Genomic DNA, 43,094 nt, shown 5'->3' on the forward strand with positions numbered 1-43,094 from the left:
GCCAATCAACACCTGATATCGATAGTCTATTACCGTGGAATTTTAAAGGCTAGGCGGTGATCACCGGACGGATACAGATTAAGCACTCAGCAAGTCCATATCTTTATAAGATTGTATTAGATAGTGAATATAAATTATCAGACGCGGACATAAATAAATTTAAGAAGACGGTGAATCAAGGTGTCGCTGTTTATGGTTTTACTCCCAATATTATAATTATTTCTAATTCGCATTATGCTTACTGGTGCTCCATTTCGTTGTTTGCAAAAGCTATGGACACAGGTAAGTTAGCTATTTGTAGTAATGATAATTTAGATGATGTTATTAAAAATATCTCTACTGAATTTGCACCCATTAATGTAAAGCAGTTTAGTAAGAGCAATATTATAGACTGTAATAAGTGGGTTATCTCCAAAGTTTAGTTTATAGCAAATAGCTATAGTGCCAGCTTCTGCAATTGACACTCTCCACTCAGCCATTAATACCTTGCGGCTCGGTTAGGTTTGATTACTTAAGCTAATTTGTTGCACTCAACCCAACTAACACTCAACGAACTTAAACCTTTCACCTAGCACCTTTTGCCTTTAACCTTGCTGTGTGAACCCCCGTTACATTTTGATTAAAAAAGCCACACTTTAACTTATATTTAGGTGTGGCTTTTTTAAAGTAGGTGCAACTAAAAATTAAGCGACATTCGCTGCTAATAGTTCGTTACGTACTAACTCTGCGCCTTTGCTTAGGGCGTTGAGCTTACCGTTTGCAATATTGCGGGGCAGGGGGGCCATGCCGCAGTTGGTGCATGGGTAGAGTTTGTCGGCATCTACATATTTAAGTGCTTCGCGTAGAGTTTTGGCCACCTCTTCAGGGGTTTCTATAGTATTGGTGGCTACATCGATTGCGCCCACCATTATTTTTTTACCGCGTACCAGTTCTAGTAGCTCTATGGGTACATGTGAGTTTTGGCATTCGAGCGAAATAATATCTATATTCGATTTTTGCAGCTTAGGGAATACTTCTTCGTATTGTCGCCACTCGGTGCCAAGGGTTTTCTTCCAATCGGTGTTGGCTTTAATGCCGTAGCCGTAGCAAATATGCACGGCGGTTTCGCATTTTAATCCTTCTATAGCTCGCTCAAGGCAGGCTATGCCCCAGTCGTTTACCTCGTCAAAAAACACGTTAAAAGCGGGTTCATCAAATTGGATTATATCAACCCCTGCGGCTTCTAGCTCTTTGGCTTCTTGGTTGAGTATTTTAGCAAATTCCCATGCTAGTTTTTCACGGCTTTTATAGTGATCGTCATACAAGGTGTCGATCATGGTCATGGGCCCCGGTAATGCCCATTTAATTGGTTGGCTGGTTTGCTGGCGTAAAAACTTGGCGTCTTCAACAAATACCGATTTAGTACGAGACACAGGGCCAACCACTGTGGGTACGCTGGCGTCGTAACGGTCGCGAATTTTAACTGTTTTACGGTTTTCAAAATCAACGCCATTTAAGTGTTCAATAAAGGTGGTTACAAAGTGCTGGCGAGTTTGTTCGCCATCGCTGACTATATCTACGCCTGCAGTTTGTTGCTCGTGCAGGGAAATACGCAGGGCGTCGTGTTTGCCATCAACCAGCTCACTGCCTTGTAATTTCCACGGTGACCATAAGGTTTCGGGTTCGGCAAGCCATGACGGTTTTGGCAAGCTGCCTGCTGATGATGTAGGTAATAGTTTTTTCATAATAAATGCTGCCTTTAATTTTGTTGTGTGATTAAGCGATACTTGCCGAGAACTGCTGCAATACTGACTGATAAGGCTTAATAAAATGCTGCTCAGTAAATTTACCTTGCTCTACCGCTAATTGACCTCGCTCTGCGCGGTCATACACAATTTGCGTTAACGAATAGTCGTCATTTTTTAAATTCGGTTTATAACGGCTACCAGCGGCGGCGTTGGCGTTATAAATTTCTGGACGATAAATTTTTTGAAACGTTTCCATGGTGCTAATGGTGCTAATTAGTTCAAGGTTGCTGTAGTCGTTGAGTAGGTCACCAAAAAAATAAAACGCTAACGGTGCAACGCTATTTGGTGGCATAAAGTAGCGCACTTGTAAGCCCATTTTTTTAAAATATTGCTCTGTTAACGACGACTCATTAGGCTGATACTCTACGCCTAAGATAGGGTGTAAGTTTTCGGTTTGCTGATAGGTTTTGTTATCAGACACGCTTAAACAAATAACCGGTGGCTTTTTAAAGTGCTGTTTATAGGTATTTGAGTTTACAAAGCATTTAAACAACTTGCCGTGTAAGTCACCAAAGTTATCGGGAATGCTAAATTGCGGTTTGCTTTTGTTATGCTCAAGCAATAACACGCTAAAGTCGTAGTCGCGCACATACGATGAAAAGTTATTACCCACCATGCCTTCTATTCGCTCGTTAGTTTGGCGGTCAATAATATTGGTTTTTAATACCTCAATTGACGGAAATGCCTGACCACTGCCTGCAATGTCTAAATCGACCGAAATGATCTCGAGCTCAACCTCGTAACGATCCCCTTGTGGGTTATCCCAACTGGCCAGTGCATTAAAACGGTTGTTGATCATTTTTAGGGTATTACGCAGGTTTTGTTGGCGGCTTTCACCCCTTGCTAAATTAGCGAAATTGGTCGTAATACGTGTGTTATTTGATGGATGGTAGTTTTCATCCAAGTTAGTGCTTTTAATAGTAAATGTAAGATCAGTGCTCATAGCCGTATCCTTTCAATTTGAGTTGTTACTGCCTTTATCAATGACACATTACTCGCTGTTAAAACCAAACTAACGGGATAACTGTAATGGTGCTTTGCAGAGTTAATAAATTTATACACGCTATGTAGCATGAAGAAAAACGGTATTATTTCAGGTAAAACATGAGCCAGATTCACTCTCTTACTAAGTTGAATGAATAAATTAGGCTAGTAGACGCTCCCTATGCGATAAAACCCACTTTAGAAGTCTAGATTTCTAGATGTTTTTACGTGTGTTGTGATTTACTCATACAAAACGTGAGTATTATTCAATGCTTATAGGCACTTAAAGTGCCATTTGCATAAACGGTTGTTGATATACTCGAATAAACTTAGGTGAGCTTAAGCACTTTATTAAGCAGTTCGCCGTCGCAGAACTTTCCACAACATAAGAAGAGACAAAAGGAATGAGTGATTTAATAGTGTTAATTATATACTGCGCCATATTAGGTAGCGGTGTTGGTTTTTTAGCAGGCTTATTAGGAATAGGGGGCGGGCTAGTGATTGTGCCCATACTCAGCATGATATTACTGCACTTTAATGCTTTGCCACCTGAACAAGTAGTGGTGGTTGCCATTGCGACTTCGCTGGCCTCTATTTTATTTACTTCGACCTCGTCGGCTATTGCGCATCATAAAAATGGCAATGTACCCTGGGATATTGCACCTTGGGTTATGGCAGGCGTTGCCTTTGGTGCGCTTATTAGTGGCTTTATAGCTGCTCTATTACCTGAGCATGTTGTGCGTTTAGTGTTTGCTGTGAGTGTGGTGCTAATTGCACTAAAAATGATTTTTTCTGGTAAGAATGATTCAGCAATAGCGCGCCCGTTGCCAAGCAAAGGGCTACTCAGTGTTTATACGACCATAACCGGTGGCTTGTCTGCCATGATAGGTATTGGCGGCGGGGCAGTATTAGTGCCGTTACTGACGTTTTTTTCTGTTGATATGAAAAAAGCCATAGGCTGCGCCTCGGCCTCTGGCATTGTGATAGCACTGTTTGGATCAATGGGTTATATCAGCTCAGGCAGCCAGTTATTTAGCCTAAAAGAGGGATTTGCAGGCTTTGTATATTTGCCAGCTTTATTGGGTATTGTATGCACCTCATGGTTTACCGCGCCACTCGGTGCTAAAGCCACCCATTATTTGCCAGTTTCAACCATAAAGAAAATATTTGCCGGCTTATTAATTATAATGGCAATCAATATGTTTACTCGATAAGGTTAAAGTTCGCAGGCTTGCTTGCGAATATATTTTGAAATAATAAACTTTAAGGCAAGGATGCTATGAAAATAGTTAAATTAAGGGATAAAGTTGATAAAACAATCTTAAGTGTTGCTTTGTTCTTTTTGATATCACCTATTATAGGGTTAATTACAGGAACTGCTCATCAGCTTGGAACGACAGGCAGCGACTATCAACAAGCATCGTTAATTGATGACCCAGAGCAATACTGGCAAATTATTATCATGCAACTTACTATTACTTTAGCTATCGGTATCCAAGGGTTTATTACATTCCCAGCCTTAATTGCCGCACGCCAAAAAGTATTAAAGTTTAGAGATAATAATAAAATTGTAGCTAATATCATATTTTATTTGCTCACGCCGATATTCTTTATCGCCTTGTTGATATTTTTAATATATTTATTTGAGGTATGAGAGGTGTAAGGTTTTAGATCCGTAACCCGCACCCCGACGCCCGTCAATCTTAAAGCGATTAACTAAAATCTACGTCATTTGCGCGTGCTTTATAAATTCATCATAAATACTGTCTTTAATGAGCCTGTCGGGCGTAAACGCATAATAATGCTGATAAACATTATCAATTGTACCAATGTAATTTACGCCGTAATGGCGCTCCACTTCAGCTCTTACCAAAATAGGCGCAGGGAATATCCCAAACCCTTGCTCACCTAACGACTTCATTAATGCGCTGTCGTCAACATGGCCTGCTATTGTCATTTCAATCTCTTGCTCTTGTAGCCAATAATAAATAGCACGCGCGACGGGGCTTTCTTTTGCGGGGAGCACTAAAGGCTTGTTGTTTAAAGACTGCGGAAACTGCTTATGTAACTGCGAATGCCATGTTTCGTTACCAAAAAGAGCGATTTGGCTTTTGCCTATTTCATGACAAAACGCCTTAAATGACAAGGTAGTATCGAGTGGTTTATCAGCTAACACTAAATCGATCTTATGAATCGCCATTTGTGCCAGCAGTTCATCTTGTTGGCCGTCAATACAGTGTAAGTTGGTAATACGGTCGTTATTAATTAAAGGCGCTAGCCACTTCGACACCAGTGATTTAGGCAACACGTCTGAAATACCGACCTTTAACGTTCGTGAATAGTGCGTGGTATCACCTTGCGTGGTTTCTAGCCATTCGTGAGCAATAGCAAACATATCATTGGTGTACTGCTGAGTTACATGGCCAAACTCCGTTAACTGTAGGCCTCGCCCTTGGCGAATAAACAGTGGTTTTCCTAGTCGTTGCTCTAAGTTAGTAATTTGCGAGCTGACCGTTTGCGGCGTTAAATTAAGTATTTTACTCGCCGCTGCAATACTGCCGTGCTTACTTACTTGCCAAAAATAATATAAGTGATTGTAGTTAATGTTGGTAATCATTCGAAAATACCTGTTTTAAAGTAAGAAATAATCAGCTTTTTCCTTTGCCACTAAGTTAGTAGATTACAGTCATGCCTGCAACATAGTTACTATTAAAAGGTGTAATTGCATGAAGCTAAAACTTACAGTTAAAAACAAGATAATTAACGCAAGTGAAAAGATGTCGCTTTTGAAGTTGATAAAAAGCCAATTGGCAAAACATGCTTTGAATATTCGTAAAGTTGAGATTCAAATAAATGATTTTTCGAGTGAGCGCCACGGCACTTTGCAGCAATGCAAAATTAATATTCTTTTGCCTGGGCTACCCAGTATTAATGTAAATACAAAGGGAAGAAGTATGCTGCAAGCGATAAAGCGGGCACTAAAAAGTTTGCAGCACATTCTCGTTAATAAGTATCAACCTTCGCAACCAAGCTCTTAGTTTTTTATTAATATCGCACTTGCAGTAGCATGGATGCTACTCTTTTTATTTCTATTCTCGTACCAAGCTGTGTTTAACATTAAACGATTCAATTATTACCATTGAGCAGTATCTCCTTGTTGGGTTTTGTTGCACTCTACCCAACTTACCATGACTAAAATTCTTTGACCTTGTTCCTTTAACCTTTGACCTCAGTTGTAAACCCCCGCACCATTTAGATTAAAAAGAGAGTGAAATTTTCAATTACCTAAATTCATAGTTTATTGTGAATTTATTAGGTTCATGCCTATTAATTTAATAATTCACAAAATATTGTGAATTATTAGCTTTTTTGTACTTTTTTAACTATTATTCACAAAACACTGTGAATTTTGGATTGGTAATGGAAGTCACGATAAAGTCAGCAAAACAATTAGGTAAATTGGCAAGCATTGTGAGAAAAAGCCAAAAGCTTGACCAAAAAACTGCGGGAGATTTCTCCGGTATTAGTATTAATACAGTAAGTGATTTTGAAAATGGCACAGGTTCGTTATCAATTGGCCGCGCGTTTGATTTAATGGAAGCTTTAGGCTTAGAAGTAAAAATAGACGTGGTGATACCTCAACATGATGAAAAGGCTAAAAATAAATTACTAATGCAAATCCAGAACATGGTGGCTGAGCATGAATAATAGATCACTTGATGTTTATGCCGGCAAACAGCTCATGGGTCAATTACAAGATAGTAACGGTTTTTGGTCATTTAAATACGATCAGGATTGGCTTAACTCAGCTAATAAATTTGCAATAACTCCCAGCATTCCATTACAAGAGCAAATCATTCTTGATTCTGGTACTACACGACCTGTGCAGCAGTTTTTTGATAATTTACTGCCAGAAGAAAATGCACGTGAGTTATTGGCAAAAGAAGTGAAAGTGGATCATGAGGATTCATTTGCTCTACTTACTGCATCCGGCATTGAGTCTGCTGGTGCTTTAACGCTATTACCAGAGCATGTCGATTTTCCAAGCCCTAGTGCAATACCGTTACCTTTTGCCGAGCTATCTAGGCGAATTAAAAACTTACCCAGAGCACCGTTAAATATCCGCCAAAGTAGCCGTATGTCACTTGCTGGCGCGCAGCATAAAATGCTAGTTATTAAGCTCGGCGATGAATTATTTGAAGGAAATGAAGGCACACCTTCAACTCATATACTTAAACCCGATCATTCTGAGCCAGACCAATATTGGCAAACGACATGCAATGAATGGTTTATGATGAAACTAGCCAAGCGGCTAGGAATAGATGTACCCAATGTGCAGCTCATTTATACACCCGAGCCAGCCTATTTGGTTGAGCGCTTTGACCGTGTAGGGAGTTATCCTGATCAAGAGCGCACGCATATTATAGATAGTTGCCAGTTATTAAGTTATAGCAGGCACTCCAAATATTCTGCATCAACGGTTGAAACATACCAAAAAATACTCAATAACGTACGGCCTAAAGCGGCAACCGCCATCAAGTTATATCAATGGGTGATTTATAATTTATTAGTCGGGAATGGGGATGCGCATTTAAAAAATATTAGCTTTTATTACGAAAACGGATCTGCGCAAATAACACCGTTTTATGATTTATTAAGCACCATTATTTATGTTCCAGAAGGTGGTAACCCTCTAGAAGAAGCCTTATCCGTTCCTATCAATGATAAAAAACGTTTTTGTGATGTTACTAAAGCAGATGTAATCGCTTTTGCAAAAGAGCTCGGTATTCCAAACTCTGCCGCAGTAAAGCAACTAAGTTATTTTGTAGATAATATAGAGAGTGAATTTAGCAACTTATACCAAGAAGTTGTGAAAATGCCATCTGCGGATGTACGCGCAGCGGAATTAAGAATGTTAAGACAAGTGCAGTTTTTAGTAGTTAAAGAAATGGTTGGGCAGCTGAGTTAAAGCAAGGGAATGAGGATTGATGAAAGTTCATCATAAACAGAACGTTTTAGCCCGTTTCGATAAATAACTTTTCATTCAGTATGGACTTTCTATAGTTAGTGTTGGGGGCTGTTGTACTTCAAACAAAACCTTTACACCCAGCTGTAAACCCCCGTTACATTTTGATTAAAAAAGCCACACACTAATAATTAGTGTGCGGCTTTAGTATTTTACTTTTTAAAGCGATTACTTGGTTAGTAAGTGCTTTTCAAAAAAGTCAGCCATCATAGTATGGTAATGCAAGGTAGTGCCTTTGCCTTCGCGTAAGCTGTGTGAACGGTTAGGGTATGAGAAAAACTCAAACTGTTTGTTGTGCTTAACGAGTTCGTCAATTAAACGCTCTGAGCCTTGATAATGCACGTTATCATCGCCTGTGCCGTGAATAAGCAATAGCTTACCGGTTAGGTTTTTAGCAAAGGTAATCGGCGAGGTGTTATCGTAACTCTCAGGATCGGTGTTTGGGTTGCCTGCATAACGCTCTTGATAAATGGTGTCGTACAAACGAATGTCTGGCACCGGTGCTGAGGCAATGCCTACTTTAAATTTATCGCCATGGCGGAACAATAAATTAAGGGTTGAGCTACCGCCGCCTGAGTGTCCCCATACGCCAACGCGCTGGGTGTCTATTACATCCCAACGTTTAGCCATAGCATCTAGGGCGTCTACTTGGTCTTGCACGGTAATTGAGCCAATTTTTTTATAAATCGATTTACGCCAATCGCGGCCTTTTGGTGCACGTGTACCGCGGTTATCAACCGATGCCACAATAAAGCCTTTTTGCGTTAACAGTGATTTATACAAGTAACTGTTACCTTCCCAGCGGTCTTGCACGGTTGAACCCCATGGTTCGCCGTATACGTAAAACACAATTGGGTATTTTTTACTTTTATCCATGTTCTCAGGGAACATAATGTAGCCGTCAAGCTCGGTGCCATCTTGCGCTTTTACTTTAAAGAACTCATGCTTTGGTAAGCTTTGCTCAGCCAGTTTTTGTTTAAGCTTTGTATTTTCAACTAAGGTTTTTACATTACTATGATCGCTCACTTTAATGATCTCTTTAGTCGGTGGCGTACCAAATTTTGAGTAAGTGTGCATTGCCCATGAGGCATCTTTTGACATGTAGTAGCTGTTTGATCCCTCAAACTCAGCAGGTGTTACCCGTACCGGTTTGCTGCTGCCATCAAGCGGTGTGCTGTATAAATAACGCTGACCAGAATCGTTTGGCGAGGCAATAAAATACATTACGTTTTTGTCTTCATTGATGCTCAGCATATCAATAATGTCGTAATCACCAGGGGTTAGGTCGATAATAGTTTTGCCATCGCGCGATACACGGTAAAGATGACGCCAGCCGTCGCGTTCGCTATGCCAAATAAAAAACTCACCGTCTTTTGACCAGTTTGCTTTATAAAACCATTCTATAAACGCATCGTCTTTGTCTTCTAAAATCTTGGTCAGTTGCTGCTTTTGCCAATCAAACAACCACACTTTGTTATGGTTTTGTGGGCGGTTTAAATCTTGAATCATTAATTCATTACCGGTGCCTGCCCAGCTAATACGCGGAATATAACGGTCGCGGTTATCGCCTTCAAGCTCAGCCCAACGGGTTTGTTTGTCGCTAAGGCTTACCACACCAACACGCACGGCAGAGTTGGTTTCACCGGCTTTAGGATAAGGGAATTCTTTAAGGGTAGGGTAGAGCTCGTCGGTGTTGTTGATCATAGTGAAAAATTTAACGTCACTGGTATCAAGCTGCCAATAGGCGATTGATTTGTTGTCGGGGCTCCAACGAAAACCATCGGCAATAGTAAATTCTTCTTCGTATACCCAATCAAAATTACCGTTAACAATGGTGGCGTTACCATCGGTTGTGAGCGCGGTTACATCGTTACTGCCAACCGATTGCATGTAAATGTTGTTATCGCGTACGTAGGCTACTTTTGAACTATCTGGCGAGAACTTAGCAAACATTAACTTAGTAGGCTCAACATCCAAGCCACCAAGTTGCTGTAATTGGTTAGTCTCAAGGTTAAGTAACCAAAAATCCCCTCGACTGCGTGAGCGCCAAACTTGCTCACTGTTGGTAAATACCATCAACCATTTACCGTCTTTTGACCACTGATAGCTTTCGATTGCAAATGGCTCGTCTGCGCCCTCTGGCAACAGTTTTTCAAACTCAACCAGTACTTTACGGCCTGTGCCGTCAGCATTGTAAAATACAATGTCGTTGCCTTTTACGCCGTGCTCTTTTTCATCATCGACGTTGTTATCGTCTGCTTTTTCTTTTTCACTTTCGCGCTCTTCAAGCACAGTGTAGCCGGTACCATCGTCTAGCCACTTAAAGTAAGTGCTACGCTGGGTTTTAAATTCTTTATCTTTATAAATTTGCGCTAGGCTTAATGGATTATTCACGGTACTCATCGCTGCATTGTTGTTGGTTGTTATGTTGGTACTTGAACATGCTTGCAAGCCTAAGCCCGCAACAATGGCCAGTGCCAAGCCAGATGTTTTGATCAGATTCATTGTTATTGTTCCTTGGGTCTGCTGACCTTTATAGATTAAGGCGCTTATTACATTTACTGTAACAAAATAACCTACACAATATCAGCATGCTTAACGCACAAAGCTATGGTTTAAACCCAAACTTTTATAATTAATTACCATGCTGGATTTTTAAATTCTTCACTGAGCGTGTCGATTAGTGCTCTTACTGTTGCCGATAAATGCTGACGAGAAGGGTAAAGCACATATATTTTCATTGGGTTTAATGTCCATGGCGCTAATACACGCTGCAAGCGACCATCAAGTATATATTGGTTTGCCAAATACGTAGGCTGCACTGAAATACCACCACCGGCTATGGCTGCATGAAGTAATGTGGTGGCCTCGTTTGCACTTAAATTGCATTTAACATCAACTGATTGAAACTCATCCCCGTTGTGTAAATGCCAAATATATCGGTCGAAGTTTTTATAGCCTAAACACTGATGAGCACTTAACTGTTGTGGTGTCGTTATTGGCGGATAATCAGCAAGGTAGCTGGCTGAGGCCACTAATATAGATTCACACTCGGCAATAGGTTTACCTATTAACGAAGGATCAGGATTGGCTGCAATACGTATTGCCAAATCAACACGTTGCTCTATTAGATCTGTGGTTGAGTCTTCAAGATCTATGTCTATTTGCACGTTAGGGTGACGTTTCATAAAACGTGTAAATATAGGGGCTAATTGTGCAAAACCTAACGACATACTGGTCGCTACTCGTATTTTACCTGACAACTGTTGCTGGCTTTTAGTTTGTTCAACTAAACGGTTAGCCTGTGCTAACCATTGCTCTATTTCGGGTAAACAGGCCTCGCCAGCGGTGGTAAGCGTTACTTTACGGGTAGTGCGATGCAATAAGCGCGTATTGAGCCATGCTTCTGCCGACTCAATATGACGAGTAACCATAGGGCGTGACATTTCAAGCCGATCGGCAGTGGCAGTAAAACTGCCTGAGTAGGCAACATCCACAAAAACCTGCGCTGCGGTGAGTTTATCCATAGTATTTGCACGATTTATGAAACAATGATGCTAATTATTGGTTGTTTTTCTGAACATATCAAACCTTTATTATGCTCGCATTAGCAACCAATGATGAGAATACCATGAACCTACGCACGCTTTTACTAAGCACACTATTAGCCAGCAATATCGCTATTGCAGACGAAACCCCATTAACCCTTGATGTGTATAACGCTGACAGCAATAGCTTTCATGTTAATGCCACGCTGGTTTATGGCCGTACCGATGCAATTTTAATTGATACCGGATTTACCAAAGCAGATGCACTGCGCATTGCCGCCAAAGTAATTGACTCTGGTAAACAACTAAAAACTATTTTTATTAGCCAAGCCGATCCTGATTACTACTTTGGCGCTGAAGTGTTACAACAGTTTTTTCCTGAGGCAGAGGTTATTACTACGCCCGCAGTGCACCAAAAAATAGCAGCAAAGCTTAAAGGTAAACTTGCTTTCTGGACCCCAAAAATGGGGGAAAACGCACCAAAAAACCCCGTCGTACCTAAGGTATTTAATGGTAATAGCTTAAAAATAGAAGGCCATACCATTGAAATTCGTGGCACAGAGGGTGAGCATAATCATCGCCCATATTTATGGATACCTGATAATAAAGCTATTTTAGGGAATGTGGCTGTATACGCTAATGTTCATTTATGGATGGCCGACGCACAAACTCAGGCAGAGCAAAATGCATGGGCAAAGCAACTTAATGAAATGAAAGCACTCAACCCTGACGTGGTGATCCCAGGGCATATGAAAGCAGGCACCCAATTAGATGCTGCAAATATTGATTTTTCAATCCAGTATTTAAAGGATTTTGCACACGCTAAGCAAAGTAGTGATAGCAGTAAGCTGCTGATAGATAAAATGACCAACTCATACCCAGAGGCTGTATTACCTATGGCTCTTAGCATTGGCGCTAAAGTTCATAAAGGCGAAATGAAATGGTAATTGCTTACGCTTAACCACTGTAATAAATACAGTAGAGCCAAAAAATACGCCTAGCAAAGTCTGGCGTGTTTTTTATTATTGCCACAAATACATACTGGCTCGTTTATTGGCAATATTTAATTCAAATACCTCAGTGCTTGCACACATAGCAACGCCATAGCATACATGTAGCGGTAACAAGTGCTCTTCTCTAGGGTGATTAAAGCGTGCAGCTGGAGCTTGCTGCCATGCTAATAATTGCTGTTCACGCTGTTGCTCGGTTAATGTTTGATCTGCGATTGTGCTTACCAACCAATTTTCAAATGCCTGATTTTGCTGGTTAACATCGTTTGACTGAGTAACACCAAAAGCGCGCATATTATGGAAGGTAAAGCCTGAGCCTATAATTAATAAGTTATCGTAATCAATACTTTGCAACGCTTTACCAATTTCAACATGCAACAGCGGATCAAGGCTTGGGTGCAAGGATATTTGCACACAGGGAATATCGGCCTCTGGATACATAATTTTTAACGGTACAAACATACCGTGATCAAAACCACGCTGTGGATCGAGTTTTGAGTCAATACTATGTGTTGCGAGCGCTTGTTGTACTAAATTAGCAAGTTGCGGCTGGCCAGTACAAGGGTAAGTTAATTGGTACGCCTGCTCAGGAAAACCATAGTAATCATAAATAAGCGGCGGTGAAGAGTGCGCCGTTATACTAATTGGTTGAGCTTCCCAATGCGCGCTGACCATTAAAATAGCAGAAGGCTTTGGGATTTTAGCGGCAACCTGTTCTAAGCAGGCTCGCATTTCTGCATGGTTGGCATCACCTAGTAATGGCATTGGGCCGCCACCATGTGAAATGAAAAAAACGGTTGGGCGTTGCATGTGGTTAATCCTAAAGGACAGATATTATTATAGTGCCTGCGCAGTTAGTAAATAACTAGCCACATAAACGCACAACCTTAGTGCGCAAATATTATATGTGGTGTTTATTCATCAAGCTCTAAGTGAGCGCGTTCAACGCTTTCTTGAGGTAACTCTTTTTGCACCGATACACCCAGCTCTTTAAATTCTGAGGCTTGTTTAATTAAGTTACCTTTACCACGGTATAACTGAGAAAATGCTTTATCGTAGGTTTCTTTGGCTTTATCGAGCTGTTTACCCACCCCTTCCATACTGGTTAAAAAGCCGTTGAGCTTACTGTAAAAACGCTCAGCACGATTAGCCAGCTCTTTTGAATATTTAGTTTGCTCTTCAAAGCGCCATAACTGCTTAACAATATTTAAACTGGTTAGCAGGGTAGTAGGAGTAGCAACCAAAATGTTTTTTTCGATTGCTTGCTGGTAAATGTCGCTTTGGTATTTAAGTGCTTCTACAAACGCAGATTCAATCGGTACAAACATAATAACAACCTCAGGCGAGTTTATCCCTGGTAAACGGTCATACGATTTACTGGCCAACTCATTTATACGGGAAGTTACGGCATTTACATGCTCTTTAATCGCTTGTTGAGATTCCAGCTCTGTTTCGGCATTTACGTAGCGGGTATAGGCATTTAACGATGTTTTTGCATCAATCACTAAGTGGCGTCCTTGAGGTAAATACACCACCACATCAGGGCGCAAACGGCCGTCTTCGGTATTAAACGACACTTCGCGTTTATAGTCTGTGCCAGCTCGAAGTCCTGCGCTATCAAGCACGTTTTCAAGCATTAACTCGCCCCAATTACCTTGGGTTTTCTTTTGCCCTTGTAAGGCATTGCTTAGCTTGTCAGCCTGCTCGGTAATGGCTTGGCTTTTAGCTTGTAAATGTAATAGCTCGGTTTTAAGTGCTGCACGTTGTTTTAAATCTTCAACGTGAATAGATTCCATTTTATCTCTAAAGCCTTTTAGCTCACCTTGAACCGGCTTGAGTAACTGCTCTATGCTTTCTTGATTGAGGGTTTTAAATTTTTGCGATTTTTCTTCTAAGATTTGATTGGCTAAATTTTCGAATTCTTTTTTAAGCGTTTCTTTACTTTGCTCTATATGGGCGAGTTGCTCGCTAAAATGTTGCTGCTTTTGCTCAAGGGTAGTGCGTATATTATTAAGCTCGACATCGCGCAGATTGTATTGCTCGCGCAGGGCGGTTAGCTCGGCTTCGGCTTTACGCCAATATTGATTATAAAGTTGGCTTTGCTTTTCTTGTTCAGTTAATCGCGTTTTAAAATGTTGCGCCTGATCACGTTGCTCTTGATGAGTAAGCCCTAATAAGTCGTGCTCTTCCACTAAAGAGGCATATTGATTTTGCGTATGCTCATACTGGCTTTGTAATAACAATAACTGTTGTTGCTGCTCACTCACTTGGCGCTTTATTTTTTTGCTTAACTGGACTGATACAACGCTGAAAATAGCCATACCGGCTATAGCGCCAGTACCAACACTTAACCAATCTAAATGGGATAAAAACGAAGTAAACATAGAATAAACTTTTAAAATTTAGTGACATGCCATCATAACGAATTACGCTCTTTAGCAGTAGGGTAAAACACTAAATTAAGCGCATAAAAAAAGCCAGCTAGTAAAGCTGGCTCAATATTACTAAATTAGTAATCAAACAGGGAAATCAACATGAAACTTGTAAAACAACATATCAACTACAAGCATAATAGTAGACGCGCGGTGTTTAAATTAGTTCAAAATAATTTTAAAAAAGTTGAATTTGAGGCATAAAAAAGCCAGCTAATAAAGCTGGCTCAATATTACTAAATTAGTAATCAAACAGGGAAATCAACATGAAACTTGTATAACAACACATCAACTACAAGCATAATAATAGACCCAGCCATTTGTGATTAGTTCAAAATAAATTAAATAAAAAAATAAATATTTTTAAAAGCAAAAAAAAGCCAGCGCATTACTGGCTGGCTTAATCATTACTATGTCTAGTAACTACTATATGGGATATCAACATGAAAGCTTGGAGAAACTGCAATTTAACCAAGCATATTAATAGACGCCTACAATTTAAATAAGTTCAAAAACTCGTCATGATTTTTTAAAATTATTTTAGCTTTTAATTAAAGACAGCATTTGTTGTTCGTCAAACTGGGTAAAACTCATTGATTTTTCGGTAAATAATGCATCTACAAGCGCTTGCTTATCTTGCTGCATTTGAAATACTTTTTGTTCAATAGAGTTAGCCATAATTAGTTTATAAACAAACACTGGGTTTGTTTGCCCAATTCGATAAGCACGATCGGTGGCTTGTTTTTCAACGGCTGGGTTCCACCATGGATCAAAATGAATAACGGTGTCGGCTTGGGTTAAATTAAGCCCTGTACCACCGGCTTTTAAGCTAATTAAAAACACGGAAGTGTTACCACTGGTGAATTCGTCTATTACTTTATCGCGATGACGCGTTTGCCCAGTTAGCATACTAAAATTAATATTTAGCTCATTTAAACGCTCGGCAATTAAATCAAGGGCAGAGGTAAACTGGCTAAATATAATCACTTTTCGGCCAAGGCTAAGCATTAAAGGTAAGTGGCTCGATAACCATTCTAATTTAGCACTAGCAGCGTCGGTTTCTGGCTCAATAAGTTTAGGATGACAACAAATTTGGCGAAGTTTTAATAGTGCCTCTAGAAAGGCGAGTTTACTTTTTTGCACGCCTTGCTCAGCAAATAAATCAATGAGCTTTTCTTCAAGCGCACGAGTTATACCTTGGTACATGTCTTTTTGTTTAGGTTCAAACTCAAACTCTTTTATAAGTTCGGTTTTTTGCGGTAGCTCTTGAGCCACTTGGGCTTTAGTACGGCGCAAAATAAACGGCATAATTAACGCTTTTAGTTGCTCTGCACGTTCAATGTTGCTTTCGCGTTCAATAGGGCCTTGAAAATGCTGCTTAAAGTGCGCCTGTGAACCTAATAGCGAGGGCATTGCAAAGTCGAGCAATGACTTTAATTCAAATAAATTGTTTTCAATTGGGGTGCCACTTAAACAAAGCTTAAAATCGGCATTCAAACGTTTAACTAACCGCGATACCTGTGCCGTATCATTTTTAATATACTGCGCTTCATCAAGAATAATGTTTTCAAAATACAGTGGCGAATAATAAGCAATGTCACGTTTTAATAACGGATAGGTGGTTAATATACACTGTGCTTGTGCCAAGTGTTTCAACGCATCATTACGGTGTGCACCAAAAATAGTGGTCACTTTTAAGTTTTTAGCAAACTTGTTAATTTCGTTTTGCCAATTACTCACTAAGCTTGTTGGGCAAACAATAAGCGTAGGGCCAGCCTGCGGAGTATTATAAGAACTGGCTAAATAAGCAATCACCTGCAAAGTTTTACCCAAGCCCATATCGTCCGCTAAAATACCACCTAGCTGATTACGCTTTAAAAAGTTAAGCCAAGCTACGCCTTCTTGTTGGTATTCTCTAAGAACCACAGAATCGTGTAAGCCATGAATGGCGATATTGGGCGATAACAGCGCGTCATTACTTAGCTCATCAAGGTAGCGCTCTAATGACGGATCATGTAGCTCAACATTAATGGCTGTGTGCTTAACTAACTCAGGTAAGTATGAAAGTGGAATATTAAATTCGTCGCGCGTTTTAATAAACTCAAATCGCAATTTAAACTCAATTAATAAATTAAACGCAGCCTTATCTATAACTCCAAATTGACGGCCAACGGGATAGTAATAAAACAATTCGCTTTGACGATTTAACGATTCAAACAGTTTATTATTTACATTAAATAAAGTGGCCACTTTGGTATCGTTAAGCACAACTTTGCAATGCATTTGATGCCCTGCAGCTCTGTTTACATGCAAGGAAATTTGGTTTTTAGTATCGGCAATATTTATTTTGCTCATTGATACTTGCCAGCCACGTTGCTTAAAGCTTGGTAACACCTCATGCGCTAACCAGTGTAAGTGAATAGCTGATTCCTGACTAAAAATAAACTCGCTGTGTAAACCCCCTTTACAAAAATCAAAGCCTAAGTTGACCAGCTCGTTGGTAACGGTGTTTTCAAATGCACTGTTTATTAGTTTTGCAGGCGCTGTACCTGCTAAGTAGTTTTTATTTTTATACTTAAACGATAACGAAATAGCCATTACTGAGCCCGACATGCTGACCTTAAGTACGGCATTACTCAACGACTTAACAGGCATGCTTGGTGCATTAGTAGGATGGGGAATAACACCGGCACCAAAATTATCAGCAAGCTGCTTATAAATTCGATCAAAGTTTGTATCGTGAAGTGCAGGTATTGTTTGTAAATGAGCAATTTCGTCAGCACTTAGTGGCGTGCGAATGCGGCCTAGCTTATATTTATCTAAATCTAAGTAGATGGGCGGCGTAGTTTTAATTAATGCCCAATTAGGAATTTGATCAAGATGAATTTTTAACTGGGTGACTTCTTTTTGTTTTTCCCAAACAAAATTTAGGGGTAAGCCAGGTTGCGCTTTAATAGGTACTCGCGAACGCTGTAAAAATAATCGTTCTGTAGCTAGTAATTGCTGCAGCGCGTTAAAGCCCCATTGACCTTTGAGTTCAATATTACCGACCGCATTTTGCGAGCGGATCCAGCTATATAATCTAAAATCACTTTCTAACAGGTCGCTAGGGGTTACAAAACTATTAAGCTGTTGCTCAGTTAAATTTCGCCCAAGTGCATAATTATTATTTTTATCGTAGTTGGCAATTTTAGGCGTTAAAAATACTTTATCGTTTTCAATATCTAATACAAACAGTAACACTTGTGATGGATGAGCTTGATCGGTGTTTTTAAGCGAGCTAAGTTCGCTAAACCAGTCATTAATAAAATAGTCTTCGCCGTATTCACCTGAGTGTTCAATTTTAAGTTTTAACAAAATTGCAGCCAAATGGCGGCATTTAGTTTTAACATTACAAGTACAGTGTGTGTCGACTGAATAGCCAGTTGGTAATTTACTGATCTCAATTCGTTGGTTAAACGCAATGCCCTTATCGCCTTGCACAGTAGAATCAACCACAGAAAAATCAGCATTATGTTCTAACCAACTTATTTGGCCGTTTTTATAATACGACTTACCTTTTGCTAACACCGCGGGTTTAAACAATTTTTTTATGAATCGCTCAGAAAGAGGAAACTGGGTAGCCTGCTCATTTTTAATTTCTTCAAAAATAGCCATTAAATCATTTTTTGATAAGTTAGCAGACATGTCACTCAAAGTATTAAAATTTAAAAACAATTTTTCCAGTATATGCCTTATCAGCGCTGAGCTAAAGCAATATTATTTTTAAAATAAACTGGTTGGATCTGATTGGTTAGTAAAAAATTGGTTTATAGCGAATTGGCGATCATTGTTTAATTTTTCTCACTAAAAAAGTACGTTTAAATTACAAAAGAAAAACAATTAATTAATTTTAAAAGGAGATTTAGTTCGGCTTAGATCAGGTTTTTACTAACAAGATGAAAAATGGCATTAAAAGGAGGTGTTTAGTTAGTAAAAATATGATCCTTGATGGTTTAAGCCATGTTTTTAGCCTTTTTATGCCACTAAAGATCAGATTTTTACCAACTAAGAAAGAGGTTTAGATCATGTTTTAACTAACCCAACCCCTTTTACAGATCACGATATTACTAACTAATTAAAGGCACTTAATAACTTAGTAAGTTGCTCTAAGCGCTTGTCTGTCATCACTTTATTATTTATTTTAATTGAAACGTCACCACTTTTAAGGTTGCGTTGCACACTAATAAAGTCATTTTCTAAAACCGCTTCACGTTTTGATGCTGTTTTAGGCTCTGCAGTTAGGTATTTAGTAATTAGCATAGCGCGCTTGTCGTCGGCTTCTAAGGCGTTAATTTCATCATTGCTGGCAAGTGCAACAACTAACTCATTAAATGCTTCCTCATCGCGCTCCTTTGCGTTAATCAGCTTTTTAGCAACTTCTCTACCAACATGATTAGCTGTTGGGTAAAGGGCTATAACATCTGCAGATATTTGCTCATACGCTTTTATCGCATCAGCAATCGCTGTATGCGATACCCCTTCAATAACAGCAATTTCACGGTACGAGCCTTTTTTGCCTTGTTGAATAAGATCGTTTCTAGTTTGCTGATACGCTTGACCCAACTCCCAAAGACTAGGGGCAATGTATTGATCTGATGAAACCGCAAGTACTTTGGCATCTTGCTCGCTAAAGTCACTAGAACTCAATACGAGGTAGTCTGCGCCACCTAAAATACAGGCTTTACGACGTCTAGAGCCAGCTAATACAAGGCTCATATCACCTTGCTCCCACAATAGAGCAGGGTGCTGATTACGGCCATCTTCTTTAATAGCAGGAAGAATATCTGCGACTGACTTTTCGTTTAAAAGCGCTTGTACGCGACGATTTTTACCATAAACCTGAGTTGAGTTTTCAATCTCGTTATGTGCTATCACTTTACAAACAAGCGTAATTTCCCGATTAGGATCACTAGGAGCAGGCATACGAATAACATCGCCTGCATTGGCTTGCTCTAAAAGGGCATCTAAGCTGCTACTGCCAACAGCGGTTGCAAAGGGATCTAAGCGGGTGTCATTTTTACGTTTTTTAGCCATTTTTAGTCAACATCCTTACTTAGGCGTATTTAATTTAGATTGAGTGGATTGCCAATTAGAACGAATTAGCATTTCGAGTTCATCAACTACATCTTTGATATTTTCTTGTGCGCGCATTAATGACTCTCTACTTGCTAAGCTGTCAGATGCTTTTTGGTCAAAAATAGTATTAAACGACGATGAACTGGCGGTAATTGCTGAACTATGATTAATAGGATAGCTCATTACTTGGCGGCCAAAAGCACTACGAACATCTTTAACTATGTCACGTTGTGAGTGATTGCCTTTCACATAATTAGTAACTAAAAATTGCATGAAATCCCAACCATCATGGCCAAGAGCGGCAACGGTATGATAAATCTCACCTAAGCGTTTTAAATATTTATTATTTGCATCAAAGTCTACCGCTTCAGGGTGAACCGGAATTAGCATCGCCGTTGAAGCCATTAATGCATTGTAAAACATAAAGTTAAGCGTTGGCGCTGTATCAATTAAAAGAATGTCAAACTCATCTTTTACCGGATTTATTACTCGTTCTAATAGTTTGTGGTAATGGCGTGTTTGCTCATAATTGGAGGTGTCTTTGAGTAATGTTGCTGTTTCGTGCTCAAAATAAAAGTCATCCATACCTGATGGTAAAACACGAATATTAGGAATATGTGTTGGTAAAAAAGAGTTAGACACAAATTCAGGCCATGTTTCACCTTCATCAAGGTCAATGCAATCACGCATCAAATCACCAACGGTAATTGGATCGGGCTCTGAAGATGGGAAAAAGCTTGATGATGACCCTTGAGGATCTAAATCAATTATACCGATACGGTAACGTTTAATGTTAGTGGTAGCGAGTGCAGCAGCAATGTTAACCATGCTTGTTGTTTTACCACAACCACCTTTTAATGAATTAATAACAATAACTTGGAGTTTGTCTGTTGATGCGCGGTGATCAGGCTGTATGTCCATAATATCAGCCATAGCAAAAATATTAACTAAGGTGTAGGCATAGTGGCCATTTGCACCGCGTTTTATATTTAAATCGTCAAAGTCACCATTGTCATGGCGTCTTTTTAAGGTACGATTATTACAGCCAAGTAAATCAGCTGCTGCTTTTTGGGTGTAAGTTCTTAATTCTTTTTCTTCAGATTTAAGATGGGCGCGATAATGTTGGATACGTCCTTCTAGTGATTTTTCAGCAACTTCTGCGGTTGCTTTCAAAAGTCGATAAGTATCTAGCGCGTTTTTATTGATAGACATACTTTATTCCTCAAAGTTAGGTGTTTAGTATAATGTCCATTCAATTAGCTGTAAACAACTATTTAAGGCGACATGCCTTTTAAATACATGACATATAAAATAATTTTTACACCTTTAAGATTGCTTAGTATAAATAAAGAAGTTTAAGTATGGTTAAATATATAAGGTATTAAAGGCTAAGGGTGTAAAATACATATATAACGTAATGATTTATATAAATAATATTAAAAATAGTGGATCAGCATTGTACGTGGTTAAGATCAGATCCTTATCTACTTGCAGATCAGCTTTTTACTAAGCGAATATTTACAATCTAAGTTACGCACAGGTTAAGCACTGAGTTACTCACAAATACCTACCTGTAGATCATATTTTTACTAAGTAAATTATAAAGTTATGCACTAAGCAATAGTGATAATGCATGGTTTAATTAGTATAGATCTGATCTGTAGTAAGTACAGATCAGATCTATGCTAACTCGAACTAAGCTTATCCACAGGGGGTTAAGATTTTTATATAATTTGTCGTGTAAAATATAAAAAAAAACACTTTGTAATGGACAAAATTATTATTTAGTTAGTAAAAATTTGGCTTATCAACACTCAGTTAGTAAAAATGTGATCTGAAAACGCTTGTCTTAATTTTTCCTTAGTAAAATACTGATCTGAGCATTTTATTTGAAGTCAGATCACTTTTATACTAACTTAAACATTTAACTTTTGTGGCTTTATGTGTTGTTATTAGCTGTCACAATAAAAACGGAAATAAAAACCATGAGCCGAAAGGTCAACATCTCGGTAGATAACTTGCCCGATACACTTAGGGGCCAAATTCACGGGGTGGAAAGTGCGATCGATAACGAAAGCCTAGCACTATTTACAGATAATAAAGATGTGCGAATTTCGATAGAAAATGCAGCCCATGGGTTACGCGCTTACTCTAACACATTTAACCATTATGATCTGTGGGGACGTTTTGTTCGCTCAGGCCACAAAAAACTGCCACTTGAAGAAGCCCCTAAAAAAACCATCATTACGCGTAAGATATCTGAAAAAGTAGATGGTATTTTATATGATGGCGAAATAAAAATAACACCGGCTGTGGTCAGTACTCGTAAAGATGGCGAAGATGTAGAATATTTAGTGTGGCCATCAGATAGAGAAGAAAAAGTAGAGCGCGCATTAATTCGCCTAGCTTCAAAAGGTAAAATTGTAAAAATTAATTTTAAGTCCGGTATTCAATATGCCGTTGTGTTTTCTATGAACGAATTAGCACAAGAGCTTAAAGCGGTTGGCCAATCTATGCCATATCCGCAAATTAAAGAGTCGCTTGAAGCATTGCAAGGTTCTAAACTTTCTTTTAAATATTCTGCAACGGATACTAAAAATTCTGATATTGATGATTCGTTTTACGAGTCTAATATGAACTTTTTATCGTCTTTGCACTTTAGTGGTAAGAAAGGCCAAGGCGGAAACGTAAAATGTGTTGCGTGTTTAAATGCATTTGTACACAACATGATTGATAACCTTGAATACAAAGGTTATTACTTTAACAGTGCACAAGAATTAAAACGCGGATTATCGCGTTGGATGATGCTACGTTTATATCATTTATGGCGTTATGCAGCACCAGGAAAAACCTACCATTTTAGATTACTTTCTATTATGGAAAAATATGGCTCTATTTACTCAACGGATGATATTACCGAAAATAAATTAAAAGCACTGCGTCGTGATATGACAACCACGATGAAAGATTTAATTGAAAAAGGAGCAATATCTGAATACAGCATTACCAATGTTAAAGATGATAAAACCGGCAACATAGTCGATTACACTTATGAAATGCATCCGTCTGATCAATTTTGTGATGAGATATTGGCATTAAATAAACACAATAAGCGTATTGAAATACAAGGCGGTAAACGCATTGTTGAAAATGCGGTATTGATTGATGAAGATAAGCTGGAAGAAATTGTAGAAAAGTAATTCTATTTATTTTTACCAACAAATATTTTAAAGGCCACATAATGTGGCCTTTTTAACATAATTTATTTAGTTACTTGTTCTAAATATAATCGGTCCACTAGAAAATCATATTCGCGTTTTCGGGGATGCGATAAGGGTTTTTGGTAACTCGGTAGTTCGCCAAATTTTACGTCGGGCTGTGGGTTAATTAGTATAAAAGGTAAAGCAGCACTAACATGATAGCGATTTTGTGCAGTGTACCTCACATTAACTTGAGGACTAACTCGAGTAGGGCGCCTAATTCGCAATTTTTCTTTTTCACCCAAACTGGCTACTCGAACCTGTTCTTGTGCAACCAGTGACTGCCATTTTTGCTGATCAATCATTCGCGGGTTTTTATAGCCTGCCGATTTTTCTAACATTTCAAGCGCCTTTTTTTTTGTAAGTGTTTTGGTTGCGTGTTTATGCATCCAAGTAAAGCGAACAGAAAAAGGAGATTCAATTTCACTATGAATTTTACGATACGCCGCAAGCGTTATTAAATTTGGTATTGCATTATGCACCGCTTCAAATCGCGCGTCGTTATTATCTATTGCTAAAATACAATTTTTAAAAGCTGCTTTTGCACTATTTACCTGTGCTATGCGATCAATAATGGCTTGTTTATTCGCCTCTTTTATTACTAGCAAACCAGGGTGTCGCTTTAATACTCGGCTGCTTAGCCCTGGCTTTTTATACATATCTGAGAAAGCATTTAAAATTGCCTTATGTGCCAATTCCCCTGTTATTTTTGAAACGCTTATAGACTCAGGGATTATATTTTCTTCAGTACTACTAATCTCAGGTAATTGAAAATACTCTGCTTTAGCAAAGCCAACCTCTTTAAGCTCATCAATTAAGCTAAGTGTTAATTCATTAAGTAAATCAAACTGACTTCTTATTTGTACCTTTGTAACCATTAGCTACCTACCTAGAACACATCTTACTTGTCTACTATTTTCGCAAACAATTTTTTCTTTTGATAGTTATTTTTTTAAATAACATGCTATAGCTAAGATTTACAACAAGTTAAATCAAGTATGATGTGTTCTTTATTGGTTTTTTAAGTACTTTTGCTTCACATACTTTAAAGGAAATAATAGAAGGGGCGAGTTAAGGTACTGAGCTTTGTATGAAGCGCTAGCATAAATATTTAAAAGCGCATAATTGAGTAGCATTCTTTTTTAAAACCACCCGTAAAGTTAAGATTACATAAGTGCAAATTAAGTATGATGTGTTCCTACTGCTATCTGTATCACCATCGCTTAGCTGTTAAGCTTCTACTCAAGCCATTATAATGCACACTCTACCTACTTAGATTATTGTTTTTAAATGTTTATTTATTTTTGCTTTATAAACTTGCTCATCAAAAGTAACTCAAAATAGGCTCTTAAATCTTATTAAAATTTAACTAATAACTAAATAATTAGTAAATAGTGTATTTAGTCCTTGAACAAAGCACACTGCATACGTTAATTTCATTACATCAGGTAATAGGAATGAGGAATGAACATGCAATCGTGGAACCCAAATAGCTGGAGAGAACTTCCAATACTGCAGCAACCACAGTACCCAGATCAAGACGTATTAAAGTCGGTAGAAAGCCAGTTGAAAAGTGCACCGCCTTTAGTATTTGCCGAAGAAACAAGAAGTTTATTTAAACAACTTGAAGACGTATGCGAAGGCCGTGCCTTTTTACTTCAAGGTGGAGATTGTGCAGAATCGTTTAGCGACTTTAATGCAGCTAATATTCGCGATACATTTAAAACCATCTTACAAATGGCTGTAGTATTAACCTATGGTGGAAAGTGCCCGGTTGTTAAAATTGCACGTATGGCAGGTCAATACGCTAAGCCACGTTCAGCCGACTTAGAAACAATAGACGGCGTTTCGTTGCCATCTTACCGTGGTGATATAGTAAATAACTTTGAGTTTACTGAAGAAGCACGTATTCCAGACCCTCAACGTTTAATGACTGCATATCATCACAGTGCGGCAACGCTAAATTTGCTACGCGCTTTTGCACAAGGTGGACTTGCCGACTTACATCAAGTTAACCGTTGGAACATGGGCTTTGTTGCTGCTAATCCACAAAAAGCAAAATACCAACAACTTGCAGACAAAATTCAAGACGCGTTAGAATTTATGGAAGTGTGTGGTATTAATTCAACTATAGCGCCAAGCTTAAAAGAAACTGATTTATACACGTCACACGAAGCGTTATTACTAGGCTACGAAGAAGCATTAACACGTAGAGACCATTTATCAGGTGACTGGTACGATTGTTCAGCACACTTTGTTTGGATTGGTGAACGTACTCGCCAGCTAGACCATGCTCATATTGAATTTTTTAAAGGTATTAAAAACCCAATTGGCGTTAAAGTTGGACCAGGTATGGATCCAGACGAGCTTATCCGTTTAATCGATGCGCTTAACCCGGATAATATCCCAGGCCGATTAACACTTATCACGCGCATGGGTGCGGATGTATTACCAGAGAAGTTACCTGCGCTGGTGCGTAAAGTACAGCAAGAAGGTCGCAAAGTAATTTGGAGCTCAGATCCAATGCATGGCAATACTGAAAAAGCCAGCTCAGGTTACAAAACGCGTAGCTTTGATAATATCATGCGCGAAATTAGCCAATTCTTTGCTGTTCATAAAGCAGAGGGTTCTTACGCAGGCGGTGTTCATTTAGAAATGACCGGCCAACATGTAACAGAGTGTACTGGCGGTGCATACGGTTTATCTGACGATGACCTTGCTCAGCGCTACAAAACACAATGTGACCCACGCTTAAATGCTGATCAAGTATTAGAGCTTGGATTTTTAGTAGCTGATTTACTAAAAGATGCGCGTAAATAATACCCGTTCATAAATACCAAAAGCCGCTTTTATTTAGCGGCTTTTTTGTGTATTAACTGTAATTACGCGCTTAAATCACACATTAGTTTGTTAGTACTTACGACGCTCAAGGCCTGTATCAGAAATGATTTTTGCTGAAATTTCTTCAACAGAATGATGAGTAGAATTTAAATGGGCAATTTTATGTTTTTTATACAGCATTTCAACTTCGCGCACTTCAATACGACACTGCCTGATTGATGCGTATTTTGAATTTGCCATGCGTCTGTCTCTTATTGCAGCCAAACGCTCTGGATCAATAGTTAAGCCAAACAGTTTATGCTTATAAGGCACTAAGCATTTTGGTAAACCTTCGCTTTCTAAGTCGTCTTCGGTTATCGGGTAATTGGCTGCTTTAATGCCATACTGCAACGCTAAATAAAGACTGGTGGGTGTTTTACCACTTCGACTAACGCCAACTAAAATAATATCAGCCTCCGCAAAGTTTTTAATGTTGCCACCATCATCATTCATCAACGCGTAATTAACGGCATCAATTCTAAAATCATAACTTTTTTCATGAATAGAGTGTGTTCTGTGTACTTTTGGTACTGGCGCCACATTTAATTCTTTTTCAATTTTTTCGCTATAGGTACTTAAAAAATCGTATGAAACTGCATCCGCTGAGCGAATAATCTCAGACAATTTATGATTCACAAAAGTAAAAAACACCAAAGGCTTTTCACCTTGCTTAGATGACGTAGCGTTAATAAGCGCTTTTATTTCATGCGCTTTTTCTTCAGTTTCTACAAAAGGGATTGTTTTATGATTAAATTCGACAGGGAATAAAGATAAAGTCGCATGACCAAACACTTCAGATGTGATTGCTGTGCCATCTGAAATATAAAACGCAGTTCTCATAAAGCCTCTTTTTTATTACATTTAATTTTAAAATCAGTGTATCACGGTTTACGTGGGGACGTTTGCCAGTGTAGAATGGTGGCGACCTTTATAAAAGGTTTTCTTTCTTAACTCTCACAGTTACTACTACAATTTGTTTTTTGGAGAAAGATCCGTGCAAGAATACGTTCTCTGGTATCAAGAGCTTGGTATGCAAGATGTTCCTCGAGTTGGCGGTAAAAATGCCTCACTTGGTGAAATGATTTCAAACTTAGCTAACGCAGGTGTGCAAGTCCCAGGTGGTTTTGCTACTACCTCAGACGCTTTTAACGAGTTTTTAGAACAATCAGGACTCAACGCAAAAATTCATGACATTTTAGATACACTCGATGTTGATGATGTAAACACACTCGCCAAAGTCGGCGCCGATATCCGCCAGTGGATTATCGATACCCCATTCCAACCTAGTCTAGACAAAGCAATCCGCGACGCATACAGCCAGCTACATGGCGACACAACTGCAGATGTTTCATTCGCTGTTCGTTCATCAGCAACCGCTGAAGATATGCCAGATGCCTCTTTTGCAGGCCAACAAGAAACGTTTTTAAACGTTGTTGGTATAGATTCTGTAATGACAGCCATCAAACACGTATTCGCTTCGTTATTTAACGACCGCGCTATTTCTTATCGTGTTCACCAAGGCTACGATCACCGTGGTGTAGCGTTATCAGCGGGTATTCAACGCATGGTACGCTCTGATAAATCAGCATCAGGTGTTATGTTCAGTATTGATACTGAATCTGGTTTTGAAGATGTTGTATTTATCACATCAAGTTATGGTTTGGGTGAAATGGTTGTACAGGGTGCGGTTAACCCAGATGAATTTTATGTTCATAAACCAACGCTACTTAAAAACAAGCCAGCTGTAGTTCGTCGTAATATTGGCTCTAAAGCCATTCAAATGATTTACTCACAAGACAAAGCTCACGGCAAACAAGTAGAAATTGTTGACGTAGATCCAGCGCTTTCAAACAAATTCTCGATTACAGATGAAGAAGTGCAAAACCTTGCCAAACAAGCTGTAATCATTGAAAAACATTACGGTCGTCCAATGGACATCGAATGGGCAAAAGATGGTAACGATGGCAAACTATATATAGTTCAGGCGCGTCCAGAAACAGTTCGTTCAAACGAAGACACTAACGTAATGGAACGCTTCCAACTTAATGGCAGCAGCAATGTTGTTGTTGAAGGCCGTGCAATTGGTCATAAAATTGGTAGTGGTGTAGTGCGTGTACTTGATTCAATCAAAGAGATGGACCAAGTACAAGTAGGTGACATTTTAGTTACCGACATGACCGACCCAGATTGGGAACCTATCATGAAACGCGCGGCTGCGATTGTTACAAATCGTGGTGGTCGTACATGTCATGCTGCAATTATTGCACGTGAGTTAGGTATTCCAGCCGTTGTTGGTTGTGGTAATGCAACAGATTTAATTACAGCAGGTCAAGAAGTTACTGTATCATGTGCCGAAGGCGATACTGGTTTCATCTATGAAGGTATTTTAGACTTTGAAGTACTTACTTCACGTGTTGACGAAATGCCTGAACTTCCAATGAAAGTAATGATGAACGTAGGTAACCCGGATCGCGCATTCGATTTTGCACGTTTACCACATTCAGGTGTTGGCCTTGCGCGCGTTGAGTTTATCATCAACCGTATGATTGGTGTTCACCCTAAAGCGTTATTAAATTTTGATGCACAAACAGATGCATTAAAAGCAGAAATCACAGACATGATTGCCGGTTACGAATCACCTGTTGAATTCTATATTGGAAAACTGGTTGAAGGTATTTCTACCCTAGGTTGTGCGTTTGCACCAGAGCGTGTAATTGTTCGTATGTCTGATTTTAAATCAAACGAATATGCTAACTTAGTGGGCGGCCAGCAATACGAGCCAGAAGAAGAAAACCCAATGATTGGTTTCCGTGGCGCTGCACGTTATATCTCTGAAGACTTCCGTGATTGTTTTGCCCTTGAGTGTGAAGCTATAAAACGTGTTAGAAATACCATGGATATGACCAACATCGAAATCATGATCCCATTCGTACGTACCCTTGAAGAAGGTAAACGCGTTATTGAATTACTTGAAGAACATGGCCTTAAACGTGGCGAAAATGGTCTTAAAGTAATTATGATGTGTGAGCTTCCGTCAAATGCATTAATGGCTGAAGAATTCTTAGAATACTTCGATGGTTTCTCTATCGGTTCTAACGATTTAACTCAGTTAACGCTTGGTCTTGATCGCGACTCAGGTTTAATTGCTCACCTATTTGATGAGCGTGACCCTGCAATCAAAAAGCTACTTTCTATGGCTATTAAAACAGCCAAAGAAAAAGGTAAATATGTAGGTATTTGTGGTCAAGGTCCTTCAGATCATGAAGACTTTGCAGCATGGTTAGTAGAGCAGGGCATTGACTCTGTTTCGCTAAACCCAGATACAGTACTAGAAACATGGTTATACTTAGCAGACAAACTTGCTAAGTAAGTTACCTCGTTAAAAAATGCCAGCAACTGCTGGCATTTTTTATGATTAAAAATTAATTTTTTGCTAATTTTTTATCTAAATAGGCACATGAGCGAGTCAGTGCTTTTTGACACCAAGTTAAATACCCTCTTGCTTTAGGGTAATACATAGAAAAGCAGAATAAGCCTGCAATAAAAAATATTAACGATGGCCCTGGCACCACAGCAAACAATAATCCGAGTAAAATAAACAGTGTTCCGCTGATCTGCATAAGTAGTTTTTTCATATAAACCTCATAGTAGGCGTTTAACTTGATTATAATTGCAGCTGCTCATATATCGATAAAAAGAGTGTTACAAACTGTAAAATCTTCAATTTCTATTAGCCATCGCCATGATATAATTACACAAATGCATTAATAAGCGCCGCCATGATAGCAACTATTACACAACAAGATGCCGCGACCGACTTGGTTGCAAATTACTTAAATACCATAAAAAATCAAGGGTTTACTGGAGATACAGACGCCAGTTATGCAACGAGACTGACTGCATCAACCGATAACAGTATTTACCAGCAGCTTCCGCAAGGTGTTATTTTTCCTAAAAGCGAAAAAGACATTCAAGTTGCTCTGCAAATAGCATCGCAAGACCCTTTTTTATCGTTAACTTTTGGTCCTCGCGGTGGCGGCACAGGAACAAATGGTCAATCTTTAACGCCTGGTATTGTGGTTGATTTATCACGTTATATGCGTGAAATCCTCGAGATAAATGTTGAAGAAGGTTGGGTACGAGTTCAAACGGGCGTGATAAAAGATCAACTTAACAACTTTTTAAAACCGTATGGATTTTTCTTTTCACCCGATTTATCTACCAGTAACCGCGCCACTATTGGCGGCATGATCAGTACTGATGCATCGGGGCAAGGCTCCTTAGTTTATGGCAAAACCAGCGACCATGTTTTAGGGCTAACCACCTATTTAGTTGATGGCACTGCAATGTCTACCAGTCCAATAGACATTGAAAAAGCAAAAATAATTGCCGATCAGGAATCCTTAATTGGCAAACTCTACAAAACAGTATTAGACATATCACTTAATGAACGCGACGCTATATTAGCCAAATTTCCACGGTTAAATAGATTTTTAACCGGTTATGACCTAGAGCATGTGCTAAGTGAAGACTTACAAACTTTTGATATGAGCCGCTTAATAACCGGATCAGAAGGCTCTTTAGGCATAGTTACTGAAGCAAAATTAAACCTAACACCTATCGCAGAATTTAAAACCCTCATAAATATAAAATATGACAGTTTTGATTCTGCACTTCGCCATTCACCATTTTTAGTTGATGCTCGCGCAACTTCAGTTGAAACCGTTGACAGCAAAGTATTAAATCTAGCTCGTGAAGATATTATTTGGCATTCAGTATCGGACTTAATAACTGATATACCAAATAAAGATATGCAAGGACTCAACATGGTTGAGTTTAATGCCGTATCACCAGAAGACATAAAAAACAAAGTAGACACTTTGTGCAAATTGTTAGATGAGTGTGTTGCTAATCAAACTAATGGTGTTATTGGCTATCAGTTAACCAGCGAGAAAAGCGATATATTAAAAATTTATGCAATGCGTAAAAAATCAGTGGGTTTACTCGGTAATGTAAAAGGCAGCCAAAAACCTCTCGCGTTTGCAGAAGACACCGCCGTTCCACCAGAAAATTTAGCCGATTATATTGTTGAATTTAGAGCGCTACTTGATAGCTATAATTTACAGTACGGTATGTTTGGCCATGTTGATGCTGGCGTTTTACATGTTAGGCCAGCACTGGATATGTGCGACCCTGAACAAGAAAAATTACTGCGCACTATTTCAGATGAAGTAGTAAAACTCACCGCAAAATACGGTGGTTTAATGTGGGGCGAGCACGGTAAAGGTTACAGAAGTGAATACGGTCCTGAATTTTTTGGTGAGCATTTATTTACCCAATTACGAAAAATAAAATCGGCGTTTGACCCAAATAATAAGATAAACCCCGGTAAAATTTGTACTCCGCTTGAAAGTAAGGACTCACTAGTTAGTGTTGATGGGCAGAAACGTTCTTACTTCGATAAGCAAATTTCTATTGATGTTAAAACCAGTTTTAATAATGCAATGACCTGTAATGGTAACGGCTTGTGTTTTAATTATGATGAAAACTCGCCAATGTGCCCATCTTATAAAGTGACCGGCGATCGCCGTAATTCACCTAAAGGTCGCGCGGGTTTAATGCGTGAATGGTTACGACTTCAAGAATCGAAAGATGTTAATTTGCTTGAAGTAGAAAAAGAGCTAAACAAAGGTGAAGTGATCACCTGGTGGGAGCGTTTTGTTCATAGCCGTGAAAAAAATAAAGGCGTTTACGATTTTTCTCACGAAGTAAAAGCATCAATGGACGAATGTTTAGCATGTAAAGCGTGTACTACCGCTTGCCCAATAAAGGTAGATGTACCAACTTTTCGAGCTCGTTTTTTAAATTATTACCATAGTTATTATGCGCGCCCACTCAAAGATTATTTAGTGGGTAATATCGAAAATAGCGCACCGTTAATGGCAAAGTTTGCTAGGATTATTAACCCAATTGTAAAAACATCACTTGTAAGTAGCATTATTAAAAAAACAGTCGGTTATGTTGATACCCCGCAGCTAAGTATTCCAGCACTCGGTAAACGTATAAACAAAGCGCAAACATTTAATTTAGAATTACTTAAAAAATTAAGTACGGATGAGCAAAATGCTTATGTACTCATTGTTCAAGACCCATTCACCAGCTTTTACGAAGCAGAATTGGTTGAGAGTTTTATTACACTAATTACTCAGCTTGGAAAAAAACCAATGCTGTTACCCTTTAAACCCAATGGGAAACCTCAGCACGTGAAAGGTTTTTTACATGAATTTAAGCTAACGGCAAAAAGTGCTGCAGAGTTTTTAAATCAGCTTAATGACATTAATGCGCCGTTAGTTGGTTTAGATGCGTCGTTAGTGATGTGTTATCGCGATGAGTATAATACAATTTTAGAAAGTAACCGTGGCGATTTTAATGTGCAACTTGCGCATGAATGGTTAGAAACACAATCGTTCAGTGCTTTAAAAGCTAAACAAATAAATACTGAATTTACCTTATTAAGTCACTGTACCGAAACGACTGCATTACCAAAAGCAGCAAGTGTGTGGAAAAATATTTTTGATGAACTTGGTTTAACATTAAACACCACAAATACTGGGTGTTGTGGTATGGCCGGCACTTATGGTCATGAAGCACAAAACCAAGCAAACTCCAAAGCACTTTATGAAATGAGTTGGAAACCTATCGTTGATAAAAATAAACCTGAGCAACTTTTATCAACTGGCTTTTCATGTCGTAGCCAAGTAAAACGTTATGAAAAATTTAAGCCTAAGCATCCAATAGAGTTACTGGCAAAAGTACTTAGTTAATAATTTAACTAAGTAAGCTGTAAAATAAAAAGGCGCAACTTATTATTAAGTTACGCCTTTTTATTTTTGTTTATATTTATTTAGTTTTTTTAGCAAAACTGTCTGCAATCGGTTTTGTACTAATACCATGAATAAATACACTAAATAAAATTGTGGTCATAGCAATGGTCGCAATTTGAAATTTATTTTCTATTTGTGTGTCTATCACCATTAAGGTAAATACAATTGAAGCCAACCCCCTTGGCCCAAACCAAGCAAACGTTAAACGCTCTTTTATTTTTAATGACGTAAATTGCAGTGACAACATAACAGGAATTATTCTGATCAGTGTTGTACTAAGTAGCCCATAAATTATTATTTCAGTATTTAATTTCGGGATCACTAAATAAGCACAAACAAAACCGAATAAACACCAAATCATTAAAGAGGAAAAGTCAGCTATATGCTCTGAGTCTTCAATCAGCTCTTTGTTTATTTTGGTGCTCGCGTATTTATCAAATAAAAGCCCAGCTACAAATACGGCAATAAATCCACTGCCATGAAAATATTGCGTAAGTGAAAATACAGCCATAGCAAAACCCAATAGTAAAAACGGGCTAGTGTTTTGGGCAAAGTAATGTCGCTTCATTGCAAAGTTTAAACACGGAATAAAAACAGCAATACCTGCGAATGCAATTAATAATGCAACTCCCAATTCTCTACCAAATACAGTTAACGTTTGTGTTGCAGTAATTGCGGATTCAGGATTTTTTGCAAGCAGAATAAATATTAAAAATATAGGCACACATAAGCCATCGTTTAAACCACTTTCAGTATTAATACCTTCGCGTATTTTTTCAGGCACTTTTGTATTACTTAATAACCCCTTACTTAACGCCGCATCGGTTGGGGTTAATATAATTGCGATAAGTGCTGCTTGAATTAATGAAAGCTCAGCAAATAAAAATAACGCGGTAGCAACCCCGAGTAATAGGGTTAAAGGTAAGGCAACAAATAAAAGTAAACTAGGATATTGAAAACTATGCCTTAATACTCCTAATTTTGACTTTGCTGCATCGGTAAATAAAAAGATACTGAGCGTTAATTCGATAAAGGGCAGTAAAAACCGTAAGCCATTTTTAAAATTTTCACTTTCGTTCGGAGCTATCAATGCTAGCAGCATCCCCCCTATAACAAAAAACATCGGCCCAGTAATTTCTGTTTTTTCTAATTGGCGTAGTGTTATAGAATAAATTAAAAATAATGCACCAATAAAAGCAATAACTAAGTATTCCATTAAATCTTCCTTTTTATTCCAGACTTTGCCCGTTCTTTAATATTTGTTTGAATATATATTTGATCAGTTGTGGCTATTTTTGCGTGACCTAAATCTTCAGATAAATGTTTTAAAGGTCGAGTTTGTGCGTCATGCGTTGCACCGGTATGTCGAAGCCAATGTGCAGTGGCCGCTTCTAATTGTTCCGCGTCATCTTTAAACCCATCATCAAGTAATGACTGCTGTGCAATATCAAAACTTTGTTGTACTAAACGTCGAATTTGTCTTACTGTCATACCACCTTGGCCACGAATTTTATGCACTAACGGGTCGGATTCGTCAACCCGGGGCAGGGCAGGTAAACCACGGTATAACCGATAACGTTTTAAATACTCAAGAAAATCATCACTTAAAGTTACATCTCGTAATTTATTACCCTTACCCATTATACGTAAAAACCAAAAGCCATCGTTATCTTGCCAAAAATGAGACATAACAGGTGACCATTGTGGACGTTCTGATAATTCTGATATACGTAAATATAATCCTTTTAAACAGGCGAGGGTAAAAAGGTTTCTTTCATACTCTGGTTTTTGTTCGCACAGATCACGCGTTACTCCAAATACGTATTCCCATTGAATATCGCTTAATGTATCGGGAATTTGTATTTGTGATTGTACAACCAAGTAGGGGCTATTTTTCTTAACCACAGGTACAAAGTTAGCGAAGGTTTTTTCTTCTAAAATAGCGAACTTGTAAAATACATTAAGTGCAGTAAACATAGCGGATAATGTTTGCTGACTCGCAATAGATTCTTTTTGCATGAAAGGGCGCCAATTTTGGTTTAACCTACGTACTCCTTGCTCATCTTTATAGCGCCACTGCACCGAAGTTGATGCCCACTTTTTGTCCGGCTCGACCATAAAATCAACATACGCCTCAATATCTTCACGCTTTAAATCGAATACTGATTTTTCAGCTATAAGCCATGACCACAAATAAAATCGTTCTAATTCATTGCGAAAACGACTATAAGTTGCTTCTGATTTTCGGCCATAAACATATAAAAACTGGTATAAAAAGTTAAGATCGGCCTTTGATTCAGTTACAGTCAAGCTGACTTGCTGTATAAAAGAGGCTAGTTCTGGATATTCTGATTGGAGTGTATTATCTTCAAGGTGAGCTATTTGATAACGTAATTGTTTTAATGTATCGACCAGAGCAACAAGCATAATAGTAAAATATATAAGAAAATAATAGACTTATAGATTAACCTTAAAGTCCGATACTGTCTAGTATTGGACATAACGAAATTTTGATATTTATGCTAAATGCAGATTTATTAACCATATACCTTATTAAAGGAAAAATCATGAAAAAATTACTTCTGTTGAGCATGTTAGTTATTAGCGTTTTATTAACAGGTTGCGCTACTACAGGCAGTGCTTCTCCTGGAGAAAAACGTGCTTTAGTACAAAGTATGAAATCGAATACATTAACTGCTTTATACGAAAAAAAACCAGATGTTAAAACTCAAATTGCAAACTCTGCCGGTTATGCTGTATTTGATAATGCCAACGTAAACGTTATTTTAGCCAGTTTTGGTGGTGGGTACGGTGTAGTAAAAAATAACCTAACCGGAAAATCTACCTATATGAATATGGGCGAAGCTGGTTTAGGCTTAGGTTTAGGTGTTAAAGATTTCAATATTGTGATGGTTTTTCACGATCAAGCAGCGTTAAATAGATTTATTAAACATGGTTGGGCGTTCGGTGGTAATGCCGATGCTGCTGCAAAATACCAAGATAAAGGTGGCGCTTTAGTTGCCGAAGCTATTGCTGACCAAGTTACTGTTTACTCTTTAACCGAAAGTGGCCTTGCACTGCAAGCTGTTTTAAAAGGCACTAAATTTTGGGTCGATTCTGAGCTAAACTAAGCTATCAAAACCCTATCATAAGTGGGCTAGTTTTATGGATTACGCCCACTTTAATTTAATTCACTCAATTTAACATAACGTAATTTATGGGTTGTCGCTATTACGCAAATGCGTCCTCAGTTGGTGCATTTGCTAGTCCTGCAACTAGCGTTAGCGCTACACATGCTGCACTAATCTTTTTTACAATTTCAGACCAGATTTTACCTTCTTCCTTAGACTTTGACTTTTCTATAGCAAGTTTAAGTAAGGCTTCCTTTTGATCCATACCTATAGCATTAGCCATTGCTATACACTGATTAGCTGTAATATGCCTTTCGCCTTTTTTAATTTTACTCATGTTTCCTGAGTTAAATTCCTCAAAATCAGAAATAACTTGTTTGTCCTGAGTATAACCTTTGGATTCTTTATATTTTTCAATTAGTTCGTAACTAAAATTCATAACAATCTCCTCTGTATTTCATTATAACTGTCAAACTTGATAATTAAAAAGTTTGACAAAAGTCACATATGACCGCTAGACTCCAAAAAAGAGTCCAACGTGACAGTTTGTCAGTTTAACAGGTAAATACGGGTATGAGTTCCACTAAAAACACACTAAATCCATTACTAGTTCAAATTTCATATTTTTTTGTTCTAGTTTTTCAATTTACTTTTTTATTATCTGGCTTACTTTCCATTGCATACCAAAAGTATGATATAGCATTTGATTTTTTATCTTACTCTTTATTCCCTGTTATTTTTATAATTTTAAACTTCATTTTAGTCCGCACTCCTATTTATAAAAAAGTAAAGGCTATCCAATGAACGTACTATCGAACGCCCAATACTCTCAAGTTTTCCCGCTAAATACAGCAATCAATTTAACGGCAAATTTACGACCTGCATGCACTGCAAAAGACATTTTTGCAAACCTTTCTAAGCCAAAGAAAGAACGTTTTTTTGACTTTGAATCATGGCGAAATCGTATTTTTGAACGTCACTCTAACCTTGCACATATGCTTAGCACCGGTTACTTTTTGGCCGAAAAATTCAACAATTTAGCTGAAGCAAACAAGCGTTTAAAGTCTGCTGATACCGCTTTAACCCTTGGGAATTTTAAACACGGTCATATCAATTTATCATGTTCAGACGATGAACTATGCGAAATTGCAGATCAAAAAGCCCGTTATTGTGAGCTGAAAATAAGTAAAAACGGCTATACTTTATCTGTATTTAACATCCTGGTTAAATACTTAAATTCCTTTGATATTCAAGAGCCTGAACTAGTTGCACCTTATTGCACACACTTTTCAGCAGATTCTTTAACAGGTATTTTAAACCGCTTTGCTGACCCAATTTTCTGGCGTCGTAAATTACGTAAAATCCAAGCGTTTACTATTGAACAACTAGCACGTGATTTGAGACTCGTACATAAAAAAGCAAGTGCTTATGTGTCACAACCAACCATCCAGAACCGCCGAGAACGTAAGCGCAAATCAGCCGAAATAATGTCTGATTTATTTGTTGTTCCAAACGATGCAAACCCGTTTGATGAGTTCGAAACACTGCAATCAATTATTGAACGTTCGCATACATCTGGTAAACAACAAGCGGCTGAATTAATGGTTCGCATTCGTGGCTTTGAAGAACTAGCAGACATGCATGGCCATCGCGGTGAGTTCTACACATTATCAGCACCAAGTAGATTTCATGCAGTTCACCATACAGGCCGACCAAATAATAAATATGATGGGTCAACACCTCAGGATGCACAGGAATATTTTAACGGTATTTGGAAACGTGCCCGCGCTCTATTCTCAAAACAAAATTTGCGCCCTTACGGATTCCGTGTTGTTGAACCTCATCATGACGGTTGCCCACACTGGCATATGCTTTTATTCATGGAAAAAGGTGACGCGATACAAGTTCGCGCAATTCTTAAAAAGCTTTGTACCGAAGATACACCAACCGAATTTAGAACAAGCACCACCCGCTTTAAGGCTATTACGATTAATAAAAGTAAAGGCTCTGCTGCTGGCTACATTGCTAAATATATTACTAAAGCCGTAACTGGTGACAGCATCGATAAAGTGATTTGTTCACAAGCTGGTGAAATGAAAATACTTCCAGCCGATGCCGCAGAACGTGCATCGACTTGGGCGAGTACGTTTGATATTAGACGTTTTCAGCAAATTGGTGGCCCCTCAGTCACCCTTTGGCGTGAACTTAGACGATTAGGCCAAGGTGATACTGGCAAATGTGAGGTTGCAAACGCAATGAATACAACACTAGACACAGTTTCAAAATACGCACTTGAAAAGGTACGCCAAGCTGCTGATTCATCAGATTGGAAAGCATTTTGCCTTGCAATGGGTGGCGTACAAGTTAAACGCAAAGACCAAACTTTACGCATTCACTACCAATTGCCCGATATTGTTGACCGTATTACTGGCGAGGTTAGCCGCAGTGAATCTAAATCACCCTACTTTGCCACTAAATATGGCGACCAACCAGCTAACCGAATTTTAGGCGTTGCTTGGGATGCTGTTGTTGTAATTACTCGACGCGGTACTACCCAGATACTCACTGAAAAAGATATTAAATCGCAACGTAAAATCATGTGCGGTGTGTCTGAACAAATACAAGGTTGGCACGATGACGGCCGCTTATTCGCACCTAGTGATGAAGATATGCAGTTCCTTGAAGCTTGCGTTCTTGAGGATTATCAAAACATGTGCTTATTCATGGATTACGAAGCTCTGGCTGGCAACATTTCGAGCGACGAAGTCGCGAGCTTGGACTTGTGTCATTAACTGTAACTATTAATAAAATTAAACCCAATTGGAGAAATTATGAATATTGAAGGCGCTATTACAGACCTAGTAAAAGTTAACCGCACAGATGATAAAGGCGCTCCCCTGCCTACAACTGGCGAGTTTAAGTTGCACACTAAAAACCCTGCTCAAATTTTATCTGTGAAGGTATCAGCAGACCAATTTAATGATGGTACTTATCAGCATTTAGAACGGTTGCAATCAGACCCTAATGGTTGGGGCTTAAAGCCTGTTTTACTTAATATTGAATATTACGAAGGTGCCAACGTTGCACGTCAAATGGACTGGAAAGGCTTCCGTTTGCATAGTTTACCGCAAGAAAATAAAGGTAAATAAAAAATGGCTACTTGTGTACAGCTCGAATATGGCGAACTTAAACCAACGGCACAATCAATTGAAGATTGCACTGGCTTTGTCATGTTGGAGCCTACCGAGTACCAGCAATTTATTTTAGGTTCGAGCATTTTCGATCCTAACCTAATTCCCATTGAACAGGCACAAGCACTTTTTGTTAGTGGCTTTTCATTGGTAATAATTAGTTACATGGTCTCGTGGGGCTATGGAACTGTAATCAACTGGTTTAAACCAGAAAACGACAATTAAACTTTTTAAGCTAAAAGGAAAAAAACTATGGACTTCACTGGAGTTACTTCAGCGGTTGACGCTACTACTATCGTTGCAGCAATCACAGCACTAGCAGCAATCAAGATATTACCGGGCGTTGCGAAATGGGGTTACAACAAAGTTATCGGCTGGTTCCGTTAATATCCGACTAACCAACGAAATCGCAAACTAAGCCCTGTATTCCTAAAAGTTGCGGGGCTTTTTTAATGGAGAACTATCATGATTTGGGGAATTTATTATGCATGCCTTGGGATTGCTTGCGCGGTTGCGATTATTCGCGGCTTCGAAAATGCTTAAATTTTTTACCTTGCTATGGCGCGGAAGTAAACACGCCATACGCCACCCATTTAAAACTATATTCTCATTAATCAAATTATGGTTTTGCTTAATGCTCGTAACTGTATTTGCAACAATGGCCATAGCTCAAGAACCTGATATGAGCGACTTACGTTCACCAGATAAACAACCTTTTGGCCGCTGTGCATATGCTCAACCCCTTTTTGATGTTGATTTATCAACTTGTTTAGCACACGTACATTCACAATATAAAGCTTCTCAAAAATATTCTTATCAGGTAGGTGATATTAAATCAGAGCCAACTTCATCACCTGATAATTACTATATATTTGTTCAAACTAGGTCTAAATCTTGGGAAGAATTTTATTATACTAAAGTGGCAACCTTCTATGGTGGTGAACTTGTTGATGCATGTCCACCTTCAACTTCTCCAATACATACCATTCCTGTACCTATGCCAACATCTCAAGACCCAGATGCTTTTATGTGTGCAAAACCTTTAGTTGATAACAAATGCCCAGAACCACAATCAACAGACACTTATTTTTTCGGAACTGCTACCTCACCCGCAAACATTTGTTATGACAACCCTGAAGATGATTCTCAATGCGTAATTAACACCGATGATTCTGGCGGTTATTACTTACCATCAAAATATAATTCACAAGAACCTACTGATTGCAAAGCTAAACCAAAAGATGATGGTGATGATAAATTTTGTACTGCAACAGGTAGTTCTGGTGTTTACTCCGTTGATTGCCCAGAAAGCGCCATTAGTTTTGACATAACAGGCATACAAAAAAATGCAGACCAGCTTGTAGTAAACCACCAACGCATATCCGAAATTGAAGCATCTTTTTTAACTCAACAAGATATTGATTCATTAGTTCAGTCTGGACAACTCAAAGGCGAAAAAGGTGACCAAGGTGAAAAAGGTGATCAAGGTGAAAAAGGCGATCAAGGTATTCAAGGTGTTCAAGGTGTTCAAGGCGCAACTGGTCAAGCTGGCGCTGATGGTCAACAAGGTGAACAAGGCATTCAAGGCGAACAAGGCATTCAAGGTGAAAAGGGTGAAAAAGGTGATCAAGGTATAGCGGGTATTGATGGCCAAGATGGTAAAGATGGAATTGATGGAATAAATGGTATTGATGGTCTTGATGGTGAAGATGGCGAAAATTGCACCGTAATAAATACACCAACAGGTGCAACCATCTCATGTCCTGACGGTTCAGAATCAGAAGTTGCCGGTGTCGATGAGGATGCAATTGTTTCAGAGTTAGCCAAACAAACAACTGAACTTAAAAAACAAACAGACGCCATTACAAAATTATCGACTTATGACGGTACTGCTCCAACAATCGACTACTCAACAAAGCCAGAAAAATATACCGAGATAGCTAACTTTGATTGGGAAACTACCAACTTCGGAACTGTACTTGAAGAACATAATGACGCAATGCGAACTTTGCCTTTATTTTCTGCAATAGATGATTTTTTTGTTACTTCCTTTGGTGGTAGCTGCCCAGTCTGGCAAGAAACTGTAACCGTATTAGACGCATCTTTTACCGTTACAATTGACCAGTTTTGTAGCTCTGCCGTTCAATCAATTTTGCCATACATACGAGCTATTTTGATGCTTGTTGCTGGCTTTTTCGCATGGAGAATCGCAATTGAATAGTTTATTAGACTGGTTAGCCGAAATGTGGCAAGGCTTTATTGATTGGCTTTATGAAATACTAATTTTTATTTTAGATGCCCTGCTTTGGTTATCATTACAGGTTTTTGAAAAAATGCTGGAGGGCTTCCGGCTTATTTTTTCACTGATTGACCCACCACAATTTATTCAATCGGGTATAAGTCAGTTTACATCTTCAATACCGCCCGATGTTGGTTATCTCTTAGGCGCAACCGGATTCGATAGCGCCTTAGGTATTATCGGTGTCGGTTATACATTTCGTTTAACTCGTAAAGTATTAACTTTATTCCAGTGGTAAATTTATGATTATATTTCACGAAGGTTTACCAGGCTCTGGCAAAAGTTATGAAGCTTTAGTAAAACACATAATACCCAGCTTAGAAAAAGGCCGTAAAGTTTACGCTCGACTTAACGGCTTCAACTATGAAAAAGTCAGCGAACTCACAGGTAAAACGGTTGAAGAATTAGAATCTTTATATACAGAAATCACAGAAGAACAGGTGCTTACTGTTTATGACATTGTTGAAAATGACTCATTACTTGTACTTGATGAGCTTCAAAACTTTTTCCCCAGTGGCAGACAAAAGCTATCTGACGAAATGACTCGATTTATCGCAGAACATAGACATAGAGGTATGGATATTATTTGCATGGGTCAAGCTTTGGCCGATGTGCATACCACATGGAAACGAAGAACTGAACGTAAAATATCATTTTTAAAACTATCTATGGTCGGTATGGATAGCAAATATAAATGGGAAATGTACCAAGGTTCAATCAATGGCGTTAAAGGTGATGTAGTTTTTAAAAAGATAAAATCAGGTGTCGAAAAATACGACAGCAAGTATTTTGGCTCATACCTTAGCCATCAATTAACAACTGACAACACTGACGTTTACTCTGACGACCGAGTAAACATTTTTAAGTCTAAACAATTCATTCTCTATTTACCTATATTTTTAGCTGTTATCGCTTTTGCTATTTATTTCTTAACTAGCTTTTTCAATGGCGATACACAAATAGTAAACACTAAATCTAAAGAACCTAGCAACGGGCCCGTTGCAAAAGTTGAAAAACAGCAAATTGCCACAACTGGAGAACTAAACCAAGCACCACAAAAAAAACCTAAACCTAAACCGAGTACCGACCCATATCAAAGATTGAGGGATATGATACAAAACAACAACGCAATGATAACTTATGAAGAAATCTATCGAGATAGAATTGCCGATTTACTTGTTGTTGTTGAATCAGCTAGTAAACAGGTTATTGATACATTCACTAGGGATGAACTTTTAATGCTAGGTTACAGGCTAAAAAAAACCAGATTAGGTATTGAGGGTTATAGGGGTAAAGACTTAGCGGTAGTATTTAGGTATAAACCAACCCAGCAATACTTTGATAACCAAGTACCAGACGAACAATATCACGATTTATATTCATCCAATTAAACGCCAGAGCCTACGCTTTTCAACTTGTTGAAACCGTAGGCTGGCGTTTAAATATTCTCAAATCAGATACCGTCACCGGAGTTTTTCAAGGTAGTTGTCCGATTTTCCCGTTTTATGCTGCTGCCTGAGCCTGCACGATTTCCCGCTCCGGAT

35 protein-coding genes are annotated in these 43,094 nt (G+C 38.6%); 19 read left to right on the forward strand and 16 right to left on the reverse strand.

Annotated elements, in window-relative coordinates:
• The first annotated feature begins 170 nt into the window (after positions 1 to 170).
• Positions 171 to 422, forward strand: coding sequence for a hypothetical protein (locus tag AAEY57_RS10135; RefSeq protein ID WP_350607743.1), 252 nt, complete (start codon positions 171 to 173; stop codon positions 420 to 422).
• 261 nt (positions 423 to 683) lie between these two features.
• On the opposite strand, the gene AAEY57_RS10140 is transcribed toward AAEY57_RS10135, so the two are convergent.
• Both AAEY57_RS10140 and AAEY57_RS10145 read right to left on the reverse strand, forming a co-directional pair.
• Positions 684 to 1,724: a methionine synthase gene (locus AAEY57_RS10140; RefSeq protein ID WP_058553254.1), complete on the reverse strand. Its 1,041-nt coding sequence runs from the start codon at positions 1,722 to 1,724 to the stop codon at positions 684 to 686.
• A 31-nt stretch (positions 1,725 to 1,755) separates the two neighbouring features.
• Positions 1,756 to 2,730, reverse strand: a complete 975-nt coding sequence (locus tag AAEY57_RS10145) for a DUF1852 domain-containing protein (protein ID WP_350607745.1) — start codon at positions 2,728 to 2,730, stop codon at positions 1,756 to 1,758.
• A gap of 445 nt (positions 2,731 to 3,175) precedes the next feature.
• Here AAEY57_RS10145 and AAEY57_RS10150 point away from each other — a divergent pair, with 445 nt between their 5' ends.
• Both AAEY57_RS10150 and AAEY57_RS10155 read left to right on the forward strand, forming a co-directional pair.
• Positions 3,176 to 3,985, forward strand: coding sequence for a sulfite exporter TauE/SafE family protein (locus AAEY57_RS10150; protein ID WP_350607747.1), 810 nt, complete (start codon positions 3,176 to 3,178; stop codon positions 3,983 to 3,985).
• A 65-nt stretch (positions 3,986 to 4,050) separates the two neighbouring features.
• Positions 4,051 to 4,425: a hypothetical protein gene (locus AAEY57_RS10155; protein ID WP_262977388.1), complete on the forward strand. Its 375-nt coding sequence runs from the start codon at positions 4,051 to 4,053 to the stop codon at positions 4,423 to 4,425.
• A gap of 69 nt (positions 4,426 to 4,494) precedes the next feature.
• Here AAEY57_RS10155 and nhaR read toward each other — a convergent pair whose 3' ends face one another.
• A complete protein-coding gene (nhaR, locus tag AAEY57_RS10160) occupies positions 4,495 to 5,388 on the reverse strand; it encodes a transcriptional activator NhaR (protein ID WP_350607749.1) in 894 nt (297 codons plus the stop codon).
• Positions 5,389 to 5,497: 109 nt separating this feature from the next.
• On the opposite strand from nhaR, the gene AAEY57_RS10165 reads away from it, so the two are divergent.
• The 3 genes from AAEY57_RS10165 (at position 5,498) to AAEY57_RS10175 (ending at position 7,740) form a co-directional block, all read left to right on the forward strand.
• Positions 5,498 to 5,809: a hypothetical protein gene (locus tag AAEY57_RS10165; protein WP_096038936.1), complete on the forward strand. Its 312-nt coding sequence runs from the start codon at positions 5,498 to 5,500 to the stop codon at positions 5,807 to 5,809.
• Positions 5,810 to 6,191: 382 nt separating this feature from the next.
• Positions 6,192 to 6,479, forward strand: a complete 288-nt coding sequence (locus tag AAEY57_RS10170) for a helix-turn-helix domain-containing protein (protein WP_350607751.1) — start codon at positions 6,192 to 6,194, stop codon at positions 6,477 to 6,479.
• Positions 6,472 to 7,740 (forward strand): HipA domain-containing protein, encoded by a 1,269-nt coding sequence (locus AAEY57_RS10175; RefSeq protein WP_350607753.1) that lies wholly within the window; start codon positions 6,472 to 6,474, stop codon positions 7,738 to 7,740. Before AAEY57_RS10170 ends, AAEY57_RS10175 begins: the two co-directional genes overlap by 8 nt.
• 225 nt (positions 7,741 to 7,965) lie before the next feature.
• Here the strand turns inward: AAEY57_RS10175 and AAEY57_RS10180 are convergent, their stop codons facing one another.
• On the reverse strand, positions 7,966 to 10,302 hold the full coding sequence (locus tag AAEY57_RS10180; RefSeq protein WP_350607755.1) for a S9 family peptidase: 2,337 nt from the start codon (positions 10,300 to 10,302) through the stop codon (positions 7,966 to 7,968).
• Between the two features lie 134 nt (positions 10,303 to 10,436).
• A complete protein-coding gene (locus AAEY57_RS10185; protein ID WP_010388788.1) occupies positions 10,437 to 11,324 on the reverse strand; it encodes a LysR family transcriptional regulator in 888 nt (295 codons plus the stop codon).
• A gap of 71 nt (positions 11,325 to 11,395) precedes the next feature.
• Here AAEY57_RS10185 and AAEY57_RS10190 point away from each other — a divergent pair, with 71 nt between their 5' ends.
• Complete coding sequence (locus tag AAEY57_RS10190; protein WP_350607757.1) at positions 11,396 to 12,292, forward strand: MBL fold metallo-hydrolase; 897 nt, start codon at positions 11,396 to 11,398, stop codon at positions 12,290 to 12,292.
• Positions 12,293 to 12,367: 75 nt separating this feature from the next.
• On the opposite strand, the gene AAEY57_RS10195 is transcribed toward AAEY57_RS10190, so the two are convergent.
• The 5 genes from AAEY57_RS10195 to AAEY57_RS10215 all read right to left on the reverse strand — a co-directional run bounded on the left by AAEY57_RS10195 (position 12,368) and on the right by AAEY57_RS10215 (position 21,117).
• On the reverse strand, positions 12,368 to 13,165 hold the full coding sequence (locus tag AAEY57_RS10195; protein WP_350607759.1) for a DODA-type extradiol aromatic ring-opening family dioxygenase: 798 nt from the start codon (positions 13,163 to 13,165) through the stop codon (positions 12,368 to 12,370).
• A 104-nt stretch (positions 13,166 to 13,269) separates the two neighbouring features.
• Entirely contained in the window at positions 13,270 to 14,739 is a 1,470-nt protein-coding gene (locus tag AAEY57_RS10200; protein ID WP_090494977.1) for a DNA recombination protein RmuC, read from the reverse strand.
• Positions 14,740 to 15,327: 588 nt separating this feature from the next.
• A complete protein-coding gene (locus AAEY57_RS10205; protein ID WP_350607761.1) occupies positions 15,328 to 18,474 on the reverse strand; it encodes a DEAD/DEAH box helicase in 3,147 nt (1,048 codons plus the stop codon).
• 426 nt (positions 18,475 to 18,900) lie between these two features.
• Positions 18,901 to 19,863 carry a transcriptional regulator gene (locus AAEY57_RS10210; RefSeq protein WP_013462769.1) on the reverse strand — a complete coding sequence of 321 codons (963 nt, stop codon included), beginning with the start codon at positions 19,861 to 19,863 and terminating at the stop codon, positions 18,901 to 18,903.
• 15 nt (positions 19,864 to 19,878) lie between these two features.
• On the reverse strand, positions 19,879 to 21,117 hold the full coding sequence (locus AAEY57_RS10215; RefSeq protein WP_008464468.1) for an AAA family ATPase: 1,239 nt from the start codon (positions 21,115 to 21,117) through the stop codon (positions 19,879 to 19,881).
• A 773-nt stretch (positions 21,118 to 21,890) separates the two neighbouring features.
• Between AAEY57_RS10215 and AAEY57_RS10220 the strand changes: the two genes are divergently transcribed.
• Positions 21,891 to 23,105 carry a hypothetical protein gene (locus AAEY57_RS10220; protein WP_013463357.1) on the forward strand — a complete coding sequence of 405 codons (1,215 nt, stop codon included), beginning with the start codon at positions 21,891 to 21,893 and terminating at the stop codon, positions 23,103 to 23,105.
• A gap of 62 nt (positions 23,106 to 23,167) precedes the next feature.
• Here the strand turns inward: AAEY57_RS10220 and AAEY57_RS10225 are convergent, their stop codons facing one another.
• On the reverse strand, positions 23,168 to 24,043 hold the full coding sequence (locus AAEY57_RS10225; protein ID WP_350607764.1) for a DNA replication terminus site-binding protein: 876 nt from the start codon (positions 24,041 to 24,043) through the stop codon (positions 23,168 to 23,170).
• 592 nt (positions 24,044 to 24,635) lie between these two features.
• On the opposite strand from AAEY57_RS10225, the gene AAEY57_RS10230 reads away from it, so the two are divergent.
• Positions 24,636 to 25,985: a class II 3-deoxy-7-phosphoheptulonate synthase gene (locus AAEY57_RS10230; RefSeq protein ID WP_024602472.1), complete on the forward strand. Its 1,350-nt coding sequence runs from the start codon at positions 24,636 to 24,638 to the stop codon at positions 25,983 to 25,985.
• 90 nt (positions 25,986 to 26,075) lie between these two features.
• Here AAEY57_RS10230 and ppsR read toward each other — a convergent pair whose 3' ends face one another.
• A complete protein-coding gene (gene ppsR, locus AAEY57_RS10235) occupies positions 26,076 to 26,885 on the reverse strand; it encodes a posphoenolpyruvate synthetase regulatory kinase/phosphorylase PpsR (protein WP_008464475.1) in 810 nt (269 codons plus the stop codon).
• A 154-nt stretch (positions 26,886 to 27,039) separates the two neighbouring features.
• Here ppsR and ppsA point away from each other — a divergent pair, with 154 nt between their 5' ends.
• A complete protein-coding gene (gene ppsA, locus AAEY57_RS10240; protein WP_008464476.1) occupies positions 27,040 to 29,415 on the forward strand; it encodes a phosphoenolpyruvate synthase in 2,376 nt (791 codons plus the stop codon).
• Positions 29,416 to 29,467: 52 nt separating this feature from the next.
• On the opposite strand, the gene AAEY57_RS10245 is transcribed toward ppsA, so the two are convergent.
• Complete coding sequence (locus AAEY57_RS10245; RefSeq protein WP_008108725.1) at positions 29,468 to 29,680, reverse strand: PGPGW domain-containing protein; 213 nt, start codon at positions 29,678 to 29,680, stop codon at positions 29,468 to 29,470.
• A 144-nt stretch (positions 29,681 to 29,824) separates the two neighbouring features.
• Between AAEY57_RS10245 and ydiJ the strand changes: the two genes are divergently transcribed.
• Positions 29,825 to 32,869: a D-2-hydroxyglutarate dehydrogenase YdiJ gene (gene ydiJ, locus AAEY57_RS10250; RefSeq protein ID WP_008464478.1), complete on the forward strand. Its 3,045-nt coding sequence runs from the start codon at positions 29,825 to 29,827 to the stop codon at positions 32,867 to 32,869.
• A gap of 76 nt (positions 32,870 to 32,945) precedes the next feature.
• Here the strand turns inward: ydiJ and AAEY57_RS10255 are convergent, their stop codons facing one another.
• Both AAEY57_RS10255 and AAEY57_RS10260 read right to left on the reverse strand, forming a co-directional pair.
• Positions 32,946 to 34,145: a cation:proton antiporter gene (locus AAEY57_RS10255; RefSeq protein WP_008108721.1), complete on the reverse strand. Its 1,200-nt coding sequence runs from the start codon at positions 34,143 to 34,145 to the stop codon at positions 32,946 to 32,948.
• A complete protein-coding gene (locus AAEY57_RS10260; RefSeq protein ID WP_008108719.1) occupies positions 34,145 to 35,356 on the reverse strand; it encodes a tyrosine-type recombinase/integrase in 1,212 nt (403 codons plus the stop codon). The genes AAEY57_RS10255 and AAEY57_RS10260 overlap by 1 nt, the downstream gene beginning before the upstream one ends.
• A 140-nt stretch (positions 35,357 to 35,496) precedes the next feature.
• On the opposite strand from AAEY57_RS10260, the gene AAEY57_RS10265 reads away from it, so the two are divergent.
• On the forward strand, positions 35,497 to 36,060 hold the full coding sequence (locus AAEY57_RS10265; protein WP_008108715.1) for a lipid-binding SYLF domain-containing protein: 564 nt from the start codon (positions 35,497 to 35,499) through the stop codon (positions 36,058 to 36,060).
• Between the two features lie 100 nt (positions 36,061 to 36,160).
• On the opposite strand, the gene AAEY57_RS10270 is transcribed toward AAEY57_RS10265, so the two are convergent.
• Entirely contained in the window at positions 36,161 to 36,499 is a 339-nt protein-coding gene (locus AAEY57_RS10270) for a DUF3693 domain-containing protein (protein WP_029771881.1), read from the reverse strand.
• Positions 36,500 to 36,860: 361 nt separating this feature from the next.
• Here AAEY57_RS10270 and AAEY57_RS10275 point away from each other — a divergent pair, with 361 nt between their 5' ends.
• From AAEY57_RS10275 to AAEY57_RS10305, 7 genes are all read left to right on the forward strand, one after another.
• A complete protein-coding gene (locus AAEY57_RS10275) occupies positions 36,861 to 38,852 on the forward strand; it encodes a replication endonuclease (RefSeq protein WP_350607769.1) in 1,992 nt (663 codons plus the stop codon).
• A 39-nt stretch (positions 38,853 to 38,891) separates the two neighbouring features.
• Positions 38,892 to 39,209 carry a hypothetical protein gene (locus AAEY57_RS10280; RefSeq protein ID WP_350607771.1) on the forward strand — a complete coding sequence of 106 codons (318 nt, stop codon included), beginning with the start codon at positions 38,892 to 38,894 and terminating at the stop codon, positions 39,207 to 39,209.
• Positions 39,210 to 39,212: 3 nt separating this feature from the next.
• Positions 39,213 to 39,476 carry a hypothetical protein gene (locus AAEY57_RS10285; protein WP_290187576.1) on the forward strand — a complete coding sequence of 88 codons (264 nt, stop codon included), beginning with the start codon at positions 39,213 to 39,215 and terminating at the stop codon, positions 39,474 to 39,476.
• A 27-nt stretch (positions 39,477 to 39,503) separates the two neighbouring features.
• A complete protein-coding gene (locus AAEY57_RS10290) occupies positions 39,504 to 39,638 on the forward strand; it encodes a hypothetical protein (RefSeq protein ID WP_290187575.1) in 135 nt (44 codons plus the stop codon).
• A gap of 247 nt (positions 39,639 to 39,885) precedes the next feature.
• Entirely contained in the window at positions 39,886 to 41,472 is a 1,587-nt protein-coding gene (locus AAEY57_RS10295) for a collagen-like domain-containing protein (RefSeq protein WP_350607773.1), read from the forward strand.
• On the forward strand, positions 41,465 to 41,788 hold the full coding sequence (locus AAEY57_RS10300; RefSeq protein WP_350607775.1) for a DUF2523 family protein: 324 nt from the start codon (positions 41,465 to 41,467) through the stop codon (positions 41,786 to 41,788). Before AAEY57_RS10295 ends, AAEY57_RS10300 begins: the two co-directional genes overlap by 8 nt.
• Before the next feature lie 4 nt (positions 41,789 to 41,792).
• Positions 41,793 to 42,941, forward strand: coding sequence for a zonular occludens toxin domain-containing protein (locus AAEY57_RS10305; RefSeq protein WP_350607777.1), 1,149 nt, complete (start codon positions 41,793 to 41,795; stop codon positions 42,939 to 42,941).
• Positions 42,942 to 43,094 lie beyond the last annotated feature (153 nt).

It is taken from the genome of Pseudoalteromonas sp. MER144-MNA-CIBAN-0113 (assembly GCF_040308965.1).
Classification (GTDB): domain Bacteria; phylum Pseudomonadota; class Gammaproteobacteria; order Enterobacterales; family Alteromonadaceae; genus Pseudoalteromonas; species Pseudoalteromonas tetraodonis.

Bases quoted from the DNA above. Each gene is read 5' to 3' on its own strand.
- AAEY57_RS10260 (WP_008108719.1), bottom strand. From the start codon at position 35,356: ATGCTTGTTGCTCTGGTCGATACATTAAAACAATTACGTTATCAAATA.
- AAEY57_RS10220 (WP_013463357.1), top strand. From the start codon at position 21,891: ATGAGCCGAAAGGTCAACATCTCGGTAGATAACTTGCCCGATACACTT.
- AAEY57_RS10275 (WP_350607769.1), top strand. From the start codon at position 36,861: ATGAACGTACTATCGAACGCCCAATACTCTCAAGTTTTCCCGCTAAAT.
- AAEY57_RS10140 (WP_058553254.1), bottom strand. From the start codon at position 1,724: ATGAAAAAACTATTACCTACATCATCAGCAGGCAGCTTGCCAAAACCG.
- AAEY57_RS10255 (WP_008108721.1), bottom strand. From the start codon at position 34,145: ATGGAATACTTAGTTATTGCTTTTATTGGTGCATTATTTTTAATTTAT.
- nhaR (WP_350607749.1), bottom strand. From the start codon at position 5,388: ATGATTACCAACATTAACTACAATCACTTATATTATTTTTGGCAAGTA.
- AAEY57_RS10205 (WP_350607761.1), bottom strand. From the start codon at position 18,474: ATGTCTGCTAACTTATCAAAAAATGATTTAATGGCTATTTTTGAAGAA.
- AAEY57_RS10285 (WP_290187576.1), top strand. From the start codon at position 39,213: ATGGCTACTTGTGTACAGCTCGAATATGGCGAACTTAAACCAACGGCA.
- AAEY57_RS10185 (WP_010388788.1), bottom strand. From the start codon at position 11,324: ATGGATAAACTCACCGCAGCGCAGGTTTTTGTGGATGTTGCCTACTCA.
- AAEY57_RS10270 (WP_029771881.1), bottom strand. From the start codon at position 36,499: ATGAATTTTAGTTACGAACTAATTGAAAAATATAAAGAATCCAAAGGT.
- AAEY57_RS10305 (WP_350607777.1), top strand. From the start codon at position 41,793: ATGATTATATTTCACGAAGGTTTACCAGGCTCTGGCAAAAGTTATGAA.
- AAEY57_RS10190 (WP_350607757.1), top strand. From the start codon at position 11,396: ATGCTCGCATTAGCAACCAATGATGAGAATACCATGAACCTACGCACG.
- AAEY57_RS10145 (WP_350607745.1), bottom strand. From the start codon at position 2,730: ATGAGCACTGATCTTACATTTACTATTAAAAGCACTAACTTGGATGAA.
- AAEY57_RS10170 (WP_350607751.1), top strand. From the start codon at position 6,192: ATGGAAGTCACGATAAAGTCAGCAAAACAATTAGGTAAATTGGCAAGC.
- AAEY57_RS10290 (WP_290187575.1), top strand. From the start codon at position 39,504: ATGGACTTCACTGGAGTTACTTCAGCGGTTGACGCTACTACTATCGTT.
- ydiJ (WP_008464478.1), top strand. From the start codon at position 29,825: ATGATAGCAACTATTACACAACAAGATGCCGCGACCGACTTGGTTGCA.
- AAEY57_RS10225 (WP_350607764.1), bottom strand. From the start codon at position 24,043: ATGGTTACAAAGGTACAAATAAGAAGTCAGTTTGATTTACTTAATGAA.
- AAEY57_RS10280 (WP_350607771.1), top strand. From the start codon at position 38,892: ATGAATATTGAAGGCGCTATTACAGACCTAGTAAAAGTTAACCGCACA.
- AAEY57_RS10165 (WP_096038936.1), top strand. From the start codon at position 5,498: ATGAAGCTAAAACTTACAGTTAAAAACAAGATAATTAACGCAAGTGAA.
- AAEY57_RS10150 (WP_350607747.1), top strand. From the start codon at position 3,176: ATGAGTGATTTAATAGTGTTAATTATATACTGCGCCATATTAGGTAGC.
- AAEY57_RS10245 (WP_008108725.1), bottom strand. From the start codon at position 29,680: ATGAAAAAACTACTTATGCAGATCAGCGGAACACTGTTTATTTTACTC.
- AAEY57_RS10230 (WP_024602472.1), top strand. From the start codon at position 24,636: ATGCAATCGTGGAACCCAAATAGCTGGAGAGAACTTCCAATACTGCAG.
- AAEY57_RS10175 (WP_350607753.1), top strand. From the start codon at position 6,472: ATGAATAATAGATCACTTGATGTTTATGCCGGCAAACAGCTCATGGGT.
- AAEY57_RS10180 (WP_350607755.1), bottom strand. From the start codon at position 10,302: ATGAATCTGATCAAAACATCTGGCTTGGCACTGGCCATTGTTGCGGGC.
- ppsR (WP_008464475.1), bottom strand. From the start codon at position 26,885: ATGAGAACTGCGTTTTATATTTCAGATGGCACAGCAATCACATCTGAA.
- AAEY57_RS10200 (WP_090494977.1), bottom strand. From the start codon at position 14,739: ATGTTTACTTCGTTTTTATCCCATTTAGATTGGTTAAGTGTTGGTACT.
- AAEY57_RS10265 (WP_008108715.1), top strand. From the start codon at position 35,497: ATGAAAAAATTACTTCTGTTGAGCATGTTAGTTATTAGCGTTTTATTA.
- AAEY57_RS10215 (WP_008464468.1), bottom strand. From the start codon at position 21,117: ATGTCTATCAATAAAAACGCGCTAGATACTTATCGACTTTTGAAAGCA.
- AAEY57_RS10210 (WP_013462769.1), bottom strand. From the start codon at position 19,863: ATGGCTAAAAAACGTAAAAATGACACCCGCTTAGATCCCTTTGCAACC.
- AAEY57_RS10155 (WP_262977388.1), top strand. From the start codon at position 4,051: ATGAAAATAGTTAAATTAAGGGATAAAGTTGATAAAACAATCTTAAGT.
- AAEY57_RS10195 (WP_350607759.1), bottom strand. From the start codon at position 13,165: ATGCAACGCCCAACCGTTTTTTTCATTTCACATGGTGGCGGCCCAATG.
- AAEY57_RS10295 (WP_350607773.1), top strand. From the start codon at position 39,886: ATGCTCGTAACTGTATTTGCAACAATGGCCATAGCTCAAGAACCTGAT.